We start from the raw sequence: 53,771 nt of genomic DNA, 5'->3' as shown, positions 1-53,771 counted from the left end.
CTGCAGGCGCTGGGTGCGGCGGCAGGCCTGGTGGCGCCGCGCGCCATCGTGGCGGATCGCTGCAGCGTAAATGAATCGGCGCGCATTTTTTCGGTACTGATGCAGGTCATGATGCTGGCACCCATTCTTGCGCCGGTGCTGGGGGGCTACCTGCTGCAGCATGGCAGCTGGCGCAATATTTTCTGGGCGCTGGCCGCCCTGGGCATGATTGGCGTGCTGTGGGGCATGCGCAGCCTGCCGGAAACCTTGCCGGCTGCCGCCCGCGCGCCATTGCGGCCCCGTGCCATTGCCACGGCCTATGGCCGGCAGCTGGCCGCACCGGTGTTCATGGCCTATGTGCTGGCTGGCGGTTTTGTTCTGGGGGCATTGTTTACCTATATCAGCGGCGCGCCTTTCGTCTTCACACAGCATTACGCGCTGGATCCGCAGCAGTTCAGCTACCTGTTCGCGTCGAATGCCGTGTGCCTGGTGCTGTTTGGTGCGGCGGCCAATGCCATGCTCAAGCGCGGCGCCACGGAACAGCGCGGCATGTATATCGGGCTGTTGCTGCATACGCTGGCAGGGTTGGCGCTGTGGCTGGCGGCGGGCATGCTGGCGCTGCCGCTGTGGGGCTATGCAGCCTTGCTGGCATTGGCGATCGGTTCGTTGGGGCTGGTGTTCGGCAACCTGACGGCGCTCACCATGGCGCAATCCGGGCCGCAGGCGGGATTGGCATCCGCCTTGATGGGCATGCTGCAGTATCTGCTGTCTGCCGTTGTCGGGTATGTCGTCAGCTTTGCCGGTACGCCTTTGCTATCGTTGCCTGCGACGGTCGCCATCTGCGGGGCGCTGGCGATACTGTGCTGCCTGGCGGCGGAAGCCATGCGCAACCGTGCGCGCCAGGCCGCTGCGGCGGGACGGGCCTAGGGGTCATCCCCAATAGTGCCGCGTCACAGCGGTGGCGTGGCCGGAGGATGCAGTATCGTGTACGCCCGCATGCAGCCGTACAGGAGCACCGCACCATGAAATTCTCGAAACTGACCTTGGCTCGCCGGCTCAAGTTCAATCAGCTGGCGATTTTCGAGAAGGTGCTGGCCTGTGGTTCGCTGCTGGCGGCCGCCCGTGAGCTGCACATGACGCAGCCCGCCATCAGCAAGGCGATCCAGGAGCTGGAAGAACATTTTGGCCAGCCCCTGCTGGTGCGCTCCAGCAGAGGGGTGACGCCGACCAATTTCGGTCTGATGCTCAAGAGCCACGCCCAATCGGTCATGGCGGATCTGCGGGTGCTGGCCGACGACCTCAATGCCTGGAACGAGGGGGTCTCTGGCCGGGTGATGGTGGGCTGTCTGCTGGCCGCTTCGGCGCAATTGCTGCCGGCCGCCATTGTGCGCCTGCGTGAAGTGGCGCCCAATGTCGTGGTGCAGGTCAAGGTTGGCGTTAATGAAAAAATGTTCCCGGAGTTGCTGCGTGGCGAGCTGGATGTGGTGGTCGGCCTGATTCCTGCCCATGAGGGCGGCGGCGAGTTCAGCCATGTGCCGCTATACACCGAGAAACTCTGTGCCGTCGTGGGCCGCCAGCATTGGCTGGCCGCCAGCGTAGGGGTCAAGACAGCGGAGCTTGAAGGCCTGGATTGGATCCTGCCGACCTCGGATTCGGAAGCCTTTCATTCCATCGACGCTTTCTTTGACAAACTGGGCATGAACCGGCCGAAACAGATCGTGGAATCGGTCTCCATCATGACCAACCTGGGCTTGCTGGTGGAATCCGATATGGTCGCCTTGATGCCATTCAAGGTCGCGCGCCGTTTCGTCAATCTGGGCCTGATCACCATCCTGCCCGTCGGGGTGGATATGCCCTTTGGCGAAGTCGGCTATACCCTGGCGAAAGACCGCAGCGTCACGCCTGCCACACAGCGTTTGTTGATGATGTTGCACGACGTCACGGTCTGAGGTCTTGCACCGGGCTATTCCTGATGTTTATAGCCCAGGCCTAAAAATTCATTATTCAAGTTGTACCCCCTTGGATAGAGTGCCATCAGGTTCAGGCAATTTCCGCAGCGGTTTTCCTCATTCCGGACGCTGCCGGACTTGCCCAGGCATGTCCCGTTTATCGGGCGCTTTCCAAGGAGTTCGACTTGTCCAGGTTTCAGCTTCCGGCGTCGCTGCGGCAGACGCGCAATTATGTGGCTGGCGAATTCGTCGCCACATCCAAGACGTTCCAGAACATCTGTCCGGTGGACGGCTCTGTGCTGGCCGATGTCCACGAGGCCGACCAGGCGCTGGTCGCGCGCGCGGTGGCGGCTGCCCGCAGGGCGGTGGAAGGCGAGTGGGGCCAGGCGGACGCCGCCGAGCGCGCCAAGTTCCTGTACCGCGTGGCAGACATCATCGAGCGGCGCTTCGAGGAGTTCCTGGCAGCTGAAGTCGCCGATACCGGCAGGCCGCTGAGCCAGGCACGCCAGTTGGATATCTACCGCGGCATTCACAATTTCCGTACCTTTGCCGATCTCGCCAAGGTCGCCAATACCGATTTCTTTGAAACCCGCCTGGGGGACGGCACCAAGCTGATCAATTACGTGACGCGCAAGCCGCTGGGCGTGGTGGCCAGCATTTCACCGTGGAATCTGCCCATCCTGTCACTGACCTGGAAGGCCGCGCCCGCGCTGATTTGTGGCAATGCCGTGGTGTGCAAACCCTCGGAGGAAACGCCTTCGACGGCAACGCTGGTGGCCGAAGCCTTCGACGAGGCCGGGGTGCCGCCGGGCGTATTCAACGTCATCCATGGCTTCGGGCCGGGGTCTGCCGGCGAGTTCCTGAGCACGCATCCGGATATCGACGCCATCACCTTCACGGGCGAGTCGCGCACCGGCACGGCGATCATGAAAGCCGCAGCCGAGGGCGTCAAGGAGGTGTCTTTTGAGCTGGGCGGCAAGAATGCAGCCATCGTCTTTGCCGATGCGGATTTCGATGCGGCCGTCGATGGCATCGTGCGTTCCAGCTTCACCAATGCCGGCCAGGTTTGCCTGTGTTCCGAACGCGTCTATGTCGAACGCTCCATCTTCGACCGGTTTGTGGCGGCGCTCAAGGCCAAGACCGAAGCGCTGAAAGTGAGCTGGCCCGATGATGAAGGGGTATTCATGGGTTCGCTGATCTCGCGCGAGCACCGTGAAAAAGTGATGGCCTACTTTGATCTGGCGGTACAGGAAGGCGCCACGGTCGTGACTGGCGGCACGGCGCCGGTGTTCGGCGATGAACGCGATAACGGCGCGTATGTACTGCCGACGATCTGGACTGGCTTGCCGGACGATGCCCGCTGCATGCGCGAGGAAGTGTTTGGCCCGGTGTGCCACCTGGCGCCTTTCGATAGCGAAGAAGAGGTGCTGCGCCGCGTCAATGACAGCGCGTATGGCCTGGCCGCCAGCATCTGGACCACCAATCTGTCGCGCGCCCACCGCGTCAGCCCGAAGATCCATGTTGGCATCGTCTGGGTCAATACCTGGTTCTCGCGTGATCTGCGCACGCCTTTCGGTGGCGGCAAACTGTCCGGCATTGGCCGGGAAGGCGGGCGTTACTCGCTCGATTTCTATTCGGAAACGACCAATATCTGCGTCAAGGTCTGAACGGGCGCAGCACTATGGCGATCAACAGGAGTGAGGACGGCATGAACGATTCGTTGCAGGCCCTGGCGGAGCGTCTTTGGCAGGCTCAGGCAAGTGGCGTGCCGACGGCGCCGGTGCGAGAGGATCTCGCCCGGCTGGCGGGGGCAGCTGGTGATGCACTGAGTCTGGCCTATGCCGTACAGGCGCTGCAGACCGAACGGCAACTGCAGCATGGTGCCCGGCTGGTGGGACGCAAGATCGGTCTGACATCACGTGCGGTGCAGCAGCAGCTGGGCGTGGATGCGCCGGATTTCGGCGCGCTGTTTGCCGACATGGCGTTTGGCGATGGCGAGGAGATTCCCTGGCATCGCACCATGCAGCCCAAGGCCGAAGCGGAGATCGCGCTGGTGTTGGAGCGGGACCTGGTGCATGAGCGTCATACCTTCGCTGACCTCATTTCCGCGACGGCCTATGTGTTGCCCGCCATTGAAGTGGTTGGCAGCCGGATCGCCAACTGGGATATCCGTCTGGTGGATACCGTGGCGGACAACGCGTCAGCCGGCCTCTTCGTGCTGGGTTCGCGTCCGGTGCGGCTGGGTGCGCTGGATCTGGTGCGCTGCGGCATGGTGATGGAGTGCCGCGGGGATCAGGTGTCCGTGGGGGCGGGTGCGGCCTGCCTGGGAAATCCCCTGAAGGCTGCCGTCTGGCTCGCGGATACGATGGTGCGGCTGGGGGCGCCGCTGCGTGCGGGCGATGTGATTCTGGCTGGCGCGCTGGGCCCGATGGCTGCGGTGCGGCCGGGAGATGTGATCAGCGCTTCGATTGAAGGTTTGGGCAGCGTCACGGCGGCTTTTGCGGCGGCTTGAGCCAGGGTGGCTTACATCCGTGCGGCTGTCAGGAACGTATCGGCAACCCGGCCGGGCCGCCAAGGGCCGGTGCCGGCTGAGAGAGGACAACGATGAGTGTGGATATTCAGTCCATCGCCAGGCAACTTGATGGCGCGGCGCTGCACCGCCAGGCGGTGCAGCAATTCGCGCCGGGAAGCTTCACGCTGGCGCAGGCCTATGACATCCAGCGCGCCTCGGTGGCGTGCCGGCAGGCACGCGGCGACACCGTGTGCGGTATCAAGCTGGGTTTTACCAGCCGCGCCAAGATGGTGCAGATGGGGGTCGATGATTTGATTTGGGGCTGGCTCACCCGCCATATGCGGGAAGAGGAGGCCTCTACGGTTGAGCTGGGCAAATACATCCATCCTCGGGTCGAGCCCGAAGTCTGTTTCCTGACACGGCGCGACATCGACTGTCCGCTCAATGCGCTGGAAGCCGTGGATTATCTGGAAGCCGTGGCGCCTGCGCTGGAGATCATAGATTCGCGCTATCAGAACTTCCGTTTCAGTCTGGAAGATGTCGTGGCGGACAACTGCTCATCGGCAGGTGTGGTCGTGGGGGGATGGTCGCGGTGCTTTGATGCGCTGGACAACGCGGGGGTGCTGGTGGCGCAGGATGGCCGCGTGACGCTGGCCGGTTCTACCGCCGCCATCCTGGGTCATCCGCTGCGCGCAGTGGTGCAGGCAGCGCGCCTGGTGGCGGCCGCTGGCATGAGCCTGCCAGCCGGTTCGCTGATCATGGCGGGTGCGGCAACGGCAGCGGCGGCATTGGCGCCCGGCCAGCATGTCCGGGGTGAAATCAATGGCCTGGGCTGGGTCGAGTTCTTTACGGGAGGCCAGCATGGCTGACAACAAGGCAGGCGTTATACAGGGCAAGGCCGTACCGCGCGGCCGTTTCCCGCATTACCGGCGTGCCGGCGATTTCATTTTCGTTTCTGGTACCAGTTCGCGTCGTCCGGATAACACCTTCGAAGGGGTGCAGGTAGATGCGCTGGGCGTGACCAACCTGGACATACGGGCCCAGACACGGGCGGTCATCCGCAATATCGCCGATATCCTGGCGCATGCCGGTGCCAGCCTGGAAGATGCGGTGGAGGCCCAGGTGTTTCTGGTCAATATGAATGACTTCGGCGGCTTCAATGAAGTCTGGGCCGAGTTCTTCGATGAAAACGGCCCGACCCGCACCACGGTGGCCGTGCACCAGTTGCCGCATCCCCACTTGCTGATTGAAATTCGTGCCGTGGCTTTCAAGCCGCTGCCCACTTCTCAGGAGTAGAACCATGATGAACTTCAAGTACGGCTATCCGCTGAATTTCCAGAAGTGGCTCAATGAAAACGAACATCTGCTCAAGCCGCCGGTCGGCAACCAGCAGATCTGGGCCGATGGCGATTTCATGGTGACGGTGGTGGGCGGGCCCAATCAGCGTTCGGATTTCCATGATGACCCGGTCGAAGAGTTCTTCTATCAGTTCAAGGGCAATGCCTATCTGCTGATCTGGGATCGTGGGCAGTACGAGCGCGTGCATCTGAAGGAAGGCGATATGTTCCTGCAGGCGCCGCATGTCAAGCATTCGCCGCAGCGCCCGGAGGCCGGCAGCCTGTGTCTGGTGATAGAGCGCCAGCGCCCGCTGGGCAGCAAGGATGCATTGCAGTGGTGCTGCGCCCGTTGCGGCAATCTGATACGGCGCTACGAGATGCAGCTGGAAAGCATCGTTGCCGATCTGCCGCCAGTCTATGAGCAGTTTTATGCCACGACAGAGGCCGAGCGCACCTGCCAGTCGTGCGGCACCGTGCATCCGGGCCGGGATTTCGAGTCCTGGCACAGGACTTTGAATCAATATTTTCCCGAGCAGTGAGCCGCCATGATAGACATTCACTCGCATTTTTTTCCCGCTATCAGCGCAGCGACGGCGGCAGCGGCCAATCCTGGGCGTGCGCCGTGGCTGCGCATAGATGAGGATGGCCAGAACGGCCAGATCATGGTGGGCGACAAGCCCTTCCGGCCGGTGTACCGTTCGCTGTGGGATCCGGCGTTCCGCTTGCAGGAAATGGATCAGCACGGCATAGACATCCAGGTGAACTGCGCCACGCCCATCATGTTCGGCTATGCCTGGGATGCCAGGCTGGCGGCAGACTGGGCCGCCAGAATGAATGAGGAAGCCCTGGCGTTCGCCGCGGCCGACCCGCGCCGGCTGAAAGTGCTGTCGCAGGTGCCGCTGCAGGATCTGAAGTTGGCTTGTGCGGAAGCGTCGCGGGCGCAGAAGGCAGGCTGTATCGGCGTGCAGATCGGCAACCATGCGGGGGATCGCGATCTGGACCATCCCGAGATGGTCGATTTCCTGATTCATTGCGCGACCGAAGGCATTCCCGTGTTCGTGCATCCCTGGGACATGATGGGCGGCAAGGAGCGCATGCGGCAGTGGATGCTGCCCTGGCTGGTGGCCATGCCGGCGGAAACGCAGCTGGGCATGTTGTCCCTGATTTTGTCCGGCGCCCTGGAGCGGATTCCCGAATCGCTGAAGATCTGCTTTGCGCACGGTGGCGGCAGTTTCGCCTATACCCTGGGCCGTGTGGACAATGCCTGGCGCCACCGCGATATCGTGCGCCAGGATTGCCCGCGCCCGCCTTCCGAATATGCGCGGCGGCTGTATGTGGACAGCGCCGTGTTCGATGAGGGCGCGCTCAAGTTGCTGGTGGATGTGATGGGCGAGGACAGGGTGATGCTGGGCTCTGACCAGCCCTTCCCCTTGGGCGAGCAGGATGTGGGCGCCCTGGTGCGCAGTGCCGGCTTCCTGTCGGAAGCGGGACGCGCGCGCATCCTGGAAAAAAATGCCGTGGAGTTCTTCAAACTCTGATTGTTCCGGGCGTCAGTCGTCAATTCCGGATGCTTATGCCATTGCCCCTTGCGATCCCGTTTGGTGATTGCAAGGGGTTTTTTATTAGCGGCGCGCAATGAATCTAAGGGTAAATGCTGAGACTCGGAATTGTGAATTTTGCGATGCAGCACAAATGCGCCATAACGGGGCATGAATCCTTGAAATGACGGAATTGCAATACGTAAATAAACGAAATGCACCGTGACAGTTCAATGGATTTATTGCATTGCATCAAACTGGGGCATTCCGGCAAAAGGTATTCCAGGCATTTATAGCTGGCGGTCAAAAAATGATTATTCAGGGCTTGCATGCTTGGCTACAGTCAGTTGGCAGACCTAGGTTTTTTCAGGAACGTGCAAGGGTGCAGGCAACCGCGACGGATTCCTGAGTGAAACATTGCCGGCAGGCGGCGAGACGGTCTTTTCAAATTGAGTGATGTCAACCGGGGAGCAATCATGAAGCGGAATGTCTTTTCCAGTATTTCCTTGGGCCGCATGCTGGCAGCGGGTGTCATGGCGGGTAGCTGTATGGCGGCCAATGCGGCAGATCCGGTCAAGGTCGGGATCGCGCTGGATATTTCCGGGCCGTTCGCCGCCTTGGGTGCAGAAGCGCGTGACGGTTTTGATCTGGCAATTGAACAATTGGATGGGAAATTGGGCGGGCAGCCTGCCGAATTCATCAAGACCGATTTTGCCGGCAGTCCGGAGCAGGCCACGCAATTGGTGCGGCGCTATTTGCAGCGTGACAAGATCGACTTCTTTACCGGCCCGATTGCTTCCAATTCGGCGCTTGCCGTCATGCCTTTGCTGGCCAAGGACAAGGTGCCGTTCATTTCCAGCAATCCCGGGCCCAGCCAACTGGCCGGCAAGCAGTGCAGCCCGTATTTCTTCGCGCAGTACCAGAATGACAATTTCGATGAGGCCGCGGGCAGCCTGGCCGATGCGAAGCAGTTCAAGAAGGTGGTGATCCTGGCGCCGAATTACCCGGCAGGCAAGGATCACATGGCAGGCTTCAAGCGTACCTACAGCGGTGAAGTGCTGGACGAAATCTATACCAAGGTCGGGCAACTGGATTACTCGGCGGAAATCGCGCAGATCCGCAGTGCCAAGCCTGATGCGGTGTATTTCTTCCTGCCCGGCAGCATGGGCATCAACTTCATCAAGCAGTATGTGGCCGGCGGTTTGAAAGAGGTGCCGCTGGTAGCGCCCAATACCGTGGACCTGGATATCATTCCCGCCGTGGGTGACGATGCCCTGGGCATTCTGAACACCTCGCAATGGGTGCATGACCTGCCCGTGCCGGCCAACCAGGCCTTCGTACAGGCGTTCCGCCAGAAGTATGACGGGCGCTACCCGTCCGCTTACGCGGCAATGGCCTATGACGCGATTCTGGCCATGGATGCAGCAGTGCGTGAAACCGGCGGCAAGGTGGATGACCGCGCCGCGCTCGTCAAGGCCCTGGAGAAAGCGTCTTTCGATTCGATCAAGGGACCGTTCAGCTATGGCGCCAACCATTTCCCGGTGCAGAACTTCTATCTGCGCGTGGTGGACAAGGATGCTGACGGCAAGTACGTGAACCGCCTGGTCGAAACCGTGCTGGAAAACCATCAGGACGCCTACGTTTCCGAGTGCAAGCTGTAAGCAGGCGGGGAGCGGCACATGGACGGCATCTTCATCTTCGAGCAGTTGCTCAACGGGCTGGGCTACGGGCTCATGCTCTTCCTGATTGCGGCAGGCCTGACGCTGATTTTTGGCATCATGGACACCATGAACCTGGCGCATGGCTCCATGTTCATGGTGGGCGCCTACGTCGCAGCGCGCGTCCATGCCGTCAGCGGGTCTTTCCTGACTGGGGTGCTGGTCGGCGTGGGGGTGACGGTGGTGCTGGCAGCCTTGCTGGAAGTCGCCATCATCCGCCGCCTGTACCGGCGCGATCACCTGGCGCAGGTGATCGCCACCTTCGGCATCATTCTGATCGCTGATGATGCCGTGAAGGCAATCTGGGGGGCGGCGCCCATCATGGCGGCCATGCCGTCTTCGCTTGCCGGTCCGGTCACGCTGATGCCGGGCCTGCCGTATCCGGCCTATCGGCTGATGCTGCTGGCCGCCGGGGTGCTGGTGGCGCTGGGCCTGTACTTGCTGGTGAACCGCACCCGCATGGGCATGCTGGTGCGTGCGGGGGCATCCAACCGTGTCATGGCCGAATTCATGGGGGTGCGCGTCAGCCATGTGTTCTCTTTCGTGTTCGCGCTGGGGGCGGCGCTGGCGGCTCTGGCCGGTGCGCTGATGGGCCCGATCAGCGCAGTGCAGATCGGCATGGGGGAAAGCATTCTGATTCCCTCGCTGGTCGTGGTGGTCATCGGCGGCATCGGCTCGATACGCGGGGCCTTCATTGCGGCGTTGATCGTAGGCTTCATCGACACGGCCGGCCGCGCATTTCTGGCGCCAGCCTTCAAACTGATCATGCCGCCGGCCGTGGCGGCGGACCTGGGGGCGGCGCTGGCGGGCGTCGCGGTCTATGTCTTCATGGCGGTGGTGCTTGCCATCAAGCCTGCCGGTCTTTTTTCTGCTCGTGCGTGAGGGCAATATGACGACTTCTGCTTTCACTGGCGCAGTAGCTGACAAGGCCCAGGGCCGGCTCCAGACGCGGCAATGGACGCCCTGGGTGCTGCTGCTGGCCCTGGCGGTATTTCCCTGGGTGGCGCCGCTGTTCCAGCTTGAGTATTACGTGGGTTTTGTCGAGCGCTTGCTGATCATGATGATCGCTGCGTCCAGCCTCAATTTCATCCTGGGTTATGGCGGGATGGTGGCGCTGGGCCATGCCGGCTTCATTGGCGTGGGCGCTTATGCCGTCGCGGTCATGGTCGAGGCCGGCCATGACTCTACCTGGCTGATCTGGGCAACGGCCATCGTTGCAGCTGCCGTGTTTTCCGGTTTGATCGGCCTGGTGGCGCTGCGTACGCGAGGTGTCTATTTCATCATGATCACCCTGGCATTCGCGGAGATGCTGCATTACGTCGCTGTCTCGGTGCGTACCTATGGCGGGGATGACGGCTACAGCATCTACGCACCGCTCAGCCTGGGCGGGGTATTCGACAACATGGAGTATGGCCTGTATTGGGTCGTGCTGGCCTGTGCGGCATTGCTGTTCGCACTGATGAGCCGCATTGCCGGTTCGCGTTTCGGCCATGCGCTCAAAGGGGCGCGTGACAACGAAGTGCGCATGGCTGCCATGGGCTATCCCGTGTTCTTCATCCGTCTGGTGGCGTTTGTCGGCGCCGGTGCGGTGGCCGGGCTGGCCGGTGCCATGCTGGCGACTCATGATGGTTTCGTGAGCCCTTCGCTGATGGACTGGACGCAATCCGCCATCCTGATCGTCATGGTCGTGATTGGTGGCGTCGGCAACCGCTGGGGCGGTGTCATCGGTGCCGGGCTGTGGCTGTCGCTGCAGGAAGGCTTGCGCATGTTCACCGAATACTGGCATTGGCCGCTGGGTATTCTGCTGCTGATCATCGTGTTCTATGCGCCGGATGGCATTGCGGCCCGGCTGCGTCGCAAAAGGAGCGCGGCATGAGTCTTTTCCATACTGAAGGCCTGGTCAAACGCTTCGGCGGATTGCTGGCGACGGATCATGTGTCGCTGGAAATCGAGCGTGGCCAGATCCATGCCCTGATCGGGCCGAATGGCGCGGGCAAGTCCACGCTGGTGAATCTGATTTCCGGCCTGCTGAGTGCCGATGAAGGCCGCATCGAGCTGGAAGGTGTGGATCTGACCGCTATGAAACCGTATCAACGGGTGCGTGCCGGCTTGTCGCGTTGCTTTCAGATCACCAATATCTTCCGCAACGATACGGTGCGTGACAACCTCATGCTGGCGGCGCAGGCGCACGATGGCAGCAGCTTCCGGTTTCTATCGTTGCGGCAGCATGAGGAAAAGCTGCTGGCGCGTGCGGAAGAACTGGCGCAGCAGGTCGGCTTGGGGCATGAGCTTGACCGCGTGGCCGGCACGCTGTCGCATGGTGCGCAACGGCGTCTGGATGTTGCGCTGGCGCTGGCTTCGCGCCCCAAGCTGCTGTTGCTTGATGAGCCCATGGCAGGGATGGGCGCGGAGGATTCCATGCAGATGGTGGAGATGATCCTGGCGCTGCGCCAGGAGGCCGCCATTTTATTGATCGAACACGATATGGATGCGGTGTTCAGGCTGGCTGACCGGATCACGGTGCTGGTCTATGGCAAGGTGCTGACATCTGGCAACGCGGAGCAGATCCGTGCCGATGTCCGTGTCCAGGAAGTCTATCTGGGTGAAGAAGAAACCGCCGCAGAAAATGCGACGCCGGAGGTGGCATCATGAGCCGTGAACCCTTGTTGTCCTGCCGGGGGATCCATGCCGGTTATGGCGCCAGCCAGGTGCTGTTCGATGTGGGCCTGGATATCCATGAAAAGGAAGTCGTGACTTTGCTGGGCCGCAACGGCATGGGCAAGAGCACGACCATCAAGACCATCATCGGCGCGCTCAAGGCGCGCCAGGGTGAATTGAGCTTCGGCGGCAAGCAGATCGGCCGCATGCGCCCGGATGCCATCGCCAGGCTGGGCGTGGCGGTCGTGCCGGAAGGCCGCATGTGCTTTCCCAACCTGACGGTGGAAGAGCATTTGCTGGCATTTGCCGATAATCGCAGCGGCCAGCGCGATGGCTGGACGCTGGAGCGCATCTATGAGGTCTTTCCCCGGTTGAAAGAGCGTTCACGCAATCTGGGCGGGCAATTGTCCGGTGGCGAGCAGCAGATGCTGGCGATTGGCAGGGCCCTGTCCACCAACCCCCGCTTGCTGATTCTGGACGAGGCCACTGAAGGATTGGCCCCCGTGATCCGCGAGGATATCTGGCGCTGCCTGGCGACTTTGCGCGCCGCCGGGCAGACCATTCTGGTCGTGGACAAATATGTGCAGCGGCTCTTGAGCCTGGCCGACCGTCATATCATTCTTGAACGGGGCCGCGTTGCCTGGCAGGGCACATCGGCGGAGCTGGATGCCGACCGCAGCCTGTGGAAAACTTATCTGGGCGTGTGACACACCAGAGAGCCGGCAGTTTGCCTGGCGTGGCCTTGCCACGCCAGGCTACACGCCCAGATAGGCCTGTTGTATGGCCGGGTCTTGCGCCAGTTCTGCGCTGTTGCCGTGGCGGACAATGCGACCTTCGCTCAGTACATAGGCACGGCGGGAAATGCGCAGGGCCATATAGGCATTCTGTTCGGCCAGCAGCACCGAGACGCCCTGGTCGCGCAATTGCGCGATGGCATCGAAAATTTCCGCCACGATCTTCGGTGCCAGGCCCAGCGAAGGTTCATCGAGCAGCAGCAGGCGGGGGCGGCTCATCAGTGCCCGGCCGATGGCCAGCATCTGCTGCTCGCCACCGGAGAGCGTGCCAGCCTGTTGCGTGAGCCGTTGCGCGAGCTTGGGGAAGCGTTCCAGCACCTGCGCGAAGTCGGCCTTGATCTGTCGCGCATCATGGCGGCTGTAGGCGCCCATCATCAGATTCTCTTTGACGCTGAGCGGTGCAAAGACTTGCCGGCCTTCCGGTGAAAGCGCCAGGCCGCGTTGCACGCGGCGCGCAGCATCCAGTCCATCGAGCGGCTGGCCGTCGAGTTTGATGGAACCCTGACGATGCTGGCGCAGGCCGGCCAGCGTATTCATGATGGTCGATTTGCCGGCGCCGTTGGCGCCCAGCAGGCAGGCGATTTCACCAGGCTGCAGGTGCAGGTCTATGCTGTGCAGGATCTGCGCCGCGCCAATCCAGGTGGACAGTCCGTTGACATCAAGCATGGCTGCCTTCTCCCAGGTAGGCGTCCAGCACGGCCGGGTCGTGCCGCACCTGCTCAGGCGAGCCCTCACTGATGAGCTTGCCATTATTGAGGACGGAAATGTGGTCCGACAAACGCATGACGACCCGTACATTGTGTTCGACCAGGACAATCGTGACACCCTGGCGGTTCAGGCTGAGGATTGCCTGTTCCGCATGTTCGATGGCATCGGCAGGCAGACCGGCCAGCGGTTCATCGAGCAGGACCAGGGTGGGTTCCGATGCCATGGCACGGGCGATTTCCATGAGTTTGCCTTCACCGTAACTGAGCGCCCGCGCCAGTTGACCGGCCTTGCCTGCCAGACCGAGCTGATCCAGCAGCGCCATGGCCAGCGCCTGGCTGCTAGCGTTTTCCTGGCGTTGGCGGCGGGAGTGGCAGAGGGCGTCCAGCAGGGTGCTGCGGGTACGAATATGGCGGCCCACCATCACATTTTCCAGTACCGTCATATCAGGGAAGATTTGCAGGTTCTGGAAGGTGCGGGCCATGCCCAGCCCGGTACGGGCATGTGGCGGCAGGTGTTCGATGGCCTGGCCCTGGAAATGGATGCTGCCCTGCGTGACCGGATTGACGCCGGTGATCAGGTTGAAAAGGGTGGACTTGCCGGCGCCGTTGGGGCCGATCAGCGCATGGATATCGCCGGGCCTGACTTGCAGCGAGACGCCATCAACGGCAGCAAGGCCGCCGAAGTGTTTGCTGACCTGCTGCAAGGCCAGGATCGGTGCAACGGTCTGAGTCGGGTTCATGGCGTGGCTCCTTTGCGGCGGGCCTGGCGGCGCGCCCGCCATCCGCTCAGCCCGCCCGCGATCCCGCCGGGCATGAAGCCGACGACCAGAATCATGGCGGCGCCCAGGATCAGCAGTTCGGTGTCATGGAAGCTGCGCACCAGTTCAGGTAGGGCCGTAAAAATCAGTGCGCCGAAAAATGCGCCCCAGTATTGGCCGAAACCGCCAACTGCCACCATGACGAGCAGCAGGATGGAGGTCGAGAACGAAAACGAGTCGGGCGAGATGAACAGGTTCTGGTGGGCGTAGAGCGCCCCGGCCAACCCGGCCAGCATATTGGCCAGCACGAAGATCGCCAGTTTCTGGCGCAGGACGGGAATGCCCATGCAGGCTGCGGCAATATCGCTGGAACGGATCGCCCGCAACGCGCGGCCGGTGCGTGAACGTTGCAGGAATGACAGGCTCAGCATGATCAGGCCCGTCACCAGCCAGCATAGCAGGTAGAAGTTTTCCGGCAGTGACAAATCCCAGCTGGCGAGGGTATAGGGGGGGATGCCGATCAGGCCGTTGGGCCCGCCAGTCCAGGCCACCAGCCCGACCAGCAGCACGGAAATGATGGCATTGAAGCCCAGCGTGGCCATGGCCAGATAATGCCCGGACAGGCGTAGCGTGGGCCAGCCGATCAACACGGAGAACAGCCCGCAGGCCAGCATGGCGGCCAGCGAACCCAGCCAGGGCGAGACTTCCAGATGCACGGCCAGCATGCCGCTGGCATAGGCGCCTATGCCCCAGAAGGCGGCATGCGCCAGCGACGTCAGGCCGGTGTAGCCCACCAGCAGGTTCAGGCTGGCAATCAACAGCAGATTGATGAAGAAGGTGCCGCCCAGGCTGACCAGGTAATCATTGGGCGCAAGCCAGGGCCAGGCCAGCAGCAGCACCCACAGCCCGAGCAGCAAGGCGGGCGCGCGGTCGCGCGTGAGCAGGGGAGCCGGGTTCATAGCTTGGTGACCTCCGCCTTGCCCAGCAGGCCTTGGGGCCGCAGCAACAGCACCAGCAGCAGAACCAGGAACGCGGCGGCATCCTTGAACTGTGAGGTGACGAAACCGCTGACCAGGGCTTCCAGCAGGCCCAGCAGCAGGCCGCCCAGCGTGGCACCGAACAGGCTGCCCAGGCCGCCCAGCATGGCCGCGCTGAAGCCTTTGAAGCCCAGCATGGCGCCGCTGTCATAGGACATCAGGGTCAAGGGCGTGATGATGGTGCCGGCCAGCCCGCCCACGGCTGCCGCAATGATGAAGGAGCCGAACACCACGCGATGGTGGCGGATGCCGACCAGCGCTGCGGCGGCCGGATTGGCTGCGGCAGCGCGCATGGCGCAGCCCCAGCGTGTGTGGTTGAAGAACAGTTGGGCCAGGATCATGAACACCAGGGTGATGCCGAGTATCCACAGCGTTTGCGTCGCGACGCTGGCGCCCCAGAGCGGTACGAAGGCCGTTTCCGACAGACCGGGATAACCCACCGGGTTTTTGCCCAGGCTGAGCATCACCAGGCTCTTGGAGAGCAGGGCGATACCGACCGTGACCAGGGTAATGGCGAACGGCGTCTGGTTCAGCAGCGGGCGGATCAGCAGCCGTTCTGTCAGTCCGCCGATGACAGCGACGGCCAGGCCCGCGAGCAGGCAGGCCTGCCAGACCGGCAACTGGGCATCATTGAAGCAAAAGGCCGCCAGCAGGCCGCCCATCATCACCCATTCGCCTTGCGCAAAATTCAGCGCGCCCGTGCTCTTGAAGATGATATTGAACCCGACGGCAATCAAGGCGTAGATGCTGCCTGTGCCCAGACCGGAGAGAATGATTTGCAGAGTGGAGCTGTCCACGGTGGCGATCCTGGCGTATGGGGCCATGACCCGGCTCTGGCCGTATGCAGGGAGGCGGCCGTTGGGTCATGGCAACAGGGCCGGTAGCGGCCCTGCGAGGTTACTGATAGTCGTGCAGGCGGAAGGCGCCGTCTTCCCACTTGATCAGGACAATATCGTCCTTGGACAAGCCCGAATGACGCTCGGGCGAGAAATTGAAGGTGCCGCCGACGCCGTGGAAGTTCTGTACCTGTTCCAGTGCCTGACGGGTTTTGTCCTTGTCGCCTTGGCTGGTGGCCAGCGCCTGGCGCGCCAGTTGAATGGCATCGTAGGTCTGGGCGACATACTGGTTGGGCTTGCGGCCATACCGGGTTTCGAATTTCTGCGTGAGGTCTGCAATGACGGCCTTCTGGCTATCGCTATCGGGCAGGTCGGCGCCGACCGGGAACTTCACCGACACCAGCAGTACATTGCCGGCGCTATCGCCTGCCAGCTCCATATATTTCTGCGAGACGAAACCGTAGCTATGGATCAGTTCGCGGTCGGTCAGGCCAAGCTGGGTAGCCTGCTTGTTGAAAATCACGCCGGCGGGCGTCACAGTCCAGCACAGCACGGCCTGGGCATCGCTGTTCTTGATGCGTGTGAGCTGCGGGGTCAGATCGGTATCGCTGGGCGCAAAGGCTTCGAAGCTGACGCTCAGGCCCAGTTCCGGCGCCAGCTTTTTCAGTTCTTCGGCCGCTGCCTGACCAAAGCCGCTGGTGTCATGCAACAGGGCGACGCGGGTAATGCCTTTCTTGTCGAAATATTCCTTCAGGCGCTCGAACACCTGGCGGTCATCCACCGTGCTTTTGAAGGCCCAGGGGCGCTGTGAAACCGGATCCACGATGGAACGCGCGCCTTCCGTAGAGATGAACGGTGTTTTCGCCTGGGCGCTCAGGGGCACCATGGCCTGTGCGATGCCGCTCATATTGCCGCCGCCGACGATGATGTCCACCTTGTCCTGGGACAGCAGGCGGCGGGTGGCCGTCAAGGCCTTGTTGGTCTGGCTTTCCGCGTCGTAGAACACCCACTGCACCGGCCGGCCGTCGATGCCGCCGGCGGCATTGATTTCTTCAATGGCGATTTCCATCCCTGCCTTCATATCCTCGCCCAGGAAGGCAGCAGGGCCGGTGGTGGAGAGAATCGTGCCGATGCGGTAGGCATCGGCGGCCATGGCGGGGGCACCGAAGGCGAGGGTGGCGGCCAGCAGGCCGCGCAGCAAAGAGGCGTAAGTCATGGTGTATCCGGAGAAAATAGGGGCAATGGACGGAGCGGCGGTAACGCGGCAAGCCGCCCGGGCGTTCAGGCCAGCACGTGCAGCGTGACAGGCGCGCCACGGGACAGCGAACCGTAGATCGGACAAACCGTGGTAAAGACCTGCACCAGTTCTTCGGCCTGGGCCTGTGTAATACCGGTGAAGCGGTAGGTGAGTTCGATGTAGCGGTAATGCCCGGGGCGATCTTCATCAGCTTCGCAGCGGGCCTGAATGGCCAGGCCGTAATGCTGCCAGCCGCGCTTGCGCGCCTCGTCGTCGATTACTGCGTGGGAGCAGGTTTGCAGCGCGCCCAGCAGCAACTCGGCGGCTTGCCAGGCCTGGCCCTGGCCGCCACGGCCGGGGGAGGCATCGACGACCAGGTGCTGATCGCGGGCGTTGAGCAGGAATCGGCCGGGTTGGGCGGACAGCTGGCTGAGACTGTCTATGATGGCCATGGCGGGCTCCTTTAGCGGCGTGCGGGGCGTTCCAGCCCCAGATGGTCGCGCAGCGTCGTACCGGTATATTCCTTGCGGAACAGGCCTTGATCCTGCAACTGCGGAATCACCAGGCGGACAAAGCTTTCCAGGCCGCCGGGCAGGTAAGGCACCTGAATCATGAAGCCATCGCAGGCGCGGGTTTCATACCAGTGGCGCATGTTCTCAGCGACCTTATCGGCCGCGCCGACGAAGTCGCGCAGGGGGCCGATGCCATAGCGATGGCCCAGCTCGCGCAGGCCGATCCCGCTGCGGCGGGTCAACTCCGCCACTTCCTTGTAATGGCCTTGTACGCCCGGCACATCCAGCTCTGGCAAGACGGCGTCCTGCTCGAACTGGGAGAGATCAATGTCCAGGTGATAGGACAAGGTGGAAAGCCCGGCATCCGGATCCGTCAAATCCTTAAGCAGCCGCTCCTGCTCCAGCGCGATGCTTTCGGTCTCGCCGACGATGGGCACAATGCCGGGCAGGATCTTCAGCGTGTCCGGATCACGGCCATGGCTGCGCGCGCGCTCCTTCATTTCGGCGTAGAACGCCTGGGCTGAATCCAGCGAAGAATGGGTGACGAAAATCACATCGGCCCAGCGTGCGGCGAAATCCCGGCCCCGGCCGGAAGCGCCGGCCTGGATGAACACCGGACGGCCCTGCGGCGGGCGGCTGACATTCAGCGGGCCTTGCACCGAGAACCACTTGCCCTGATGGTCGATGGAACGCACCTTGGCCGGGTCGGCAAACAGCGGGCCGGCCTTATCTAGCACCAGGGCGTCATCCGCCCAGCTATCCCACAGCTCGCAGGCCACTTCCACGAACTCCTCGGCGCGGTCATAGCGTTCGTCGCGGCTCAGCTGATCCTCGCGGCCGAAATTGGCGGCCTCGGCCTGCTGGAAGGACGTCACGATATTCCAGGCAGAACGCCCGGCGCTCAGGTGATCCAAAGTGGCCAGCGAACGCGCCACGGTATAAGGATCGAAGTAGGACGTTGAAATGGTGCTGGCCAGGCCAAGATGGCGGGTACTGCCTGCGATCAGCGCCAGCACTGTCATCGGATCCAGCCGCAGTGCGCCCAGCGCGCCGAACTTGAGCTGGCTTTCCATGCTGCCGCCATGGCGGCGGGGAATCGCCAGAATATCCGCCAGGAACAGCATATCGAAGCGGCCCTGTTCAAGCAGCTGGCCGAGTCGAGTGTAGTAGCCGGCGGAAAGCAGCTGGGTATCGGCAGCAGGGTGGCGCCAGCCACCATGCACGCCGGAAACCGGCCCGGCAAGGGCAAACGCTGCCAGGTGCATGGCTGAATCGCGGGAGGTTGTCATGGGAAAGCCTGAAAGCAAAAAAGCGGCGTGCCCGGCCAGAGATTGCCCAGGAAAGACAGGTCTGGCTTGATGTGGGAAAGGTAGGGCCTGCGGGCACGGATGAACTGGAACCGATCATATCAACGGCCCGCTGTTGCACTCAGACGGAGTGGAAATAAGAAAATATAGAACTGTTATGTACTGACTTTTTGTTATATGAATCAGTTGCTTGGGACGCTGGGGCACAAACGCCAGGTGGTGCGGCGGCTCGTTAAATGACCCGCCGTTTTGTTGTCAGCCAGCAGGATCCAGTTCTCGAGATCGCGTGTGGGCCTGCATGGCGGCGCGATCGACCAGGTGGCGCAACTGCTCATCCTGCTCGAATATCTGGATGGCGGCATGCGTGGTTCCGTTCGGCGACGTGACTGCCTGACGCAAGGCGGCGAAGTCGGCATGCTGTTGGCATTGCAGGGAGGCTGCGCCCAGCGCGGTTCTGGCTGCCAGCATATTGGCGATGTCAGGAGGTAGCCCGAGTTTCATCCCCGCTTGGGCCAGCGCCTCGCTGAACAAATGGTAGTAGGCGGGGCCACTGCCGCTGATGGCGGTGACGGCATGGAGCTGATCTTCGGTTTCTACCCAGCACGCGGTGCCGACCGCAGAAAATAGTGCGGAGACCATGTTTTTCAGCGCTGGATTGACGCGGTTGTTGGCGTACAGCCCGGTGCAGCCCTGGCCGATGATGACGGGCGTATTCGGCATTGTGCGGATGACGGGCGCTGCGGCAGGTGCAAGTGGTTCCAGCGTGCGCAGGGAAACGCCGGCCATGACGGAAATGAAGCAGGCGCGCGCCAGGCGGGCCGGGGGTATCGCCTGCAAGGCAGCCTGCGCCAAGGCTGGCTTGACGGCGATCACTACCAGTTCATAGTCGGTAGCAGGCAAGGCCTGGCCTGCGGGATAAAGCGAGGCTTGCATCCCCTGGATGTTGCCTGGATCGACGGCGTCGATATGCTGTACCAGGCCGGCCTGCAGCCATGCTTCGCCCAGGGCTGAGCCCATGCGGCCGTAGCCGAGGAAAAGTGCGTGCTTGACCATGATTCTGCTCCGTTGCGTGTGGGTGGTCGAGTTCGATTTACTGCCGGCTTGAAATGGCCCGGCCTGCCGCGATCAGTAGCGACAGGATTTTTTCTTTGTCGGCGCCTTTGTTCCATTGCGGGCGCGCGACTCCGATATTGATGGCGCCAACTACTTGATTGTTGGCGTCGGTGATGGCAACCGCCATGGCAATGTCGCCCAGGTACAGCTCGTCTTCGACATGGGCGTAGCCCATTTCCCTGATGTCCTCCAGGCGGGCCAGTATCTGGTCGCGTTCGTTAACGGTATAGCGGGTGTATTTGATGAGATTGGATTGGTCCAGGATTGCTTCCACCTCTGCCGTAGGCAGACAGGCCAGCATGGCGAGGCCGGAAGAGGTGCAGTACGCGGGCAGCCGCGTGCCCACGATGACTTCGGGCGAAAGGACATAGCGGCTGACGATCCGTTGCAGGTAAACAATGTTCGGGCCGTCGAGGATGGTCAGGTTGATGGCGGCCTCGGTCTCCATGGCAAGCTGCTGCAGGAAAGGCGTGGCGCGGCTGACCAGGTCATTGGCCGAGATGTACTGATGGGCGAAGTCCAGTATGCCGGGCGACAGTTCATACAGCTTGGTTTTGGGATCCTTCCTGAGCAGGTTCAGCGTCAGCAGCGTATGCGTGAAGCGCTGCACGGAGCTCATGTCCATGCCCGAGTGCGCGACGATCTGGGTCAGGGTGAGCTGCCGCTTCTGCGGGCCGAAGACGGCCAGTATCTGGAAGGCCTTCTCGACGGAGTTCACGAATAAAGATGATGCCCTGGGGTCAGGGCGTTCCGAGGTATCGGCCAGCGTGGTTTCAGTGGGGGAAGGAGAGGTCTTTTTTGACATGTAGGCTTCCAATTCGGGCTGAATGCGCCGCGTCCGACAGGATGGGCTAGGTTTTATTGCATAAAGATAAAATTCTCGCACAAAAAACGGCAAAAACTTAACTTGTTATCTCTATGCACCAAAAAATGTCATTTTTTGGTGTTTTTTTTGGATTTTCAGTTTCTTTCCCAATTTTTGAGCAGCTTTGATCCAAAAATTATTAGGGTATGCACGAATTATCCGGCCAAAGTAATTTTTCTATATTTTATAGAAATAAATTCTTATTGGAGATAGATGATGCATCCCTACCAGTTCATAGAAGTGGAACAACATGATGAAGTCGGCCTGATCCGTCTCAACCGTCCGGAAAAGCTCAATGCCTGGACAGGGGCGATGCGCGACGAAATCATGCAGGCCTTGCAGGCATTCAATGCCGCTGCGGGTACGCGGGCCATCATCATGACCGGTGCCGGTGACCGGGCTTTCTGCGCAGGTCAGGACCTGGAAGAGGCACAGCGTTTTGACGAGAAGGATTCAGAGGCCTGGATCCGTACCTGGGAAGCGTTCTACGACACCATTCGCAGCCTGGAAAAGCCCCTGGTGATGGCGCTCAATGGCACAGCGGCGGGATCGGCGTTCCAGGTGGCCTTGTTGGGCGATATCCGCGTTGCCCATCCTGGCGTGCGCATGGGACAGCCTGAAATCAATTCGGGCATCGCCAGTGTGACCGGGCCGTGGATTATGAACCTGGTGCTGGGCATGTCGCGCACCATCGAACTGACCCTGACCGGACGCCTGATGGAAGCAGAGGAAAGCCACCGTATCGGTCTGATCCATTATTTGGTGCCGCAGGAGCAGGTGCTGGTGCGGGCATTTGCCGTGGCACGGGAACTGGCTGCCAAGCCGCCGGTGGCCATGCGCCTGGACAAGCAGCGGTTCCGGGAAATGTCGGAGGCCAGTTTCCGCGAAACCATTGAAGCCGCGATTCGCCTGCATGCCGATGCCTATGCCTCCGGCGAGCCGCAACGCATGATGGCCGCCTTCTTCGAGAAAAGAAGGAAAGCCTGATTCCTTTTTGCAGTTCTTCCCGCCACACAGACACTTGCGTCGATTCGGAGTACGTCATGAGCAGATCAGTTAACCGTAGTGGTCGCCGTCAATTCATCAAAACTGCGGCAGGCGGCCTTGTCCTGGCACAGGCCGCGCCCTTGGCCTTGGCTCAAGGCAAGCAGCAGATCGTGGTGTCCGATCCGGGCGGCCCATACTCGGCAGCCTATCGGCGTGCGTTCTACGACCCATTCGAGAAAGCGACGGGCATCCGGGTCGTGAATGTGGCGCGGGAAGCACAACCGGTGGCGCAAATCAGCGCCATCGTCAAAGCCAGGAATTACATCTGGGATGTGACCACCCTGACCTTGTCCGCCGACATCCCGTACCTGGAAGCCAATAACCTGCTGGAACCCATCGGTATCAACCCGGCGGACTACCCGCAGATGATTCCGGATTCCGTGCAGCCCAATTGGCTGGGGGTGGATGTGTATGCCACGGTCATGGCATATCGCACCGACAAATTTCCCGGTGAAGGCCCCAAGACCTGGGCTGATTTCTGGAACGTCGAGAAATTTCCCGGGCGCCGCAGCCTGCGGCGCAATCCGCTGGATACGCTGGAGCAGGCCTTGATGGCGGATGGCGTTCCTGTGCATGAACTGTATCCGCTGGATGTGGACCGTGCGTTCCGCAGCCTGGAAAAAATCAAGCCGCACATCAGTATCTGGTGGACCTCAGGCGCCCAGGCCATGCAGATTATCCAGAATGGCGATGTGGATATGGTGTCAACCTGGAACGCGCGCGCCCAGACGGCAATAGAGAATGGTGCGCCGGTGAAGATCGTCTGGAATGAAGGGTTGTACTCGATCGAAGGATGGGGCATTCCCCGTGGGACGCCGCGTGCAGAAATGGCCAAGCAATTCGTGCTGTTCTGCGCGGATGCCCGACGGCAGGCGTCCTTCACCGAAGACCTGCCCTACGGTCCGACCAACACGCAGGCGATGCAGTTCATTCCTCCCGAGCGTGCCGCAGTCCTTCCCAGTGCCCCTGAGAACCTGCGCAACATGGCGTTGCCCAGCCCGGAATGGTGGGCCGCCAATCGCCAGGCGGTGACCGAGCGGTTCAACAATTTCCTCATTTCCTGACCGGAGCCTGATTCATGTTCAAGCTGGAAGCTGCCGGGCTGGCCAAGCGCTATGGCGAAACCGATGCTTTGTTGCCGACCGATCTGCAGGTGCGGACCGGTGAGTTCCTGACCTTGCTCGGGCCATCCGGTTCAGGCAAAACCACCCTGCTGATGATGATCGCAGGCCTGGTGGAGCCCACGGGCGGGAAGTTGTTGATCGACGGCAAGGATGCCACCTACGCCCCGCCAGGGCAGCGGGGTATCGGCATGGTATTCCAGAGCTATGCCTTGTTCCCGCACATGACGGTACGCGAAAACGTCGCCTATGGTCTGCGCATGCGCAAGGTATCTGCGGCTGCGCTGGCCAAACAGGTTGATGAGGCGCTGGACATGGTGAAGATGGGGGCGTACGGGCATCGCTATCCCAAGGAACTGTCAGGCGGCCAGCAGCAGCGCGTGGCGCTGGCACGCTGCTTTGCGTACAACCCGTCGGTCGTCCTGCTGGACGAGCCCCTGGGGGCCCTGGACAAGAAACTGCGGGAACACATGCAATTCGAAATCCGGCGCTTGCACAAGGAACTGGGTTCTACGTTCATTTACGTGACGCATGATCAGGAAGAGGCCCTGACCATGAGTGACCGCATCTGCCTGATGAACCATGCGCGCATCGAGCAGCTGGATACGCCCATGGCCTTGTATGACCAGCCCAGAACACGCTTTGCGGCGGAGTTCATCGGGCAATCCAACCTGCTGCAGGGCGAGCATGATGGTGCAGGGCATTTCCGGCTGGGTGAGGCCAGGATTCCCGTGCCGGAGACGGCTGGGGAGCCTGGCGCTGCCGGCGCAGCGACCCTGATGGTGCGACCTGAAGCGGTTGAACTGGTGACGCCGGGGCAGGGCTGGCTGCAGGGAATGATTGCGGAAGTGGTATTCCTGGGCAGCGAGGTGCGGGCGGTGGTCAAACTGACGCAAACCGATGCATGCTCGCAGACCTTCATCGTGCGTTGCGGACGGGAACGGCCTGTGGCGCCGGGCGACCAGGTGGGCCTGCAATGGGACTTGAGCCGCTCGCGGGTTCTATACCGCTGATTGCGACAAGGAGAGACTCATGCAGACCGCTCCCCTCAGCGCTGCCGCGAACGGCCGTCGTTTCAGCCGTGTCTGGTTGCCTGCCTTACCCGCCATCCTGTTCCTGGCAGTGTTTTTCGTGGTGCCCGTCCTGCAGATATTGCAGGGCGGTTTCTTTTCCGAAGACGGGACATTCGATGTGTCTCCCTTCGAACGCCTGGTGTCGGCGCCGGTATATCTCAAGGTGTTGTGGACGACGTTCGGCATTTCGTTCGGCACGGCGTTGCTGTCGGTCATCCTGGGCTATCCGGTGGCCTATTTGTTGAGTTCTTTGACCGAAGGGGCCAGGAACCGGTGGGTGCTCTGGATACTTCTGCCGTTCTGGACCAGCTACCTGGTCAAGACCTACGCCTGGATGCTGCTGCTCTCGAAAACCGGATTGTTGACGACGGTGGCCGCGTTACTGGGACTGGTCAGCGACCACGATACGCTGGCACCCTCGATGTTCGGGGTGTTGGTCGGCATGGTGCACGCCATGTTGCCATTGGCCGTGCTGACCATCCTGCCCACCATGCAGGGGATCAACCGGCAGCTATCCAGCGCCGCGGAGATCCTGGGTGCCGGACGTGCCAGCAACTTCCTGACGGTATTTTTTCCGCTGTCCTTGCCTGGCGTGGCTGCTGCCGGCCTGCTGGTGTTCATCACCTGCCTGGGTTTCTTTATCGTCCCTGCGCTGCTGGGAACACCGCGTGAATCCATGATTGCGCAGCTGGTCATTGCGTCGGTGCTGGAATTGCTGGACATGCGTTTCGCCGGTGCCCTCTCCATCGTGATCCTGTTGTGCTCGGTCGTGGTGTTTTACGTCTATGACCGGGTTGCAGGCCTGACATCGCTGGCCGGGGAGACCGGGCAACGCAGCATGAACGCCGGCCCCGGCTGGATGACGCGGCTGGTGTACCAGGCGGGTGGCATGCTGGATCGCGTGTTCAGCCCCAGCAGCATCCGCGCGCGCCGCATCAATGTATTGGCGGGCTATTGCCTGGTGACGGTGGGTTTTCTGGTACTGCCGGTACTGATCGTCATACCCATTGCATTCAGTAAAACGGCAGTGGTGGCGTTCCCGCCCGAGATGTTCAGCCTGCGCTGGTTCACGGACTTCATCGAGTCGCCAGTCTGGCAGGCAGCCATGTTCCGTTCCCTCGGGGTAGGGGCCGTGACGGCGGTGCTGGCCGTGATCCTGGGATTTGGTGCGACATACACGCTGACCAAGGTATCGGGGCGTTGGGTCAAGCCACTGTTCGCCCTGTATGTGGCGCCGTTGATCGTACCCCGCATCGTGGTGGCGATCGGCTTGCTGTATTTGTTTGCCAGCCTGGGCATGACGGGCAGCAATACGGCCCTGGTCATCGGCCACACCATCCTGGCGATTCCCTATGTGGTGGTGACATTGGCAGCGGGTTTCCGGCAATTCGACTGGCGCCTGGACGATGCGGCGCGAATTCTGGGGGCATCCGCCTTTGCCCGGTTGCGGACGGTCTTGCTGCCCTTGCTGGCCGGCAGCATTACGTCTGCCCTGCTGTTCGCCTTCATCGTGTCTTTCGATGACCTGACGATCGCCATTTTCGTGAGCGGTGGCGTAACAACGACCTTGCCCAAGCAAATGTGGGACGACATTCAGCTGGCGGTTTCCCCGACTTTGGCGGCGGTCTCCACATTGCTCATCCTGCTCATCACTTTGATCATTCTCCTGTCTTCTTACATCAAATCCAAAGGTAGCCGGCGATGAACCGACTTCAGTATCTCCCCCTGCGTCGCGCTGGCGACTGCCTCGATGTGGCTCCGCTGCTCTATCACGGACTGAACAGCGACGACCCGCATGTCGTGATCGACTTCCAGGGGCAGGCGTTCACGCGCCGCCAGCTGGGGCGGGAAGTGGCCATGTTGCAGGCCTGGCTCAAGGCGCAGGGCGTATCCAAGGGCGATCATGTCGCGGTGATGCTGAACAATTCAGTGCGCCACATGGCCCTGATCTATGCCATCGTGCTGTCGGGCCTGGTCTGGATTCCCGTCAACACCAAGTTGCGGGGTGCAGGCCTGGCCTACCTGACCGAGCACGCCGAGCCGCGCCTGCTGGTCCTCGAGGATGAATTCGTGTCCTTGTTCGACGGACTTTCCGGCTCTGGCCCGGAGCAGGTAACGAGCCAGCGCCTGGACACCGAATTGGCCGGCCTGGCGTCCGGGGGCGAGCCTGCTCTGTTTCAGGTACCCTGCGAGGTCAGCGATACGCTCTGCCTGATCTACACCTCCGGGACGACCGGGGCGCCCAAGGGCGTTATCTTTACGCATCGCATGATGCGGATCGCCACCGAGGCGGCGTTGATCGTGGCGGACATCAAGGCCGGGGACAGGGCGTTCCTTTGGGAGCCGCTGTGCCACATTGGTGGCGCGCAAATGTTGATGATGCCCTTCCTGGAACCCATGACGCTGCTGGTGGTGGAGCGTTTTTCGGCGAGCCGCTTCTGGCAGCAATGGGAAGAGGGGCGTGCCACGCATTTGCATTATCTGGGGGGCGTGCTGGATATCCTGATGCAGCTGCCCGAGAGCGCCAAACCCGAGGGTGCGCGGATACCCATCGCCTGGGGCGCCGGCATTGCGATCAACAGCTGGGCGCCCATCCGTGAGCGCCTGGGATGCCAGTTGCGTGAATGCTATGGCATGACGGAATGCTCCAGTTTCGCCACCTTGAATACCACTGGCAAACCGGGTTCGATCGGGCAGCCCTTGCCATGGATCACCCTGAGTCTGCTCGACGAGCATGATCAGCCGGTCAAGACTGGCGAGGCTGGCCAGATCGTGATTCGGAGTGAACTGGAAGGAGCGCTGTTGCCGGGCTATTGGAAGAACCCCGAAGCGACGGCCAAGACCTTGCGCCACGGGAGCCTGTACACGGGCGATATGGCGCGCCAGGACGAGGAGGGCAACCTGTTCTTCATCGGTCGGGCATCAGACAGTATGCGGGTGCGTGGCGAGAACGTCTCTGCCTGGGAGGTCGAGCGGGTATTTGCGGAGCACCCGGCGATTGAAATGTCGGCGGCGATGGGTGTCAGCAGTGCGATAGGCGAGCAGGAGATCTTCCTGTTCGTGAAATTCAATGCCGGTCAAATCGTGGCATGGGAAGACCTGCTTGCATGGGCCAGGCCGCGTCTGGCCAGCTTCCAGTTGCCGCGCTACTACATGGCCATCGAGGCGTTTTCGCTGACGCCCAGCCAGCGTATCCAGAAGCACAAACTGGCACCGGAGCTGGCAAGGGCCTGGGACAGGCAGGCACAGACCCAGACGGACAGACCGCTGGCCGAGTCCCGGGCCGGCTGATCATCCCGGCGACGGACGGCGCCAGGTAGAAAAAAACCCGCATAGCCAAGGCTGATGCGGGTTTCATGTACTACCGCAGTCTGCGGCAGGGAATTCTTTGGTGCGGCGAAAGGAATGAAACTGTGGCCAGAAAGCCTCATGGTTGCTTTGTTTCGTAATTTTGATTTTAAAAAATACCGTCAAAAATACCGTCACAGATGGGGTGCTGGGGCTGCTTTGGCGGTATTTCGATGTTGTCTTAGCCGTCATCCCTCGCGCGCGATGCGGTCGTAGGCAGGCCGCTAATCTGACGGGCTGCTTCGAGAACACCAATCTGGGGGTCTCGGCTGGGTGCGCCATCGGCATTTCAAATGCGGAAGGGTTCCGACTCAGCTACCAGCGCCTGTACCGTAAACATGCGTCGATCTTGCGGTGATCCCTGGCGCGGTTTGCGTTCCTCAGAATTTAGGAGCGCGGTACGGGCGCCATCCAGTGCAGTGCCTATGCTTGCATCGCGCGCTATGCGGTCGCAGGCAGGCCACCGGCGTTTCAAATGCGGGTGGGTTGCAAACTCAGCAACCAGCACCAGACCAGGCGCTACCCATGCACCGTATCAGCACGGTGCTGATACGGTGTCTTCCCTGTTGCTGCTCGGGCGTGTCACGACGCTGTCACGGGTTGCGTGCTAAGACGAAGCTATGAGTACCACTTTGGCGGCATGGGGGGGCGGTTGTCTCGATACGCTACAAGTCTGACGCTGCAGATTTCTCCGGTTGAGTGATCTGTGATGCTCCAAAGAAAACCGCCCCGGAGCGCGGTCACAAAATCCCGTTGATTTCATTAACTCATCAGCCTTCGGACTGCTGTTCCGATAGCACGTTGGGCTGCAGAAATTAAATTCACTGCGTTCTCGAAATCAGCTTCAGTTTTCTCATCGTAATTTCTATGCAGACTTAGAGAGGCAACAGCCTGCCGCGCCGCCTCTACGCAAGAGCGGACTTCATCCAAAAGAACACGCTCCTCCAGAACGTGCGTACTTGCCAATGCCTCAGCAGCTTCCTTGTGCGCGTCAGGACAAGATGGCGACAGGCCTCGGTTCTGCTCCATTTTTTTTACAAAAACATTAACCGTAGCCGCACTTAGCCGTTGAAGCTCCACCTGCAGGCCCAGGTAATTTTGCGCTTGAAACTCTACTGCTTTGCGTTCCCTGCTAATTCTGTCACTGCGGCGATCTCTTAACCATGCCCCTATCATCCCCATAAAAAAGGTCAAGGTTGGCAGCAATTTGTCAAATATTTGATACCAGAAATCGTCCATGAATGCCTCCAAGATGATGCTGCGCATGGTCTTGCACCCATTTTTCACGGGCGCGAGAGGTAGGAGCTATGCGGGCATGGCCAGCCGCTGTATAGATGTGATGCCGCCCAATGCCATGAGTGGCCGTTCGTGATTGTAGGAGCACATCCAAAGTGTGGCTTGATCTTGGATCTGATCGAGGTCTGCTCATTCGCACTGTGATAGCTATTCATGACGTGTTGTGCGGCTGAATCGCTCGATGTAGGCGGCCTGCGGCAGAGGCACAACGTCCGAGAAGTTGGATTTGAAATCTCACTTTTCCTGCACCCTCAGATTGGTGGCGCAGCTCGGCCAGCAAGGCAAATCGCCGGGATTCTGGTAGTGTCTGCCCAGCCGACGCAATTCAGCACTCGTCCTGAAGCTCGCGCCAGAGAACCGCATATTCGGCAATCCAGACTTCCGAAACGTCTCCGAACCGTTCCCGTAGCTCTTGCCTGGCCGCGTCTGCCTGTTCGCCGGTTGGCACAGTGCAGCGGTCGCCGTATTGCTCGCGGTTCTCGAATGACACCACTGCATCCATCAGCTTAAACACGTTGCGGTCGCGCTCCCATTCGGCCATCCATTGCGGCATGCTCTTTTCGGCGTTTGGTGGTGGCTGCGTTGCTTCCAGCGCCCTAATGCGTCGATCAATGGCTTTCATGGGTGCGTCTCCACAGCAATGCGGCATCATCGCTGCCAGGGGCGGATAGCCAGATTTCAGAAGGCAGGCCGGGGCTTGCCGGGCTTGGTGCTGTCGCCGCTTCCAGACGGTCTAGGCGGCGTTTTAACGTGGCGCTCATGGCGTGGTACTCCTTTATGATTTATCGCCCGCTGTGGCCTTTTCCAGGGCCAGCAGGCGGGCTTCGAGATCGCCTGTTTCGATAGCCTGCCGTAGCTGGCTCAGCACATAGGCAAACTTCGTTCCGTCGCTGGGCGCAATCTGGCCTGCCTTCATCTGCCGATACAGGCGCGCCATTTCCTTGCGCACATCGTCAGCAGTTGCCAGCGGCAGGCGCATTCGCTTGGGGTGGGTAGGCTCGGGCGGCAACACTTCCCACGCGCCGCTTTCCTGATCGTTGATGTTGTCTTTGTCGGCCACTTACCGGCCCTCCAGGGTGCAGGAAACCGCCACTTAGGCGGCCCTGCTGTGTTTACCGTCAGTCGCTGCTGTGCCGTGCATGAATGCCTTTGACAGTATCCGGCGCGGTGCCTGGCTCAAGATCAACCGCTATTTCTGCATCACCTGCCGCCTCGATGCGGTCAGCAAGAGGAACGCTTGCGCCCACTGCTGCCCAGGCTCGTTGCACCGCTTCGATGGCGTCGCCCATTGCAATGCGTGTTTCGGCAATTTCTGCCGCCTCTTGCGGGTAGCGTTGCTCGATAGCCTGCTGTTCAAGCTGGGCGCGTTTCTCGACAGATATGCCGGTCAGTTGGCCAGGCAGGCGCAGAACTGCATCACGCAAGCGCAGATCACCGGCCTGGCTCAGTGCCGCAGAGCGTTCACTTGGGGGCATACCACGCAGCAGGCGGGCCATCTCCAGGTCAATTTGTACGGTTGCGTGGTCGCCTTCACGGTACTGCTCGACTGGCGACAGCTTTCCGGCTCGGGCATCCAGTTTCTTTTGCTCGTTGGCCAGCTTCTGGCGCAGGTTTGCCAGTGTCGGCAATGCCTCGCGGGATACGGCAGTTTTGTCCTCTCGCTTAGCCAGCGCAGAACGGCGTTCGTCGGCTTCAATCATCCCCTGGCGTATCCAGACAGATTCAACTTGCTGCACGGCTGATTTCGTCAGGTCGTACAGCGGGCCTTGCGGTGCCGTTTTCCAGACGGCCAGCAGTTTTTCATTGCCTTGGTAGGCGGCGCGGATGGTATTGCTCATTTTGTTTGCCCTCCTTGGGCTTGCTTTGGGTGGATGGTGGCCAACGGTGGTTGCCGTCTGCCTTTGGCTGCTTTCCTGTCCTGTTCGGTGGCAGGAGATGGCTACATATATAAAGTCACCGTCATCCGGTAATACGAAAATGGCGTTTTTGGCTTGTACTGAACCGGATTACGGTTCAATGGACGGCTGCGTATTACCGCCAGGCGGTTCAATGGGGCGTTTGATTGAACCGTCTGGCGGTCAGTCATTTTGTTTTTCCTCCCACAGCAAAAAAGCATCTTTCACAAAGTCGGACGGCTTCAAATCCATCTCTGGCGTGTAGTCCAGTGGTCGCCACGTCAGGCCAAACCAAGCGCCCCTTCTGGGCAGGCAGGGCAGGCGCGTCATCTGGATAAACCCCTTGTCCTGCAACTCCTGCTTGGCTCGTGAAAGAACATCGTTGCTGTTCCAGCCGCGTTTTTTGAGGCCGCTCAGCGTGATGTGTATCTGGCCGTTGTTTGTGCCTCCGTATAGGCGCAGAACTTCCAGCAATAGGCGGGTGCCTGCACCCGATAGGCTGACGAATGCGGAGCAGTCCAATACCTTGTGCGGCAAGGCACAGAACCGTCCGCCAATGGGGTTTTCGGAGCGTTTGCGACGCGTCATTCATCACGCCTCGCCTTTGTGTTGTTCCGCGCAAGCGTTGAATGCCTCCACTAAGGCAGGCCATACCGCACGCAGGCGGTCAGGCGTGACAATGCGCGGATCAATGGCGGCGACTGCCAGGCCGTCTGTATTGCCGATTTCGTAGCCGTCGCCAGATGGCATAGGTTGGCGTGGATGGCGTTGCAGGCAGGCGTGTGCGGCTTCAATCGCAGCGGTGACGAAATACAGCAGCCGCGGTGAACCGCTGGCGGGCTGTATGGCTTGGCGTGGCAGTGATCGCAGCGTCACGCGGTACGGCCACTGGCGATTGTCGAGAAACACGCTTACAGGCCTGGCGGTGGTCAGCGTGTTTAGGAATGTGGGGGCGTCAGTCATGCTGCCCTCCGTGCGTAGCTGCTGCCTTTCACATGCGGCCGCACTGAGTCCATGCGGTTGAGCATTTCGGCAAAGTAGCCGTCAAACTCCTGGCGCAGGCAGTCCGGCGTGATGCGAGGAACGCTCACATCAATCGTTACCTCGTGGTCGTCGATCATTGACGCAGACAGAATGATCGCCAGGTTGATGACTTGGCCTTTGAAAGTGGGCGACACGGGGGCGCTCGGCATCGGTTGGCCCTCGATTTTCTGACGCTCGCGCAGCAGGTGTGCGCTCAGCAACCAGAAAATCATTTCCTTGTGTGCCTGCATTTCCGCTCGCGTAGCCAGCGCAGGCATCACCTTCAAGCGAATGTATGTTGTCTTGAACGCGCAGGGGACAACTTCGATAGATACGGCGGGGGGGAGTTGCGGCAGGTTGCCTGTAGGGCTGTTGTGACCAAGTGGGCTAGCCATGATGGGCACCCCCTTGAAATGCTGCCACCAGGGCGGGTGCCTTGTGCGTCTCCAGTACCTCACTCGCCAATTCCAAGTAGTCCGCATAGCTATTGGCCAAATGAAGGCCACACGCTGCCAAGCCCTCAATGTGTTTGAGCGTTTCATTTGGGCTGGTGCGGATGCGGGACAACTCAATGATCCCGGCTAGTAAGCCAGACACATGACTGAGGTTGTCAGCACCAGCGCGTAGGGGCAGGATGGCATCGTCAGCCAGAATACGGGCTGCATCGGTGGCCGTGACGGGTATGTCGGTGTAGGTGTTACGCATGGCACGCGCTCCCGATGATCGCAGCCGCTACGCCAGCAGCGAATGCGTCACGCCACACATCGGCGCGCGCGGCGCGCTCCTGGCCGTCATAGGCTGGGACGCCTGCCAGGTGCAGGCTCAGGAAATGGTCGCGCCAGTCGGCCAGCGTCGCAGCAGGGCGGCTGGTAAACCACAGGTGCGCAATGCGCGTGGCTTCGTTGGCAGTGCGGGGAAATTTGGTTTGCTCAGGACGAGCGGGGGCATCAGGACGCATTGCGACCTCCGTAGGTTCGATGAACCCGCTCCCCATCGCCAAATGAGGTGGGCGGGCAGAAAGCGAGGTTGGCGAACCGGCACCTACGGAAACCGGCATACCCGAAGGTATCCCCGCAATCGCCCGCCCATAGAAGGCGCACAAGTGCGAACGGACGAAAAAAAGCCGCCGATGTGGCGGTATGTCCGCCGTAAGTATTCAGGTCGCCAAACCCGGCTGCATTTGTTTTAGCAGCGCAGTCATTATGTCGGAGCATCGCCTGATACGCAAGCGGGCGCATCATTCCTGGCCCTCCAGCGTATACAGGGCGATGCCATCATGCCGGTAGCCTTCATCGTCCCAAATGCTCACGCGCTTGGTGCTGATATTGAAGCCCAGGCGGCGCAGTTCCAGCACGCGGGTGTTCGCTTGATAGCAGCCCATCTTGCGCAGCTCGTAGGACGTGTGGGGGCGCAGGGCCAGGGCTTTGATGATGCGTTGGCGCTGAGAATCGCTGGCAGTGGATTTACCGTGCATGGTTCGCCACCTCCCGAACAGTTGCAGCTCGCCGCGTGGTTGCGCGCAGACGCGGCAGACGCTGGGCGCTGGCGTACCGCACCAGGTCGGCTTTGCGCTCGTCGTAGCTCTTGCCCATCGCGATCAGGGCGGCGTCTCGCACCTCCAGGCTGGTTAGGATGCGCAGTTCATGCGTACTCAGTGTGTCCCGCGCCAGGGCGTCGTATTTGCCGGTCAATGCGAAGTTGAGAAGGCGGGCTTCGTTCGCATAGTGATAAGGCTTCGTCGCCTTACCCACCTCGGTGCGGCACATCTCCAGCGTCATCGACACGGTGCGGTAGCCTGTCGCTGCCTCTTGTCGGGCCGCGGCGCTTTCAATCTTGGTCTGCGCTTTGGCTGCCTTGAGGCTGGCGTCACGCAGGGTCAGAAAGGCATCGACCAGCCTGGCTTGCCCTTGGCGTGACTTGCGCCCGCCGATGAAAGGCATGGCAACCAGTGCGCCGCGTTCGTCCAGCTCGATCATGCGCTGCTGGCGGTTCATGTCATCGGTGTAGGAGATCGGCCCAAAATTGGGCCGATCTATCGTGCCGTCCGCGATCAGGTCATCAAGCGTGCGCAGCACATGCTTATGGCTGCGCCCAAACTCGCGCGCAATGGCCAGGCTATCCGTAACGGGAATGCCTTTGCTCAGGTGAACCAGTGCGGTATTATTCGTATCGTGATCTGCCGCCAAGCGATCCGGGGCCCGCCTGCAAGCGGGCTTTTTCTTTGCTTGCATGGTTTATCCCTCCATCCCGGCTGCGCTCGCGGCCTTGCCCGCTGCGACGGCCTGCATCAAGCGGGTGCGGCAATGGTGCTCGCGGCGCTTGGCGCGTTTCAATGCCTGATATTCGGCGGTGGTGGCGTCCATCATGGCCTGCCATTCGGGGCTGTTGCGCTCGATATGACCGTAGGTGCCGGTGGCGGCACGCCAGTCTAGATAGGCTTGGCCAAGCGCGTCACGCGCTTGTGTGCGCTGCTGGGCGGCGTCGTAATAGCCGGTGGCTTGCTGGATGATTCGGGCGATGGACTCGATCATTGCGCCACCTCGCCAGCGGCCAGACGTGCGCGGTTCGCTTCTTGCCAGCCTTGCGGGTCGGCCATCCACGCGCGGATTTCTGACAAGCGCCAGCGGGTGCAGCGTTCGGTCAGGCGGATGGGGGCGGGCAGTCGGCCATCTTGGGCCAGCTTCCAGGGCCAGGAGCGGGACGCTCCCAGCAGGTGGGCGACTTCTTTATCAGTGATAAGCCGGTCGTCGGCTTGTGTGGCTTGCGGTGCCATGTTGTCCCCTTGTGGGAATTGAACATGGGCACAGCTTGAAGTCTCAGGGTACCCTCAGAGCAATACCCTGAGGGTTAAGGGTACAGGACTGATTTAACCCTCAGGGTGGCTGAAAACCGCATGGACGCTTGTTTCTTACCCTGAGGGTTCGACGATTAGCGGCCCCTGCTAAATGGCATGGCAACACGTTCGATTGCTTCTGCCGTCACCTTTGTCAACTTACTGTCTTGCTCCATAATCCACTGCACAATGTCGTCTTTCGCAGGCTGCATATCGGAGTCTTTGTAATCTTTACCAAGGCACAAAAACTCCTGTTGAACTGCGGATACCAGCCTCAGGGGGGCAGTTTCATACATAAAAGACAGGTTGCCTGGCAAACTCTGCGGCTGTACCGGCAGATCAGCTTTTATCTTGGCAAGCTCGGATTTCAAGCGATCATTCTCTGCTTGTAGCTGGTGTAGTCCAATGCGAGACAAGGCGGTGTCATGGCTGGTAGACGCGATATCGGGTGTGCTACGAAAATATCGCGCTTGGCTGTATCTTCGTGCTTGTACCCACTGGGTTAGGTGTTCTCGCCGGAATTTTTCTTTTGAAAAATTGAGCCTAACTCCAACCACGTGAGAGTCTTTGCGTATGCTTTTGAAGAGCCGATATCTCGCTAATAACTCGACGCTAGGCAGCATTGCTCTAGGCATATCAGTTTTGCCTGCGTTGGGCAGCCACGGATCGTAAGGTTCCTCGCCGTCAATGGCGACGGAATAGCAGATGGCCATTTCTTCCAAAGCGTCCATTGCCAACGTCCAGGCTTGTTCGATTGCTTCTTCAATAGCTCGCATACGCGCAAATGCGGGGCTTCCATACAGTTCCGTTACGTCCTGCATATTCGGATCAATGCCTGCGATGAGGCACGCGGCGTCTCGCGCTGTGAAGATGTCGATTAAATCGTAGTGAGAGAGGTCACTATGCGATTCAGAAAGAGAAGAGTGAGGCATTGACGCATTGTCCTATGCGCCGTCCATCGAATAGGGGCCAGCATCAGGCCGGTGGACGTTCCGGCTTTTCGGGGATCAGCCTAGATGCTGGCGTAAACCGTTATATATTGCTGTCTATTATACTGGACATATAAACAGTCATGTTCTTGGGGCTGGCAATAGCCTCCAAAAAGCTAACATCTGCCAACATTCGGTCTGTGTATCAGCTCTCGGCATGTCATCATCCAACCCGCTTGCTAGCGCCCGCAACCTCAACATTTCTAAACATTCGGCACGGGACGACACGCGGCCGGCATGTCAGGTTTTGTCTGGTCGGCGTCACGCCTTGCGATGCAGTTGCACCACATTGCCGCCCACACGCAGCGCATCCAGATAGTCAGCCCACACCTGCATCATGGCGCGTCGTTCCTTGATGAATTTCGTCCGGTTGTAGGCCGCGCCCAGGGCATCCGGCACCTTGTGGGCAAGCTGGTGCTCGATTACTTCCGGTTTTTGGCCCAGCTCTTCATGCAAGATGGTGCGTGCCATCGCTCGGAAGCCATGCCCTGTGATCTCGGTGCGAGTGTCGTAGCCCATCCGGCGCAGGGCGGCATTGATTGCCGCGCCGCTCATCGGCCGGGTAGGCGTCCGGCCACCAGGGAATAGGTAGCGTCCGTTGCCGGTCAGCGTGTGCAGGTCGCGCAGCACGGCCACGGCCTGGCGCGCCAGCGGGACAAGGTGGTCTGTGTCGGTCTTGGTGACTCGGTAGCGCCATTCCGCCCGGTCTAGGTCAATATCTGCCCATTCAGCCGTGCGTAGCTCGCCAGGGCGCACGAATAGCATAGGGGCCAGCCGCAGGGCGCAGAGAACCGGGAATGTGCCAGAGAAGCCCTCAAAGGCCCGCAACATCTCGCCAACCTTGGCCGGGTCAGTGATGGATGCGAAGTGCTGCTGCTTTGCTTGCGGGATTGCGCCCACCAGGTCGCGGGCAGGGTCGCTCTTGCAGTAGCCCTCTTTAATGCCAAACCGAAAGACGCGGCTGATTTCGCTGCGCGTCTTGTGGGCAGAGAACCGCACACCTCGGGCATCCATGCGTTTTAGGATGGCCAGGATTTCCGGCGCGTCGATCTCGGTAATGGGGCGCTTGCCCAGCCAGGGGAAAACATCGTTTTGCATCCGCGCCAGGGTGTGGTCGTGGGTGCTGGGCGAGACTTGCGATTGCCGCTCAGCGATCCAGGCTAGGGCGACGGACTCAAAAGAGTTGCTAGCGGCTAACAGGGAGGCGCGCTTGTCCGCTTTCTTTTGCTCGCTGGGGTCTATCCCACTGGCTAGTAGTTTGCGCGCGTCCTGGCATCGTTCGCGGGCGTCTGCCAGTCCGACTGTTGGATAGACACCTATCGCCAGCGTCTTGCGTTTTCCGCCATAGCGGTAGTCCATACGCCAATACTTGCCGGTCTGGTTGACCAGCAGGTACAGGCCGTCACCGTCCGTCAGCTTGCGGGCTTTGTCGGTAGGCTTGGCCTGGCGGCAGGCGGTATCTGTCAGCGGCATGACGGTATTTTTCCCTGATTGGCTGGCGGTATCCGCCACATACCGCCAAAGATACCGTCATGTGACGGTAGCTGGCAATGCACTGCTGTAGACACTAGGAGGCAATAAAAAACCCGCAGAGCCAGGGCTGGTGCGGGTTTGTATGCTGCTGTGGACTGCTGGGAATGCTGATTTGGTGCCGGCGAAAGGAATCGAACCCTCGACCTTCTCATTACAAGTGAGCTGCTCTACCAACTGAGCTACGCCGGCACGGCGCGGGCGCCATTGTAGCAGCCTGGCGCGGAAATGCGCCGGGCGGCGGCTTTATTTGACGACTGACAGGTGCGAGCGGCGCTTGCCGCCGGTGGGCGAGGGCTCGTCCGCCGGTTTGGCCGCGGCGGGCGCTGCTGCGTCTGCCGGATTGGATTCGCTGGCAGCACCGCTTTTGCCGGTTTCGTATTCCTGCACTTCGAAGCCCATGCCGGCACCGGTTTCACGCGCATAGATGGCGGTGACGACCGCCACCGGCACCCAGATGTCTTCCGTGACGCCATTGAAGCGCGCCTGGAAAGAGACCCAGTCATTGTCGATGCGCAGGTTGTGAGTGGCCAGCGCGCCGATGTTGAGGGTGATCTGGCCGTCGCGGATGTAGGCACGCGGAACCTGCGTGTTTTCATCAACCTGGACGACGATGTGCGGCGTGTAGCCGTTATCGGTGCACCACTCGTGCAGAGCGCGCAGCAGATAAGGCTTGGTGGAGGTTTCCTGCATGGCTGTCGTCATTAGCGGCGCATGACCTTTTCAGAGGGCGTCAGCGCTTCAATGTAGGCGGGACGCGAGAAGATGCGTTCGGCATATTTCTGGATCGGTGCAGCCGTCTTGGGCAGTTCGATGCCGTAATGATCCAGGCGCCAGAGCAACGGCGCGATGGCGACGTCGAGCATGGAGAATTCTTCGCCCAGCATGTACTTGTTCTTCACCAGTACGGGCGCCAGCTGCGCCAGACGGTCGCGGATGTCGTTGCGGGCGCGCTCCTGGCGGGCGGCGTCAAAGCGGCCGGTGCGGTCTTCCAGCACGGAGACGCAGCTGAACAGTTCCTTCTCGAAGTTGTAGAGGAACAGGCGCGTACGGGCGCGCATCAGCGGGTCCGCCGGCATCAGTTGCGGGTGCGGGAAGCGTTCGTCGATGTACTCGTTGATGATGTTCGATTCGTACAGCACGAGATCGCGCTCGACCAGAATGGGCACCTGGCCGTAGGGGTTCATGACAGCGATGTCCTCAGGCTTGTTGAAGAGGTCGATGTCCTTGATTTCGAAGTCCATGCCCTTTTCGAACAACACGAAGCGGCAACGTTGCGAGAACGGGCAAGTGGTCCCGGAATAGAGCACCATCATAGCGGAGAGTCCATCCTTATTCTTTTGAACTGCGGTAACAGGCATGCGCTTGGTCTGTGGCGACGCAGGCGCGCATCAGCGGCAGGGTTACGTCCCGGTATGGGGCCGATCGGGCCCAGCGGCAAAAAAAGTAACGATTTTGCCGGACACACTCTTCGGGACGATTCTACAAACGCTATCATAGCGCTTGTCCCGTCCCGGGCGATACTGTGAGGAATTTTTATGAGCCAAAAGACCGGAATTTTGCAAGAGTTTCGCGAATTTGCCCTGAAAGGTAGTGTTGTCGATCTGGCTGTCGGTGTGATCATCGGCGGCGCATTCGGCAAGATCGTGGATTCCCTGGTGAAAGATGTGATCATGCCCATCGTGAATTTCATCTTGGGCGGATCGGTCGATTTCACCAATAAGTTCCTGTTGTTGTCCGCGCCGGATGGCTATACCGGCCCGATGACCTACGCTGACCTGACGGCAGCCGGCGCCATTGTGCTGGCTTGGGGCAGCTTCCTGACCATATTGATCAATTTCATCCTGTTGGCTTTCGTCATCTTCTGGATGGTCAAGGCGATCAACCGCGTGCGTCGCGCTGCCGAAGCCAAGGAAGAAGCGGTGCCGGAAGCCCCCGCGCCTACGCCCGATGATGTGGTGTTGCTGCGTGAAATCCGCGATCTGCTGAAGAAGTAAGTCTGACTGGTCCGGCTCAAGCCTGATGACTGGCAGTTTGCCGGTCATCAGGCTTTTTTGCAGCATGGCGCAAGGCGCCAGGGTTCAGGCCGGGTTGGGCAAGTCCACGAAGTCCACGCGGATGCCGAAGCGCTCGGCAACGGCTCGCCCCAGCGCCTGTGCGCCGTAGCGTTCCGTGGCATGGTGTCCGGCACTGATGAAAACGGCGCCGTTTTCCGCTGCGATGTGTGCGCTGGGTTCGGAGATTTCACCGGTGATGAAGGTGGTGGCGCCTGCGTCCAGCGCCGCTTCGAAGAAGCCCTGGGCGCCGCCGGTACACCAGGCAATGAGGCCGGGCGCCTGGTCGCGGTTGCCCGCAATGACAGGTGCGCGGTCCAGGCGTGCGGCAATGCGTGCTTCCAGTTCTGCCACGGTGCGGATGCCGGGCGCCTGGCCCAGCCAGATGAGATTGTCCGGCCCGCAGGTGCGCGGTGCGCCATCGGCATGGCGTTCAGGTTCCAAACCCAGTATCCGGGCCAGTTGCGCGTTGTTGCCCAGTATCGGATGGGCATCCAGCGGCAGGTGATAGGCCAGCAGGTTCAGGTCGTTTGCCAGGGCCAGGGCGATGCGGCGTTTTTTCATGCCGCGGATACGTGCGTCTTCATTGCGCCAGAACCAGCCATGATGAACCAGCACGCCATCTGCGCCGCGGGCGACGGCTTCTTGCAGCAGGGCTTCGGAGGCCGTGACGCCGCTGACCAGATGCCGGATCACGGGACGGCCTTCTACTTGCAGCCCATTGGGGCAATAATCCTTGAATCGTGCGCTTTCCAGTGTCTGGTCCAGCCACTGCAATAATTCCTGTGTTTGAATCTGGCTCATTGTTTGTGATTCCTAAATGTCCATGCGTCGTCTTTGGCTGATTTTCTCGCAAACTGCCGTGTTCTGCCTGGCAGTTCTGTTTGTCCTGTCCATTTTCAAGCCGGAATGGCTGCGGCCAGGCGGCGGGGCCGCGTTGCCGTCATCGGCGCAGGGCGCGCCTGTGTCCTTTGCCAAGGCGGTCGAACGCGCTACGCCGGCGGTAGCGAATATCTATACGACGCAAAGGGTCAACGTACCTTTGATTCCTTTGCCGGATGACCCGATGCTGCGCGAGTTGTTCGGCATGGTGCCGGGGCTGAGCGAAGAGCAGGAGCGCAATAGCCTGGGTTCCGGCGTGATGGCCAGCAAGGATGGCTACGTGCTGACCAATCATCATGTGGTGCGGGCAGCTGATTCCATCGAAGTGGCCTTGCATGATGGGCGGCGTTTCAAGGCGCGTCTGATCGGCGCGGATCCGGAAACGGATTTGGCCGTGCTCAAGATCGACGGCAAGAACCTGCCTTATTTCGAGTCGGTGCAGCGGCAGCCTTTGGAAGTGGGGGAGATTGTGCTGGCAATCGGCAACCCTTTCGGCTTCGGGCAGACCACGACCATGGGGATCGTATCGGCCGTTGGCCGCACCGGCCTGGGGATCAATACCTACGAGAATTTCATCCAGACCGATGCTGCCATCAATCCCGGCAATTCGGGCGGTGCGCTGGTGGATTCCAATGGCGTGCTGGTGGGCATCAACACCGCCATCTATTCCAAAACGGGCGGTTCTTTGGGGATAGGGTTCACGATTCCCATCAGCAGCGCCCTGGAGATCATGCGGGAGATCATCGAACACGGTAGCGTGCGGCGCGGCTGGATGGGCCTGGAAACCCAGGATATGACGGAAGATCTGGCGCGCGCCTTCGGCATGGATAAAACCGAGGGCGTGATTGTTGCCGCAGTGCTGCGCGACGGGCCGGCCCACAAGGCGGGGATGCAGGTGGGCGATATCCTGTTGAGCCTGGATGACAAGCCGGTATCGCGTACCACGGAAGCCTTGAACCGGATCGCCCAGTTGCCGCCGGGTACGACGGTCGTGTGGGAGTTGCTGCGCAACGGTAAACGGAGCCGCCTGGCGGTGGAGATCGGTATTCGACCGGTGGCGCCTGATGCCGTGGCGCCTGTCGAGTAAGCACGCAGGGCCAGGGGGCGGGAGGCTTATGTTGCAGGGCCTGAGCTAAAGGTGTTCCGTGCCCGTATCTTCCTGGCAGGCCTCAGCCGCCATACGGGACAGGGATTGCCAGATGCGTTGCTGGTGCGCCTGGGGCAAGGAATGCAGCAGCATGACGATGCGCAGGATGTCGCCTTGCAGGACTGGGCGGCCTGGCGCGGGGTGTTGGGCTGCGGTGATATCACCATCCATCAGCCAGGCCACGCTGGTGTCCAGTGCCAGGGCGATTTTCTTTAGGGTCGCGAGTTTTGGCGCATACCCGTCAAGATACAGCATGCGGTGAATGGAAGATTGCGAGACGCCGCATAGGCGTGCCAATTGGTTTTGGCTGCGTATGCCGCGCCTGCGCATCATGCTGGCCAGGCGTTGTGGGAAGCTCATGCGGCGGGTCAAGCATCATCTGAGAATAGGATGTATTTAAATTAGCATATTGTGGAGTAGAGGGGTGTGCTGGATTTGTCTCTTCAGGGAGAGGTCAGAGGCGTCAGGATCATCGCACCCGGAAGTGCTTGCTGATGGCGCAGGACAAAACCATCAGGCTGCCTGGAGGATGGCCAGGGCGGCAGGGGGGGTAATGGTGTGGATAAGGCTATGAATAAGCCTGTGGCCAACCCTGGGATAAGCGTGTGCAAATCCTGTGGGGAAGTTATGGATAACTTTCCAGGGGGACGCTGACGGTAACGGCAGAGGGTGCCAGGCGTGGGCGGCCTTCAAGGTTGGCCGCGCACGCCGGATCAGGCTTGTCCGGTGGTCAGGCCCCGGCTCGGGTGCCTGGGGCGGCAGCGCGCTTGCGGGCCGAGCGCCGGCCTGTCGTGGCCGCCAGTAGCGCCAGTGCGGCCAGCAGGCCGGTGCCCAGCGCACCGCCATTGCCATATTCGACCGAGTTGCCATCGTTGCTGGTGGCATCGGTGTCCACACGCAAGGTCTGCGCGCCGCTGCTGATCTGGCGCCCGGTGGTGCTGTCTATGCAGGTCAGGCTATAGGTGTAGCGGCCGGCCTGTTTGAGCAGTGTCTGCGTACCGGCTGTTTCCTGAGGGCCGGTCCAGTCGCCCGCCGATGAGGCCGCCACGCAGTCCTGGACGCCACTGGACGTCCAGACCATATCGACAGCGGTGTCGGCAGGAACCTGGGCGGCGGAGAAGGTCAGGGTGACGCTGGCGGCCAGGGCTGGCCCGTAGGTGAACAGGCTGCCGTAATAGTCATCCTCGAAACGTTCTTCGCGGAGATTGATATAGCCGCTGCCACCGCTGGTGGTCGCGCCGTACAGCATACCGTCCGCAGCGGCGGTCAGGCCGATGGGTGTTTTGCCGGTACTGGCCTTGATGAATTCATGGATGACAGAGAAACCGGCTTCGACAGGTGCACCATCGGCGCCGGTAACGATGCTTGCCGGCACGATGCGGTAGATCACGCCATTGCGTATCGGGGGCGAGGAGCAGGTGCCATTGGCGATGGTGGCATCCGTGCACAGCCACCAGGGTTTGCCGCCTGCCGGCATATTTCGGTAGTAGCTGGTTTGCGAGCCGCCGGAGGCGGTGGTGCCATAGATGGCGCCATCCCTGCCGGTGACCAGCGGCCCCGTGGGTGTGGAACCGTCGGTTTCACTGAAACGGTGCAATACCTGGAAATCAGACCCATCCTTGCGTACGCGGTAAATCGTTCCGTGCACGTTCCAGTCCACATCGTAGCGAGGATAGGGCAGTTTGTAATAGCGGTCTGCTGTTGCGCTGCGGCCGCATAGCGGGTTCTGCGGCGGGCCGCTGGTGGCGTTGACGGTTTCCGGGGAGCGTGCCGTGGCGCAGTTGCTGATGGAGGTAGTACCGTACAGCCAGCCGTCCGGGCCTTCATGCACATAGGTCAGGCCGGGCATGTATCCGGAAAGATAGGGGTGGCGGGTGGCCCGGTTGCTGGACATGATTTCACCGTGGGACAGCACGAAGGTATGCAGGACGGTGAAGGCGCCGGGCGCCGCAGGATTCAGGCGATAGAGAGTGCCGGTAGGCGTGTCGGCGCTGACGGGATTGCCGGACTCGCCGGGAATGCCGCGTCGGTAGGCGGTGACGCCGTAGAGCAGTCCGTCGCTGCCCAGCGTCAGCCCGGCGGGAATGTGCGGCCGGCCAGCCGGGCCTGCTGCGAACTCATGCAGGATCGAAAAATTGTCGCTGGCATCGAGCATGAATACGCGCCCGTTGCCTGATGGCCCCATATCCACGCCATAGACATTGCCGGCGGTATCAGCCACCAGCACCCCGATAGGATCGACCAGTTGGCCGAGCGTGGCGGCAATAGGCGCCGGATTGGCGCCATCGTAGTCGCTGCGGTACAGCAGGCCGGTGCCTACGGCATTGTCGCTGGCGGCCGGGTTGGCCAGATAGTGCGGCGTCAGGGCGCCTACCAGATCGCCGTTGGCCCGTTGCACCAGATTGCCGACGGCTGTGACGTTGGTCATTCTGTCATCGCCACTGATGCCAGGGGCCAGCAAGGACAGGGTGTAGTGGCCGGGCGTGGTGGAGACGCGGGCCAGTGCCGGGCCGCTGACCGCTGTCACCGGCACGAACAGGAATTCACCGTTATCGCCGCGGGTATAAAGCGGCGGTGCGGTCGGGGACTGGGCCTTGGGCCAGCCTGCCATGACGCCGCCGCCCGCGTCGCCATCCAGTTCGCCGAACCAGTGGAAAGAGGTGATGCCGCTGGCTTCATCCACGGCATCGGCGGCTGTGGCAGCGCAGGCAGTGAGGCTGAGCAGCAAAATGGCAGTGCGCTGGCCTGGAAGCAGGCTCAGGCACGACAGAAGACGCGACAGGGGATGGGGTGGAAATTGCATGGGCATGGTACAGGTCTATGCTCGACGTAAGGATGGGCAGTGTGCAAGGCCGGTCTGGATGGCAGGCAGGGTTGATCCGGGGACGCTGTGTCTGCCCTGCCGATGGCGGCAAGGCAGACGGACGGCCGCGTCCGTGGGGTCAGCTGTCTCAGGGTTGACGGCGGCGTCCCGCCAGGGCCAATGCCGCCAGCAGCAGGGCGGCAGGCGTCAAAGGCCCGCCACCGCCGCCACCACCTTCGCCGGAACTGCCGGATTCGCTTTCACCGGCAGGCGTCTCGACGGTAATCGAAAGCGTGGCAGGCGTAGATTGCACGCCTGCGGCGCTGGTGCAACTCAAGGTGTATTGATAGGCGCCACTCGTCAGCGGGCCGATCTGCTCATTGCCGCTGGCCTGTTTGGTGCCGTCCCAGTCACCGCTTGCGGCGCAGCTTGCCGCGCCGCTGGTTTGCCAGGCCAATGTGGGCCGGCTGCCGCTGGCAACGGACAGGGCCGTTTGACCATCCGCCGTGAACTGATCCACGGTGACGGGCGGCAAGGGAATGGCCAATTGGAACAGGGTACCGTTGCCGGAGCAGTCGGTCGAAATGGCTGTGCCATTGTCGTTGTAGCACGTATCGTTGGCGGCACCGCCCGATTCCGTTGCACCGAAAATCAGCTGCTTGCCATTGATGACCGGGCCGGCGCTCAGGCCAACCGGAACGGAGCCGTCCTGGTTGGAGAAGCGGTGCAGGACTTCAAAGGTGTCGTCGCTGCGGTCGGCGGCGCTACCGGTACGGATGCGCCAGATGGTCCCGGCGCCAACGGCACTGAATTTGCCGGCCGAGCCGGTCGGCTGGATGGCCGAGGCATCGCGCCGCGAGGTGCCGTAGATGTTGCCATCCGCACCGCGCACAAGCTGTCCCGACGGGTTGGTCGGTGTGCCATCGGCCTGGCTTGCTGCCGCACTCAGATCGACCTCGAAACGCTGAATCAGGCGGAAGCTGTCCGGATCACTCTTTTTCATGCGCCACACGGCGCCCAGTGCGTTGTCGCCGCCAGTCAGGGTGCCATAGAGCCATTCACCGTCTTCCAGCATGCTGCTGGCCAGGATATCACCCGCCGTCACGCTGCCTTCGGCGCCACGGCGGAAGTAGTGCAGAACTTCGATATCGTCTTCGGTGAGCTGGCCGGCTGCCAGGGCGTCGCCGTGGATGCGGACGATGGCGCCACCGGTCAGGTCGGTATCCGGTACACCATCGTGGGCAGCGTTCGAGCCGATGTAGGACATGCCATACAGCGCGTTGTCACTGGTGCTCCACACGTTGATGACGGGGGATGCCCCTTTGTGGAAAATCAGGCGGCGACGGCTGTCCGTGGTGGTGAAGCCGCAGAAGTCGGCGATGGTCGTGACCGTACCGTCCAGTGCAATCCGGCTCAGGGGCGCGCCGCTGCCGTTGCTGCATGAGGTACCCAGGCCGCCTGCGGTGTAGAGATCGCCGGCAGGGGAGACCGCGGCTTGCCCGCGGGCACGGGGGGCGTCGCCGAGCCGGGTGGCCTGGCCGCCATGAAGCGAGAAAATACTGCCGACATTGCTGCCCTCGGCGTTGACGCTGTACATGGATGTGCTGACGATGCTGCCGTCTTTGCGGCGGACGGGAGGCGTGGCGCCCCAGCCGATGTCTTCGCCCAGTATGGTGGTGCTGACGCTGCCGTCGAGCTTGTACTGGTAGATGACGCCGCGCGTGTACTGGAACAGGCCGGGGGAGTATTCAAAACCGAAACCCGGCCCGCCGCTGCGGGTGGTTCCCAGCAGTTGGGCTTCCTGTTCCGACCAGATCGGCGCGGCGAAGGGGCGCATGCCTGGCAGTTCGCCGGTTGCTCCGGTGAATCGGGCCAGAACCGAAAGCTCGGGCGCAGCGTCGGCTGCGTGGGCGGACATGCCTGTCACAACGGCCATGGTCGCAGTCAGGACGGTCAGCGGCAGGCGGCGCGAGCGGAATGGTAGCTTCATGATTGGACTCCTGGAGTTGGTACCTGGGATAGGGGGAACGGTGCGAGGAACAAGGAAGAGGGAAGCCGGGCGGAGGCTGCCGGCGGATGGGTCGGGCTCAGAATTTCCATTGCACGGTGCCGATCACGGTGCGGCCCGGGCCGTAGCTGTAGTTGGTGCCGCTGCCGGTCAGTTCGAGATAGTTGGCGTCGGTCAGGTTATCCACGGATAAGCGCAGCAGCAGGGCATCGCTGGCCTGCCAGGCGGCCCAGAGGTCGTAGGTGCGGATGTTGCGGGCCGGGGCGCGCCAGATGTAGGCTTCTTCGTGCGAGGGCTTTTCAAAGCGCATCCGTGCGCCGATTTCCAGGCGGCGGTCGAAGGGCCGGACGCCGCCGGAAACGGCCAGCTTGAGCCTAGGCGGCCCGGAGTACAACGTGCTGCCGAGCGCTTCATTGGCATTGGCGCTGCCGCCCATGCTGTTTTCCGGGTAGCCCACCCAGCTCCCCAGCGGGAACGGGTCATAGCGTTTGGCACCCAGATTAGCCTGCACACGCGTCATGGAAACGCGGCCAAAGACGATGCCGGCGTCATAATCCATATCGAGTTCCAGGCCCTGGAAATGCACCGGATCGAGCAAATTGACCGCTGCGGAGGGGCACAGCAGGCCGTAGCAGCCGGCCGTGGCGGTCGGCGACATGATGGCTGCACTGGTGATGTAATTCTTGACCCGATTGTTGAACCAGGCGGTTTTGATGCGCAGGATGTCATCTGCCGTCGCCAGCCCGTGGAAGTTGAGGTTCATCCCGACTTCCCAGTTGCGCGAGCGCTCTTCCTTGAGATTGGGGTTGGGGTAGAACGGAAACATGTTGCCGGAGTGCATGCCTTGCATCAGGGTTTCGCCGATGCCTGGCGGGCGCAGGCCGTTGCCGATACTGGCGTAGAGCTGCATGGCCGGCAAGGGCTTGAGTGCCAGCGTCAGCTTGGGGGCGAACGCGGCATCGTGGCGGCTGACAGAGAAATTCGTGAAGACGCGGGTGTAGGACGGGCGTACGCCAGGCTGGTTGGCGACCGAGCCGACGTAAATCTCGCCATCTCCCTTGATGTGGTACCAGTCGTAGCGCAGGCCGCCTATGAGTTGCAGCCAGCCTTCGTGGTCCAGGGTGGTTTCGGCAAAGCCGCTGGCAACCGTGCGCTTGCCTTCGGGCGTCGGGCCGGTGAACCAGTTGCTTTCAAGCGTATGGGAGGTAACAGAGGTGCTCTGGAAACCGGGTTCCGTCCAGTCGTGATAGAACTCCAGGCCGCTGCTTACGGTCGTATCAAACCAGTTGCCGGGCAGATGCGAGCGGTTGATCAGGCTGCCGCCCACCGTGCTGGTCTGGTATTGCACATCGTAGGACACGCCGCCTTCGTAGTAGGTGTTGCGATGTTCCTTGCGGCGCGTGCGCGTGTAATAAAGCTGCGCATCCAGGGCGACCAGTTCGGAGTCCGGGCGCCACTCGTAGTCCAGGGTGGCGGTGTTGACCCGCGACTCAAAACGCTGGCTGGCGCTGATGGTGCTTTCCCCGGTCAGGTCGCTGCCTGGGCCACCGCCACCATTATTGAATTCTGCGTCCAGGCCGATGTAGCCAAGGCGGATCTGGTGGCCGATGGCCGGGCGCCATGAGGCCTTGAACAGGCCGGACCATTGCGATTGCCCGGTGCTGCGGGATTGCCAGCCGCCTGCATCGTTTTCCCAGTAGCCCGTATCCTCGGCAACATCATGCTTGCCCAGGCGGAAGGCGCCGATATGCTTGCGGCTGATGGCCGCGACGAAGTCCATGTCGTCCGTGGGGCGTATCCCGATGACGCTGCTGCCTTCGAAGTCGTAAGCATTGCTGCCGGTCGCCGTCGTGATGTGCCCGCCGACAGTTTCTCCTGCGCGGATAATATCGGCGGCTTCCCAAGTGCGGAAGTTGACGGAACCGGCGATCATGCCCGCGCCGCCCAACGTGGACGATGGGCCTTTCTGCACATCGACACCGGCCAGCAGCGCAGGATCAAGATAGACCTTGGCGCCGGCGCCGTGGCTGCTGAAATTGAAATTCTGGCGCGCGCCGTCGATCATCACATTGACGCGCCCCTGGTCCTGCAGGCCGCGGATATTGACCACGACACCCGGATCGCTGCGGCCCTGCGAGGTATAGACGCCGGAGACATCCCGCAGGATGTCCGCGGTGTTGCGTGGTGGCAGGCGGTCGATCTCCTCGCGTGTCACCACGGCAACGGAGCCGGGGGTTTCGAAGGTTTCTGCCCGGCGATCCAGGGTGGCCGTGACCAGAACGGAATCCAGCGTTACGGGGTCCGATGCCTGTGCGCGTTTGACGGGCCTGAGGATATAAACGCCGTCATTATTGCGTTGTGCGCTCAAGGCGTGGCCGGCCAGAATGGCGGCGAACCCGCTGTCCACGTCATAGCTGCCCTGCAGGCCGGCACTGCTGGCGTCTGCCAGCGCTGCCGGATCGAAGGACAGCAGCACGCCAGCCCGGCGCGCGAATGCGGTCAGGACGTCTTCGAGCGGGCCGGCAGGAATGGCGTACTGCTGCTGGCTGGCAGCTGCATGGGCGCTGTGGATTGGCAACAGTGCAGGCAGGGCGGCGGTCAGCGCAAGCGTCAGGAGCAAGGCGGGTGTGCGTAGCCGCAGGGAGGACGACATGGGTGTTCCTTTCCGGTCGAGGTGCGTAGGTCTTCATCCTCTTTACCGAACGACGGGAAAAAAACAGTAATGCAGCTGAAAATTATTTTCTTCCGGGTACGACTTTGACCCAATATCGGGTGTGGCGCTCGAGCCTGACAGGCAGGGCTTCCGTCATCGCCGCCAGCGCCAGATCGGAGTTGTCCAGGGAGAATGTACCGGACAGCAGCAGCCCGGCCACCTCCGGATCGTGGTGCAGCCATCCGGCGCGGTAACGGCCCAGTTCTTCCAGGAAGGTGTCCAGGCGCATGCGGCGCGCGACCAGAATGCCATCGCGCCAGGATGATTGTTCCGGCAGCGTGGCCGCGATTGCCAGGATGCCGGCCTGGTTGAAACGCACGGATTCTCCGGCCTGTACGATCCGTGCCTGCCAGTCGGTATCGGGGTGCAGGGCGACGGCATGCTCATAGACCGACAGCGAGGTTTCCTGGTCGTACTGGCGCACCTGGAAACGGGTGCCCATGGCCTGCATGTTGCCATCGCGGTTGCGTACGAAGAACGGCGGCAGGGGCACGGCGGCGTCATGTCCGCCTGTCGTCACGAAGATTTCACCCTGGATCAGGCTCAGCAAGCGCTGGCCGTCAGCCTGCCGGAAGTTGAAGGCGGTATTGGTATTCATATCGACCACCGTGCCGTCTTCCAGGCGGATCTGCTGCCGTTCGCCGATGGCGGTCTGGTAATCGGCTATCCGGCTTTGCCAAGCCTGGGTGCGGCTGCCTTGCAGCAATACCAGGCCGGCGCTACAGGCACCCAGCGCCAGCAAGGCGCGGCGGCGTCCGTGTCCGTTGCGTTCAAGGGCGGCATGGGCCAGGCGCGAGGGCAGGCGCATGACTTGGCCGTCTATGGCTTCAAGCCTGGCCCATGCTTCCGCGTGTTCAGGGGACGTATCCAGCCAGCGCTGCCACGCCTTCAGGTCGGCGTCACCGGCACGGCCGGATTGCAGCCGGATGCGCCATTCAATGGCTTGTGTCACGGTTTCCTGGGAAGGGGCCCGAACGGGCCGCGCGGCATCCATGGATTCAGTGCGCGTCGTCATAGAGGGCACGGTAGCAGGCCTGCAGGGCCTGGGCCAGGTACTTTTGCACGGAGCTCATGGAAACGCCCAGCTGGCTGGCGATGCTTTCATAGGAGCAGCCGTCCAGGCGGGACATCAGGAATGCCTGGCGTACCCGGCGCGGCAGGCCGTCGAGCATGCGATCCACGGCCTGCAGGGTTTCGAGGATCAATGCCTGTTCTTCGAGCGAGGGCAGCTCGGGCTCAGGCAGATCGGCCAGACCGTCCAGGAATGCCTGTTCCAAGGCGCGGCGACGGAAGTGGTCTGCGACCAGTCCTTTGCCGATGGTGGTCAGCAATGCGCGTGGCTGTGACAAGTCGAAGCGATGGCGTCCGGCGAGGATGCGTACAAAAGCGTCGTGCGCGAGATCCTCGGCATCATGCTTGCTGGACAAGCGCCGGGCAAACCAGCCGCGCAGCCAGCCCAGATGATCCTGGTACAGGTTGTCGATGGTATCGGAGGGGGCGGAAGGGCCCGGGGGCTGCTGCGCACTGAAGCTGGATGTCATGACAGGCGGGAGCGTGGCCAGGGATCGGCTGGCAATAAGTTCGAGAATCGTTCTCGATATTATTGCGCAGTTTTGCCCTGAGCGGCTTGTTACCGGCCAGATTGCACCATTTCAGACAGACTTGTTCTTTCAGGCTGCCGGGCGGGTGCCCGGGCGCCGAAAAAAGGGGAGCTACAGCGCGGCAGCGCTGCGTCAGGGCATCAGTTCGCCGCTGTTCTCTTTGCTGGGTTTGGCGATGAAACGGCCAAGCAACAGGCCGACTTCATAGAGCAGGCACAGCGGCACGGCCAGCATGAACTGGCTGACGACATCCGGCGGCGTGACGACGGCGGCGATGATGAAGGCGCCGACGATGACATAGCCCCGTGCCTGCTTGAGCTTGTCGAGCGTGGTCAGGCCCGTGCGCAACAGCAGCACGACGGCTACCGGCACTTCGAACGTAATGCCGAAGGCCAGGAACATGGTCATGACAAAGCCGACATAGGCTTCGATATCGGGGGCTGGCGTGATGGATTGCGGCGCGAACGAGGCAATGAACTGGAATACCGTTTTGAAAACGACGAAGTAGCAGAACGCCATGCCGGCCAGGAACAGCAGCGTGCTGGAGATGATCAGCGGCAAGGCCAGGCGTTTTTCATGGCGGTACAGCCCAGGCGCGACGAAAGCCCAGGCCTGGTAGAGCACCACGGGCAGCGCGATGACCAGCGCCAGCAGCATCGTGACCTTGACCGGCACCATGAACGGCGTGATGACGCCTGTGGCGATCATGCGCGTGCCTTGCGGCAGGGCGTCGAGCATGGGCTGCGCCAGAATGTCATAGATGGCGGAAGCCCCCGGCCACATGAACAGGACGATGAAGCAGGCCAGCACAGCGCCGCCGGCCTTCATCAGGCGCGAACGCAGTTCAACCAGGTGGGAAATGAAGCTGTCTTGCTGCAGGTGTTCTTCCGTCACGACGCGGTACCGGAGGGTGATGAGGGAGGCGTGGCAGAGGGGGCAGCCGGTTTGTCATCGGGTGACGGCGCGGTGGCATCCTTCGGGGGCTGCGTGTCAGGCGCCGGGTGGGCAGTCGGTGGCGCATCCGTGCCAATTTCACCGTTGTGGCTGCTTGCGCTGTTTTTGCCGCTGGCGCCGCTTGTGCTGTCTGTGGTTGCGACAACTGGCGCGGCCGGGCCCTGCAGCGCCGTTTCCGGCGCGGAAGGCGGCTCCTGCTGCGGCATGGCGGTGGCCGTGCTTGCCAGCTTCGAGACTTCGTCCTGGAACTGATCCAACGGCTGCCGTATGCTGCTTTCGGCTTCGCGCAGCGAGGTTTTCAGGCTGCTGGCGGCCTCGTCCATCTGGGCCTTGAACTTCTTCAGTTCATCCAGCTCCATCTCGCGCTGAATGTCCGATTTGACGTCACTGACGTAACGCTGGGCACGACCAAGCAGATGGCCGACGGTACGCGCCACCTTGGGCAGTCGTTCCGGGCCGATCACGACCAGCGCGACGGCACCGATGACCAGCAGTTCTGTGAAGCTGATATCGAACATTGAACGTCAGGCGATAGAGGTTGTCAGGTGTGGCCGGCAGTCAGCGAGTCAGGCGCTCACTTGTCGCCGGACTTTTCGCGTGCCTGGACGTCGATGGTGTCGCCCTGGCTGACGCGCGGGGTGGGAGCGTCGATTTTCTCGTCGGTCTCCGAGGAGGCTTCCTTCATGCCATCCTTGAAACCTTTGACAGCACCACCCAGATCCTGGCCCATATTGCGCAGTTTCTTGGTGCCGAAGACCAAGGCGACGATCAAGAGGACGATCAACCAATGCCAGATACTGAAGCTACCCATGTGGATTCTCCGTGCGGGTCAGATGGATGGGCGCGCTAAACGCAGCCCAGGTATTACGAGTTCGAAGGCCACCATTCTACCCAACTGGATGACAGCATTATGACTCAAGGGGCCGGCGCGCCTTTTCTTCCAGGCCGGACAGGCCTTCGCGGCGGGCCAGTTCGGCAAGCACATCTTCCGGACGCTTGCCATAATATGTTAGCGCTACGAGGCTGTGATACCAAAGGTCGGCGGTTTCATTGACCAGTTTTTCGGCATCGTTGTCCTTGGCCGCCATGACGACTTCCGTGGCTTCTTCGCCGATTTTTTTCAGGAAGGCATCCGGGCCCTTGTGCAGCAGCTTGGCCGTATAGGAGCTGGCCGGGTCGCCGCCATGGGCAGGCAACCGGCTTTCCAGGGTGTCGGCCAGGCGGCGCAGGATTTCGGATGCGGTGTTCATGAGTGGTAAATGTCGTCGGGGTTTTTCAGCACGGGGTCGGTGGTGACCCAGCGTGCCTGATCGTCCTGGCCTTCCAGGCGTTGGTAGAAACAGCTTTCCCGGCCCGTGTGGCAGGCAATGCCGCCATGCTGCTCGACTTGCAGCAGGATGACATCGTTGTCGCAATCCAGCCGGATTTCCTGCACATGCTGCGTGTGCCCGGAGGATTCGCCCTTGCGCCAGAGCTTGCCGCGCGAACGCGACCAATATACCGCGATGCCAGTGGCGACGGTTTCGCGCAGGGAGGTTTCGTTCATCCAGGCGAACATCAGGATGCGGCCGGTGGCGGCGTCCTGGGCAATGGCCGGGATCAGGCCATTTTCGTCGAAGGACACCTGGGCCAGCCAGGCAGGTTGGGATGGGCTCATGCGCGGGTCTCCAGGCGGACGGGAATGCCGCGTTCAGCCAGGTAGGCCTTGGCTTCGCCCACCGTGTGCTGGCCGTAGTGGAAAATGCTGGCCGCGAGCACGGCGCTGGCGCCGCCTTCGGTGAGGCCATCCGCCAGATCCTGCAGGCCGCCCACGCCGCCTGAGGCAATAACGGGTACCGGCACGGCGTCCGAAACAGCGCGCGTCAGGGCCAGGTCGAAACCGGAGCGGGTGCCGTCGCGATCCATGCTGGTCAGCAGGATTTCTCCGGCGCCGTAGCTGGCCATGCGGCGGGCCCATTCCACGACATCCAGGCCGGTGGCCTTGCGGCCGCCGTGGCTATAGACCTCCCAGCGCGGCGTGCCATCTGCGGCATCAGGGGCGCGGCGGGCGTCGATGGCGACGACGATGCACTGTGAGCCATGGTAATTGGCGGCGTCGCGTACCAGTTCAGGGTTGCTGATGGCAGCGCTGTTGATCGACACCTTGTCGGCGCCGGCATTGAGCAGGCGCTGGATATCGGCGACGACGCGCACCCCGCCGCCGACAGTCAGCGGAATGAAAACCTGCGAGGCGACCTGTTCGATGATGGGCAGGATCAGGTCGCGGCCATCGCTGGTGGCGGTGATGTCGAGGAAGGTCAGTTCGTCGGCGCCCTGGGTGTCATAGCGGCGGGCGATTTCGACGGGGTCGCCGGCATCGACCAGATTGACGAAATTGACGCCCTTGACCACCCGGCCTGCGGTGACATCCAGGCAGGGAATGATGCGTCGCGTCAGGCCACTGGTGGCGTTGCTGGCGTTGTCGGTGCTCATGGCTGCAGTTCGTCTGCAAGATCCTGGGCAGCGGCGAAGTCCAGGGTGCCTTCGTAGATGCTGCGGCCCAGGATGACGCCGGAAACGCCTTCCTGTTCGACCGCGCACAGCGCTTCGATGTCGCG

Annotated in this window: 61 protein-coding genes, 1 tRNA gene and 1 pseudogene (2 of these 63 cut by a window edge); 20 read left to right on the top strand and 43 right to left on the bottom strand. The window is 61.5% G+C overall.

From position 1 onward, the window contains the following. From ACNA1V_RS05960 to ACNA1V_RS05900, 13 genes are all read left to right on the top strand, one after another. A protein-coding gene (locus ACNA1V_RS05960) for a multidrug effflux MFS transporter (protein ID WP_415832670.1) crosses the window boundary here: on the top strand, nt 1-906 show its 3' portion. It extends 336 nt beyond the left edge of the window; only the last 906 of its 1,242 coding nucleotides appear in the window; the start codon falls outside the window, past its left edge; it ends in the stop codon at nt 904-906. Between the two features lie 95 nt (nt 907-1,001). Further along, nucleotides 1,002-1,928 (top strand): LysR substrate-binding domain-containing protein, encoded by a 927-nt coding sequence (locus ACNA1V_RS05955; RefSeq protein ID WP_415832669.1) that lies wholly within the window; start codon nt 1,002-1,004, stop codon nt 1,926-1,928. A gap of 185 nt (nt 1,929-2,113) precedes the next feature. Then, a complete protein-coding gene (locus ACNA1V_RS05950; RefSeq protein ID WP_415832668.1) occupies nt 2,114-3,595 on the top strand; it encodes a 2-hydroxymuconic semialdehyde dehydrogenase in 1,482 nt (493 codons plus the stop codon). A 41-nt stretch (nt 3,596-3,636) separates the two neighbouring features. Beyond that, complete coding sequence (locus ACNA1V_RS05945) at nt 3,637-4,440, top strand: fumarylacetoacetate hydrolase family protein (protein WP_415832667.1); 804 nt, start codon at nt 3,637-3,639, stop codon at nt 4,438-4,440. Between the two features lie 92 nt (nt 4,441-4,532). Next, on the top strand, nt 4,533-5,309 hold the full coding sequence (locus ACNA1V_RS05940; protein ID WP_415832666.1) for a 2-keto-4-pentenoate hydratase: 777 nt from the start codon (nt 4,533-4,535) through the stop codon (nt 5,307-5,309). Then, a complete protein-coding gene (locus ACNA1V_RS05935; RefSeq protein ID WP_415832665.1) occupies nt 5,302-5,736 on the top strand; it encodes a RidA family protein in 435 nt (144 codons plus the stop codon). Before ACNA1V_RS05940 ends, ACNA1V_RS05935 begins: the two co-directional genes overlap by 8 nt. Before the next feature lie 4 nt (nt 5,737-5,740). Next, entirely contained in the window at nt 5,741-6,316 is a 576-nt protein-coding gene (locus ACNA1V_RS05930) for a 3-hydroxyanthranilate 3,4-dioxygenase (RefSeq protein ID WP_415832664.1), read from the top strand. A 6-nt stretch (nt 6,317-6,322) separates the two neighbouring features. Then, nucleotides 6,323-7,315 carry an amidohydrolase family protein gene (locus ACNA1V_RS05925; RefSeq protein ID WP_415832663.1) on the top strand — a complete coding sequence of 331 codons (993 nt, stop codon included), beginning with the start codon at nt 6,323-6,325 and terminating at the stop codon, nt 7,313-7,315. A 476-nt stretch (nt 7,316-7,791) separates the two neighbouring features. Beyond that, entirely contained in the window at nt 7,792-8,976 is a 1,185-nt protein-coding gene (locus ACNA1V_RS05920) for an ABC transporter substrate-binding protein (RefSeq protein WP_415832662.1), read from the top strand. Between the two features lie 18 nt (nt 8,977-8,994). Then, a complete protein-coding gene (locus ACNA1V_RS05915) occupies nt 8,995-9,915 on the top strand; it encodes a branched-chain amino acid ABC transporter permease (RefSeq protein ID WP_415832661.1) in 921 nt (306 codons plus the stop codon). A 7-nt stretch (nt 9,916-9,922) separates the two neighbouring features. Next, nucleotides 9,923-10,909, top strand: coding sequence for a branched-chain amino acid ABC transporter permease (locus ACNA1V_RS05910; protein WP_415832660.1), 987 nt, complete (start codon nt 9,923-9,925; stop codon nt 10,907-10,909). Then, a complete protein-coding gene (locus tag ACNA1V_RS05905) occupies nt 10,906-11,685 on the top strand; it encodes an ABC transporter ATP-binding protein (protein ID WP_415832659.1) in 780 nt (259 codons plus the stop codon). The genes ACNA1V_RS05910 and ACNA1V_RS05905 overlap by 4 nt, the downstream gene beginning before the upstream one ends. After that, a complete protein-coding gene (locus ACNA1V_RS05900) occupies nt 11,682-12,398 on the top strand; it encodes an ABC transporter ATP-binding protein (protein ID WP_415832658.1) in 717 nt (238 codons plus the stop codon). The genes ACNA1V_RS05905 and ACNA1V_RS05900 overlap by 4 nt, the downstream gene beginning before the upstream one ends. A gap of 48 nt (nt 12,399-12,446) precedes the next feature. Here the strand turns inward: ACNA1V_RS05900 and ACNA1V_RS05895 are convergent, their stop codons facing one another. From ACNA1V_RS05895 to ACNA1V_RS05855, 9 genes are all read right to left on the bottom strand, one after another. After that, nucleotides 12,447-13,151, bottom strand: a complete 705-nt coding sequence (locus ACNA1V_RS05895) for an ABC transporter ATP-binding protein (RefSeq protein ID WP_415832657.1) — start codon at nt 13,149-13,151, stop codon at nt 12,447-12,449. Next, entirely contained in the window at nt 13,144-13,932 is a 789-nt protein-coding gene (locus tag ACNA1V_RS05890) for an ABC transporter ATP-binding protein (RefSeq protein WP_415832656.1), read from the bottom strand. The genes ACNA1V_RS05895 and ACNA1V_RS05890 overlap by 8 nt, the downstream gene beginning before the upstream one ends. Then, entirely contained in the window at nt 13,929-14,909 is a 981-nt protein-coding gene (locus tag ACNA1V_RS05885; protein WP_415832655.1) for a branched-chain amino acid ABC transporter permease, read from the bottom strand. Before ACNA1V_RS05885 ends, ACNA1V_RS05890 begins: the two co-directional genes overlap by 4 nt. Further along, entirely contained in the window at nt 14,906-15,784 is an 879-nt protein-coding gene (locus ACNA1V_RS05880) for a branched-chain amino acid ABC transporter permease (RefSeq protein ID WP_415832654.1), read from the bottom strand. The genes ACNA1V_RS05885 and ACNA1V_RS05880 overlap by 4 nt, the downstream gene beginning before the upstream one ends. Before the next feature lie 100 nt (nt 15,785-15,884). Beyond that, nucleotides 15,885-17,039 (bottom strand): ABC transporter substrate-binding protein, encoded by a 1,155-nt coding sequence (locus ACNA1V_RS05875; RefSeq protein WP_415832653.1) that lies wholly within the window; start codon nt 17,037-17,039, stop codon nt 15,885-15,887. A 65-nt stretch (nt 17,040-17,104) separates the two neighbouring features. Next, a complete protein-coding gene (locus ACNA1V_RS05870) occupies nt 17,105-17,512 on the bottom strand; it encodes an OsmC family protein (protein ID WP_415832652.1) in 408 nt (135 codons plus the stop codon). A gap of 11 nt (nt 17,513-17,523) precedes the next feature. Continuing rightward, nucleotides 17,524-18,861 carry an LLM class flavin-dependent oxidoreductase gene (locus ACNA1V_RS05865; RefSeq protein WP_415832651.1) on the bottom strand — a complete coding sequence of 446 codons (1,338 nt, stop codon included), beginning with the start codon at nt 18,859-18,861 and terminating at the stop codon, nt 17,524-17,526. Between the two features lie 273 nt (nt 18,862-19,134). Beyond that, nucleotides 19,135-19,932: a pyrroline-5-carboxylate reductase gene (gene proC / locus ACNA1V_RS05860; RefSeq protein WP_415832650.1), complete on the bottom strand. Its 798-nt coding sequence runs from the start codon at nt 19,930-19,932 to the stop codon at nt 19,135-19,137. 37 nt (nt 19,933-19,969) lie between these two features. Then, the gene (locus ACNA1V_RS05855) at nt 19,970-20,797 is read right to left on the bottom strand and encodes an IclR family transcriptional regulator (protein WP_415832649.1); all 828 of its coding nucleotides are present in this window, start codon (nt 20,795-20,797) and stop codon (nt 19,970-19,972) included. A gap of 273 nt (nt 20,798-21,070) precedes the next feature. On the opposite strand from ACNA1V_RS05855, the gene ACNA1V_RS05850 reads away from it, so the two are divergent. From ACNA1V_RS05850 to ACNA1V_RS05830, 5 genes are read left to right on the top strand one after another with little or no spacing between them, the layout of a single operon-like run. Next, nucleotides 21,071-21,844 (top strand): enoyl-CoA hydratase/isomerase family protein, encoded by a 774-nt coding sequence (locus ACNA1V_RS05850; protein WP_257740164.1) that lies wholly within the window; start codon nt 21,071-21,073, stop codon nt 21,842-21,844. 56 nt (nt 21,845-21,900) lie between these two features. Further along, nucleotides 21,901-22,968, top strand: coding sequence for an ABC transporter substrate-binding protein (locus tag ACNA1V_RS05845; RefSeq protein WP_415832647.1), 1,068 nt, complete (start codon nt 21,901-21,903; stop codon nt 22,966-22,968). A gap of 14 nt (nt 22,969-22,982) precedes the next feature. Then, nucleotides 22,983-24,038, top strand: coding sequence for an ABC transporter ATP-binding protein (locus ACNA1V_RS05840; protein WP_415832645.1), 1,056 nt, complete (start codon nt 22,983-22,985; stop codon nt 24,036-24,038). A gap of 19 nt (nt 24,039-24,057) precedes the next feature. Next, nucleotides 24,058-25,803 carry an ABC transporter permease subunit gene (locus ACNA1V_RS05835; protein ID WP_415832644.1) on the top strand — a complete coding sequence of 582 codons (1,746 nt, stop codon included), beginning with the start codon at nt 24,058-24,060 and terminating at the stop codon, nt 25,801-25,803. Further along, nucleotides 25,800-27,389, top strand: a complete 1,590-nt coding sequence (locus ACNA1V_RS05830; RefSeq protein ID WP_415832643.1) for an AMP-binding protein — start codon at nt 25,800-25,802, stop codon at nt 27,387-27,389. Before ACNA1V_RS05835 ends, ACNA1V_RS05830 begins: the two co-directional genes overlap by 4 nt. 819 nt (nt 27,390-28,208) lie before the next feature. On the opposite strand, the gene ACNA1V_RS05825 is transcribed toward ACNA1V_RS05830, so the two are convergent. The 20 genes and pseudogenes from ACNA1V_RS05825 to ACNA1V_RS05730 all read right to left on the bottom strand — a co-directional run bounded on the left by ACNA1V_RS05825 (nt 28,209) and on the right by ACNA1V_RS05730 (nt 38,328). Further along, on the bottom strand, nt 28,209-28,685 hold the full coding sequence (locus tag ACNA1V_RS05825) for a hypothetical protein (RefSeq protein ID WP_415832641.1): 477 nt from the start codon (nt 28,683-28,685) through the stop codon (nt 28,209-28,211). Between the two features lie 66 nt (nt 28,686-28,751). Continuing rightward, nucleotides 28,752-28,865: pseudogene (locus ACNA1V_RS05820) on the bottom strand (IS3 family transposase); the annotation flags it as partial. A gap of 202 nt (nt 28,866-29,067) precedes the next feature. Next, on the bottom strand, nt 29,068-29,364 hold the full coding sequence (locus ACNA1V_RS05815) for a hypothetical protein (protein WP_415832640.1): 297 nt from the start codon (nt 29,362-29,364) through the stop codon (nt 29,068-29,070). Next, on the bottom strand, nt 29,351-29,503 hold the full coding sequence (locus ACNA1V_RS05810) for a hypothetical protein (protein WP_415832639.1): 153 nt from the start codon (nt 29,501-29,503) through the stop codon (nt 29,351-29,353). Before ACNA1V_RS05810 ends, ACNA1V_RS05815 begins: the two co-directional genes overlap by 14 nt. 14 nt (nt 29,504-29,517) lie before the next feature. Continuing rightward, on the bottom strand, nt 29,518-29,802 hold the full coding sequence (locus tag ACNA1V_RS05805) for a hypothetical protein (RefSeq protein ID WP_415832638.1): 285 nt from the start codon (nt 29,800-29,802) through the stop codon (nt 29,518-29,520). A gap of 58 nt (nt 29,803-29,860) precedes the next feature. Continuing rightward, nucleotides 29,861-30,580, bottom strand: coding sequence for a hypothetical protein (locus ACNA1V_RS05800; protein ID WP_415832637.1), 720 nt, complete (start codon nt 30,578-30,580; stop codon nt 29,861-29,863). Nucleotides 30,581-30,820: 240 nt separating this feature from the next. Then, nucleotides 30,821-31,225 carry a hypothetical protein gene (locus ACNA1V_RS05795; protein WP_415832636.1) on the bottom strand — a complete coding sequence of 135 codons (405 nt, stop codon included), beginning with the start codon at nt 31,223-31,225 and terminating at the stop codon, nt 30,821-30,823. A 3-nt stretch (nt 31,226-31,228) separates the two neighbouring features. Beyond that, complete coding sequence (locus tag ACNA1V_RS05790) at nt 31,229-31,600, bottom strand: hypothetical protein (RefSeq protein WP_415832635.1); 372 nt, start codon at nt 31,598-31,600, stop codon at nt 31,229-31,231. Then, the gene (locus tag ACNA1V_RS05785) at nt 31,597-32,055 is read right to left on the bottom strand and encodes a hypothetical protein (protein WP_415832634.1); all 459 of its coding nucleotides are present in this window, start codon (nt 32,053-32,055) and stop codon (nt 31,597-31,599) included. Before ACNA1V_RS05785 ends, ACNA1V_RS05790 begins: the two co-directional genes overlap by 4 nt. After that, nucleotides 32,048-32,365: a hypothetical protein gene (locus ACNA1V_RS05780; protein WP_415832633.1), complete on the bottom strand. Its 318-nt coding sequence runs from the start codon at nt 32,363-32,365 to the stop codon at nt 32,048-32,050. Before ACNA1V_RS05780 ends, ACNA1V_RS05785 begins: the two co-directional genes overlap by 8 nt. Next, nucleotides 32,358-32,618, bottom strand: coding sequence for a hypothetical protein (locus tag ACNA1V_RS05775; RefSeq protein ID WP_415832632.1), 261 nt, complete (start codon nt 32,616-32,618; stop codon nt 32,358-32,360). The genes ACNA1V_RS05780 and ACNA1V_RS05775 overlap by 8 nt, the downstream gene beginning before the upstream one ends. A gap of 279 nt (nt 32,619-32,897) precedes the next feature. Continuing rightward, complete coding sequence (locus ACNA1V_RS05770; protein ID WP_415832631.1) at nt 32,898-33,134, bottom strand: helix-turn-helix domain-containing protein; 237 nt, start codon at nt 33,132-33,134, stop codon at nt 32,898-32,900. Beyond that, on the bottom strand, nt 33,124-33,891 hold the full coding sequence (locus ACNA1V_RS05765) for a Rha family transcriptional regulator (protein WP_415832630.1): 768 nt from the start codon (nt 33,889-33,891) through the stop codon (nt 33,124-33,126). The genes ACNA1V_RS05770 and ACNA1V_RS05765 overlap by 11 nt, the downstream gene beginning before the upstream one ends. A 3-nt stretch (nt 33,892-33,894) precedes the next feature. Next, entirely contained in the window at nt 33,895-34,191 is a 297-nt protein-coding gene (locus ACNA1V_RS05760) for a hypothetical protein (RefSeq protein WP_415832629.1), read from the bottom strand. After that, nucleotides 34,188-34,433: a helix-turn-helix transcriptional regulator gene (locus tag ACNA1V_RS05755; RefSeq protein WP_415832628.1), complete on the bottom strand. Its 246-nt coding sequence runs from the start codon at nt 34,431-34,433 to the stop codon at nt 34,188-34,190. The genes ACNA1V_RS05760 and ACNA1V_RS05755 overlap by 4 nt, the downstream gene beginning before the upstream one ends. 155 nt (nt 34,434-34,588) lie before the next feature. Continuing rightward, entirely contained in the window at nt 34,589-35,425 is an 837-nt protein-coding gene (locus tag ACNA1V_RS05750; protein WP_415832627.1) for a hypothetical protein, read from the bottom strand. 318 nt (nt 35,426-35,743) lie between these two features. Continuing rightward, the gene (locus tag ACNA1V_RS05745) at nt 35,744-36,955 is read right to left on the bottom strand and encodes a tyrosine-type recombinase/integrase (RefSeq protein ID WP_415832626.1); all 1,212 of its coding nucleotides are present in this window, start codon (nt 36,953-36,955) and stop codon (nt 35,744-35,746) included. A gap of 173 nt (nt 36,956-37,128) precedes the next feature. Further along, nucleotides 37,129-37,204, bottom strand: a tRNA-Thr gene (locus ACNA1V_RS05740). A 54-nt stretch (nt 37,205-37,258) separates the two neighbouring features. Further along, nucleotides 37,259-37,705 (bottom strand): ClpXP protease specificity-enhancing factor, encoded by a 447-nt coding sequence (locus ACNA1V_RS05735; RefSeq protein ID WP_415832711.1) that lies wholly within the window; start codon nt 37,703-37,705, stop codon nt 37,259-37,261. Between the two features lie 11 nt (nt 37,706-37,716). Continuing rightward, the gene (locus tag ACNA1V_RS05730; protein WP_415832625.1) at nt 37,717-38,328 is read right to left on the bottom strand and encodes a glutathione S-transferase N-terminal domain-containing protein; all 612 of its coding nucleotides are present in this window, start codon (nt 38,326-38,328) and stop codon (nt 37,717-37,719) included. 222 nt (nt 38,329-38,550) lie between these two features. Between ACNA1V_RS05730 and mscL the strand changes: the two genes are divergently transcribed. After that, on the top strand, nt 38,551-39,009 hold the full coding sequence (gene mscL / locus ACNA1V_RS05725; RefSeq protein WP_415832624.1) for a large conductance mechanosensitive channel protein MscL: 459 nt from the start codon (nt 38,551-38,553) through the stop codon (nt 39,007-39,009). Nucleotides 39,010-39,093: 84 nt separating this feature from the next. Here the strand turns inward: mscL and ACNA1V_RS05720 are convergent, their stop codons facing one another. Next, complete coding sequence (locus tag ACNA1V_RS05720) at nt 39,094-39,870, bottom strand: Nif3-like dinuclear metal center hexameric protein (protein WP_415832623.1); 777 nt, start codon at nt 39,868-39,870, stop codon at nt 39,094-39,096. Between the two features lie 22 nt (nt 39,871-39,892). On the opposite strand from ACNA1V_RS05720, the gene ACNA1V_RS05715 reads away from it, so the two are divergent. Then, the gene (locus ACNA1V_RS05715; RefSeq protein WP_415832710.1) at nt 39,893-41,035 is read left to right on the top strand and encodes a trypsin-like peptidase domain-containing protein; all 1,143 of its coding nucleotides are present in this window, start codon (nt 39,893-39,895) and stop codon (nt 41,033-41,035) included. Nucleotides 41,036-41,080: 45 nt separating this feature from the next. Here the strand turns inward: ACNA1V_RS05715 and ACNA1V_RS05710 are convergent, their stop codons facing one another. From ACNA1V_RS05710 to hisA, 13 genes are all read right to left on the bottom strand, one after another. Next, nucleotides 41,081-41,455, bottom strand: coding sequence for a helix-turn-helix domain-containing protein (locus tag ACNA1V_RS05710; RefSeq protein ID WP_415832622.1), 375 nt, complete (start codon nt 41,453-41,455; stop codon nt 41,081-41,083). A gap of 370 nt (nt 41,456-41,825) precedes the next feature. Next, entirely contained in the window at nt 41,826-43,904 is a 2,079-nt protein-coding gene (locus ACNA1V_RS05705; RefSeq protein WP_415832621.1) for a choice-of-anchor tandem repeat GloVer-containing protein, read from the bottom strand. Nucleotides 43,905-44,046: 142 nt separating this feature from the next. Continuing rightward, the gene (locus ACNA1V_RS05700) at nt 44,047-45,888 is read right to left on the bottom strand and encodes a hypothetical protein (RefSeq protein ID WP_415832619.1); all 1,842 of its coding nucleotides are present in this window, start codon (nt 45,886-45,888) and stop codon (nt 44,047-44,049) included. 97 nt (nt 45,889-45,985) lie between these two features. Further along, nucleotides 45,986-48,559, bottom strand: coding sequence for a TonB-dependent receptor (locus ACNA1V_RS05695; protein WP_415832618.1), 2,574 nt, complete (start codon nt 48,557-48,559; stop codon nt 45,986-45,988). Between the two features lie 82 nt (nt 48,560-48,641). Further along, nucleotides 48,642-49,571 carry a FecR domain-containing protein gene (locus ACNA1V_RS05690; RefSeq protein WP_415832617.1) on the bottom strand — a complete coding sequence of 310 codons (930 nt, stop codon included), beginning with the start codon at nt 49,569-49,571 and terminating at the stop codon, nt 48,642-48,644. A gap of 46 nt (nt 49,572-49,617) precedes the next feature. After that, complete coding sequence (locus tag ACNA1V_RS05685) at nt 49,618-50,160, bottom strand: sigma-70 family RNA polymerase sigma factor (protein WP_415832616.1); 543 nt, start codon at nt 50,158-50,160, stop codon at nt 49,618-49,620. Between the two features lie 192 nt (nt 50,161-50,352). Continuing rightward, complete coding sequence (tatC, locus tag ACNA1V_RS05680; RefSeq protein WP_415832615.1) at nt 50,353-51,114, bottom strand: twin-arginine translocase subunit TatC; 762 nt, start codon at nt 51,112-51,114, stop codon at nt 50,353-50,355. Beyond that, on the bottom strand, nt 51,111-51,692 hold the full coding sequence (gene tatB / locus ACNA1V_RS05675) for a Sec-independent protein translocase protein TatB (RefSeq protein ID WP_415832614.1): 582 nt from the start codon (nt 51,690-51,692) through the stop codon (nt 51,111-51,113). The genes tatC and tatB overlap by 4 nt, the downstream gene beginning before the upstream one ends. A gap of 56 nt (nt 51,693-51,748) precedes the next feature. Further along, nucleotides 51,749-51,985 (bottom strand): Sec-independent protein translocase subunit TatA, encoded by a 237-nt coding sequence (gene tatA / locus ACNA1V_RS05670; RefSeq protein ID WP_415832613.1) that lies wholly within the window; start codon nt 51,983-51,985, stop codon nt 51,749-51,751. Nucleotides 51,986-52,082: 97 nt separating this feature from the next. Beyond that, a complete protein-coding gene (locus ACNA1V_RS05665; protein WP_415832612.1) occupies nt 52,083-52,424 on the bottom strand; it encodes a phosphoribosyl-ATP diphosphatase in 342 nt (113 codons plus the stop codon). Then, nucleotides 52,421-52,831 carry a phosphoribosyl-AMP cyclohydrolase gene (hisI, locus tag ACNA1V_RS05660; RefSeq protein ID WP_415832611.1) on the bottom strand — a complete coding sequence of 137 codons (411 nt, stop codon included), beginning with the start codon at nt 52,829-52,831 and terminating at the stop codon, nt 52,421-52,423. Before hisI ends, ACNA1V_RS05665 begins: the two co-directional genes overlap by 4 nt. Continuing rightward, on the bottom strand, nt 52,828-53,646 hold the full coding sequence (gene hisF / locus ACNA1V_RS05655; RefSeq protein ID WP_415832610.1) for an imidazole glycerol phosphate synthase subunit HisF: 819 nt from the start codon (nt 53,644-53,646) through the stop codon (nt 52,828-52,830). Before hisF ends, hisI begins: the two co-directional genes overlap by 4 nt. Continuing rightward, nucleotides 53,643-53,771: the final stretch of a 1-(5-phosphoribosyl)-5-[(5-phosphoribosylamino)methylideneamino]imidazole-4-carboxamide isomerase gene (gene hisA / locus ACNA1V_RS05650; protein ID WP_415832608.1), read on the bottom strand. It continues 612 nt past the right edge of the window; 129 of the gene's 741 nt are visible here — the last part of the coding sequence; its start codon lies off the right edge, out of view; it ends in the stop codon at nt 53,643-53,645. The genes hisF and hisA overlap by 4 nt, the downstream gene beginning before the upstream one ends.

Source organism: Kerstersia similis (assembly GCF_965139615.1).
Classification (GTDB): Bacteria; Pseudomonadota; Gammaproteobacteria; order Burkholderiales; family Burkholderiaceae_B; genus Kerstersia; species Kerstersia similis.
The sequence above is the reverse complement of the archived record's forward strand: the minus strand, read 5'-3'. Positions and strand labels throughout refer to the sequence as shown.

Excerpts from the sequence above, each read along its gene's own strand:
- ACNA1V_RS05810 (WP_415832639.1), bottom strand. The coding sequence starts at position 29,503 with ATGAGCGCCACGTTAAAACGCCGCCTAGACCGTCTGGAAGCGGCGACA.
- ACNA1V_RS05700 (WP_415832619.1), bottom strand. The coding sequence starts at position 45,888 with ATGAAGCTACCATTCCGCTCGCGCCGCCTGCCGCTGACCGTCCTGACT.
- ACNA1V_RS05890 (WP_415832656.1), bottom strand. The coding sequence starts at position 13,932 with ATGAACCCGACTCAGACCGTTGCACCGATCCTGGCCTTGCAGCAGGTC.
- ACNA1V_RS05845 (WP_415832647.1), top strand. The coding sequence starts at position 21,901 with ATGAGCAGATCAGTTAACCGTAGTGGTCGCCGTCAATTCATCAAAACT.
- ACNA1V_RS05815 (WP_415832640.1), bottom strand. The coding sequence starts at position 29,364 with ATGAAAGCCATTGATCGACGCATTAGGGCGCTGGAAGCAACGCAGCCA.
- ACNA1V_RS05900 (WP_415832658.1), top strand. The coding sequence starts at position 11,682 with ATGAGCCGTGAACCCTTGTTGTCCTGCCGGGGGATCCATGCCGGTTAT.
- ACNA1V_RS05835 (WP_415832644.1), top strand. The coding sequence starts at position 24,058 with ATGCAGACCGCTCCCCTCAGCGCTGCCGCGAACGGCCGTCGTTTCAGC.
- ACNA1V_RS05940 (WP_415832666.1), top strand. The coding sequence starts at position 4,533 with ATGAGTGTGGATATTCAGTCCATCGCCAGGCAACTTGATGGCGCGGCG.
- tatA (WP_415832613.1), bottom strand. The coding sequence starts at position 51,985 with ATGGGTAGCTTCAGTATCTGGCATTGGTTGATCGTCCTCTTGATCGTC.
- mscL (WP_415832624.1), top strand. The coding sequence starts at position 38,551 with ATGAGCCAAAAGACCGGAATTTTGCAAGAGTTTCGCGAATTTGCCCTG.
- ACNA1V_RS05945 (WP_415832667.1), top strand. The coding sequence starts at position 3,637 with ATGAACGATTCGTTGCAGGCCCTGGCGGAGCGTCTTTGGCAGGCTCAG.
- ACNA1V_RS05720 (WP_415832623.1), bottom strand. The coding sequence starts at position 39,870 with ATGAGCCAGATTCAAACACAGGAATTATTGCAGTGGCTGGACCAGACA.
- ACNA1V_RS05760 (WP_415832629.1), bottom strand. The coding sequence starts at position 34,191 with ATGATCGAGTCCATCGCCCGAATCATCCAGCAAGCCACCGGCTATTAC.
- ACNA1V_RS05930 (WP_415832664.1), top strand. The coding sequence starts at position 5,741 with ATGATGAACTTCAAGTACGGCTATCCGCTGAATTTCCAGAAGTGGCTC.
- ACNA1V_RS05715 (WP_415832710.1), top strand. The coding sequence starts at position 39,893 with ATGCGTCGTCTTTGGCTGATTTTCTCGCAAACTGCCGTGTTCTGCCTG.
- hisF (WP_415832610.1), bottom strand. The coding sequence starts at position 53,646 with ATGAGCACCGACAACGCCAGCAACGCCACCAGTGGCCTGACGCGACGC.
- ACNA1V_RS05935 (WP_415832665.1), top strand. The coding sequence starts at position 5,302 with ATGGCTGACAACAAGGCAGGCGTTATACAGGGCAAGGCCGTACCGCGC.
- ACNA1V_RS05885 (WP_415832655.1), bottom strand. The coding sequence starts at position 14,909 with ATGAACCCGGCTCCCCTGCTCACGCGCGACCGCGCGCCCGCCTTGCTG.
- ACNA1V_RS05685 (WP_415832616.1), bottom strand. The coding sequence starts at position 50,160 with ATGACATCCAGCTTCAGTGCGCAGCAGCCCCCGGGCCCTTCCGCCCCC.
- hisI (WP_415832611.1), bottom strand. The coding sequence starts at position 52,831 with ATGAGCCCATCCCAACCTGCCTGGCTGGCCCAGGTGTCCTTCGACGAA.
- tatB (WP_415832614.1), bottom strand. The coding sequence starts at position 51,692 with ATGTTCGATATCAGCTTCACAGAACTGCTGGTCATCGGTGCCGTCGCG.
- ACNA1V_RS05800 (WP_415832637.1), bottom strand. The coding sequence starts at position 30,580 with ATGAGCAATACCATCCGCGCCGCCTACCAAGGCAATGAAAAACTGCTG.
- ACNA1V_RS05780 (WP_415832633.1), bottom strand. The coding sequence starts at position 32,365 with ATGCGTAACACCTACACCGACATACCCGTCACGGCCACCGATGCAGCC.
- ACNA1V_RS05825 (WP_415832641.1), bottom strand. The coding sequence starts at position 28,685 with ATGGACGATTTCTGGTATCAAATATTTGACAAATTGCTGCCAACCTTG.
- ACNA1V_RS05695 (WP_415832618.1), bottom strand. The coding sequence starts at position 48,559 with ATGTCGTCCTCCCTGCGGCTACGCACACCCGCCTTGCTCCTGACGCTT.
- ACNA1V_RS05710 (WP_415832622.1), bottom strand. The coding sequence starts at position 41,455 with ATGAGCTTCCCACAACGCCTGGCCAGCATGATGCGCAGGCGCGGCATA.
- ACNA1V_RS05850 (WP_257740164.1), top strand. The coding sequence starts at position 21,071 with ATGATGCATCCCTACCAGTTCATAGAAGTGGAACAACATGATGAAGTC.
- ACNA1V_RS05705 (WP_415832621.1), bottom strand. The coding sequence starts at position 43,904 with ATGCCCATGCAATTTCCACCCCATCCCCTGTCGCGTCTTCTGTCGTGC.
- ACNA1V_RS05905 (WP_415832659.1), top strand. The coding sequence starts at position 10,906 with ATGAGTCTTTTCCATACTGAAGGCCTGGTCAAACGCTTCGGCGGATTG.
- ACNA1V_RS05795 (WP_415832636.1), bottom strand. The coding sequence starts at position 31,225 with ATGACGCGTCGCAAACGCTCCGAAAACCCCATTGGCGGACGGTTCTGT.
- ACNA1V_RS05840 (WP_415832645.1), top strand. The coding sequence starts at position 22,983 with ATGTTCAAGCTGGAAGCTGCCGGGCTGGCCAAGCGCTATGGCGAAACC.
- ACNA1V_RS05745 (WP_415832626.1), bottom strand. The coding sequence starts at position 36,955 with ATGCCGCTGACAGATACCGCCTGCCGCCAGGCCAAGCCTACCGACAAA.
- ACNA1V_RS05750 (WP_415832627.1), bottom strand. The coding sequence starts at position 35,425 with ATGCCTCACTCTTCTCTTTCTGAATCGCATAGTGACCTCTCTCACTAC.
- ACNA1V_RS05765 (WP_415832630.1), bottom strand. The coding sequence starts at position 33,891 with ATGCAAGCAAAGAAAAAGCCCGCTTGCAGGCGGGCCCCGGATCGCTTG.
- ACNA1V_RS05755 (WP_415832628.1), bottom strand. The coding sequence starts at position 34,433 with ATGGCACCGCAAGCCACACAAGCCGACGACCGGCTTATCACTGATAAA.
- ACNA1V_RS05790 (WP_415832635.1), bottom strand. The coding sequence starts at position 31,600 with ATGACTGACGCCCCCACATTCCTAAACACGCTGACCACCGCCAGGCCT.
- ACNA1V_RS05785 (WP_415832634.1), bottom strand. The coding sequence starts at position 32,055 with ATGGCTAGCCCACTTGGTCACAACAGCCCTACAGGCAACCTGCCGCAA.
- ACNA1V_RS05770 (WP_415832631.1), bottom strand. The coding sequence starts at position 33,134 with ATGCACGGTAAATCCACTGCCAGCGATTCTCAGCGCCAACGCATCATC.
- ACNA1V_RS05855 (WP_415832649.1), bottom strand. The coding sequence starts at position 20,797 with ATGTCAAAAAAGACCTCTCCTTCCCCCACTGAAACCACGCTGGCCGAT.
- ACNA1V_RS05920 (WP_415832662.1), top strand. The coding sequence starts at position 7,792 with ATGAAGCGGAATGTCTTTTCCAGTATTTCCTTGGGCCGCATGCTGGCA.
- ACNA1V_RS05895 (WP_415832657.1), bottom strand. The coding sequence starts at position 13,151 with ATGCTTGATGTCAACGGACTGTCCACCTGGATTGGCGCGGCGCAGATC.
- ACNA1V_RS05865 (WP_415832651.1), bottom strand. The coding sequence starts at position 18,861 with ATGACAACCTCCCGCGATTCAGCCATGCACCTGGCAGCGTTTGCCCTT.
- ACNA1V_RS05665 (WP_415832612.1), bottom strand. The coding sequence starts at position 52,424 with ATGAACACCGCATCCGAAATCCTGCGCCGCCTGGCCGACACCCTGGAA.
- proC (WP_415832650.1), bottom strand. The coding sequence starts at position 19,932 with ATGGTCAAGCACGCACTTTTCCTCGGCTACGGCCGCATGGGCTCAGCC.
- ACNA1V_RS05830 (WP_415832643.1), top strand. The coding sequence starts at position 25,800 with ATGAACCGACTTCAGTATCTCCCCCTGCGTCGCGCTGGCGACTGCCTC.
- ACNA1V_RS05910 (WP_415832660.1), top strand. The coding sequence starts at position 9,923 with ATGACGACTTCTGCTTTCACTGGCGCAGTAGCTGACAAGGCCCAGGGC.
- ACNA1V_RS05925 (WP_415832663.1), top strand. The coding sequence starts at position 6,323 with ATGATAGACATTCACTCGCATTTTTTTCCCGCTATCAGCGCAGCGACG.
- ACNA1V_RS05955 (WP_415832669.1), top strand. The coding sequence starts at position 1,002 with ATGAAATTCTCGAAACTGACCTTGGCTCGCCGGCTCAAGTTCAATCAG.
- ACNA1V_RS05775 (WP_415832632.1), bottom strand. The coding sequence starts at position 32,618 with ATGCGTCCTGATGCCCCCGCTCGTCCTGAGCAAACCAAATTTCCCCGC.
- ACNA1V_RS05870 (WP_415832652.1), bottom strand. The coding sequence starts at position 17,512 with ATGGCCATCATAGACAGTCTCAGCCAGCTGTCCGCCCAACCCGGCCGA.
- ACNA1V_RS05915 (WP_415832661.1), top strand. The coding sequence starts at position 8,995 with ATGGACGGCATCTTCATCTTCGAGCAGTTGCTCAACGGGCTGGGCTAC.
- ACNA1V_RS05730 (WP_415832625.1), bottom strand. The coding sequence starts at position 38,328 with ATGATGGTGCTCTATTCCGGGACCACTTGCCCGTTCTCGCAACGTTGC.
- ACNA1V_RS05735 (WP_415832711.1), bottom strand. The coding sequence starts at position 37,705 with ATGCAGGAAACCTCCACCAAGCCTTATCTGCTGCGCGCTCTGCACGAG.
- ACNA1V_RS05875 (WP_415832653.1), bottom strand. The coding sequence starts at position 17,039 with ATGACTTACGCCTCTTTGCTGCGCGGCCTGCTGGCCGCCACCCTCGCC.